This is a genomic window from Vibrio sp. SALL6 (assembly GCF_002002385.1).
GTDB classification, from domain to species: domain Bacteria; phylum Pseudomonadota; class Gammaproteobacteria; order Enterobacterales; family Vibrionaceae; genus Vibrio; species Vibrio parahaemolyticus.
The window spans coordinates 1-57,671 of sequence record NZ_MQVK01000015.1 but is presented as its reverse complement, the minus strand read 5'-3'; the positions used below and the strand labels follow the sequence as shown (position 1 = coordinate 57,671).

Genomic DNA, 57,671 nt, shown 5'->3' with positions numbered 1-57,671 from the left:
GCAAGTGTATTTTATTTGTGTGCATTACCCACCGCGCGAAAATGTGCAAAAGGAAAAACCAGGTGAGTCGTGAACCCAAGGCCATTAACGACGGGCGATAGCGAAAATTGACTGGCGAGTTAGTGTGCAAAATTTGAGGGATAAAGGATCAAACTGAACACTGATTCTACACTTGTTTTACGTTAACGGAATTATGACAGTAATTTAATAAAGGATACGGTATTCTCTCGCTCCTTTGTGTATTCCTGAGCGTTTCTTGCTGTGGCAAGAGAGGCGTCATCTTAAGAAATTTCTCCAATGAAATACGAACAACAGATCGAATTTCGATACCCTAAGGGTCGATTCGCGATGGTGAGTGTTTATACATTCACAGGCGCCGCTATTTTAGCGTCGACGATTTTTTCTCTATTGTTATTTTTGTCAATTGACGACAACCCAATGATGCAGGCGCTGTTTGGTGGTTTGGCCATCATCTTTGAAGCTGGCAAATTTTATGCGTGGTATGAATACGGCGAGCGTCGCGCCCACAGAAATTACGGTGGGGCAATTACGGCCTTGGTGTTTTACTCTGTGCTTGCCGCTATCTCTATTGGCGGCAGTATCGGCGGCATCAACAGCGCGACTAACAGCGCACAAAGCCATATTTCTGTCGAGCAAGCAAAAATCGAAGCGTTTAACCGCCAGATTGCGTCTATCGATAAACAGATCGAGCTGAACAACATAGCGGCGCAGAAGTATATCGAGATGGAGCGCATCGCAACGGGGGTGACGCGAATTCAAGAGCAAAACAAAACCCTGCGTGAAGAACAGCAGAGATTGGCGATGGAGCGAGACAGCTTGCCTCCGGTGACACAAGGCTCGGTCATCGGTCTGATCGATAGCCTTGCAAATGCGTTCGGTACGACATCGCAACAAGCTCAGTTATGGCTGGTGGTGTTCTTATCCATCCTGCTCGATTTCTTTGCGGCGTTTTTTGTTGGTTTGATTGGTGAAGAGCAACGTTTCCGTCACTATTACCGTCGCTACGTAGGCATGACCGTGGCATCAATTCGCGATATTGACCCAGAGCCAGCGGGTTATCTACCACACATTAAGGATGAAGATGAACCCGCCATTGAGCAAAAAATTGAAGAACCGGAAGAGCCAAAAACACTGCTAGAACAGGTGAGCGATGCCCTTAAAGCTCATCAAATCACGTGTACGAAAAAAGCGGTAGCGAAGCAATTTAGACTTTCTGCGGAAGAGGTAGACAAAGTCTTCGAAGAGCTTGCAGAGCTTGGGCTGGTGGGTAAAAAAGCCAACCACCATTACCATTGGATTGGTCAAGCTGAAGCCGCTTAATGGTCTAGACTTAGTAAATATTTAAAGAGCGTCGATGGGCGCTCTTTTCTGTTTCCGCAATTTATCTTCCACGCTTAAACTTAATCGCTTAAGCCTTAATCTTTATCGAGCTTTTTGGTCACGTCTTTCACCGTTTTCTTCTCTTTTTCTGGTGTCATCGCATCAACTGCTTTGCCCGCTATCCCTTCATCCGGCAGTTTGTCTTTTCCTGCATCAACTGCGGTATCTTTCAATGCTTCTTTAGGCGTACAGCGACCGCCAACACCAACCACGGCTTTTGTTGCTGCGGCTTTGGCTGCTTTTTCTGCATCGCAGTCGGGGTCCATCACGCTAGCTAAGCTGGTGGTTGAACCAAAAAGCAAGATAAGCAGAGCGAGGTTACGTTTTTTCATGGTAGTCACCGATGTTGTGAAACATAGGTAAAGTGTAATTGAGGGAAAAGAGTTTAGCTGAGAATTTGCTGCTTTAAGCTAGGGATGCAAAGTAAGAAAAAGTGCCACCGAAGTGACACTTTTATTGGGCTTTGTTTAAACGTGGTGGCTGACCTAGTTTAGTCGTCGTAGCCTTCTCGCTCGATTTCGCGAGCGACGTTTTGATTATTGATGATCACACCATCGACTTCGACACGTGCACCATTCAAGTTCAGTTCTTCAATGCCTTGGAATTGAGTTTGCGCATCGATAACCACTAATTTGTTATTTAGCAGTTGATCTGCATCATTCTCACAACGTTCGATTTCAAATGTTCTTGCATTCGCATCGTAATTTGACACATAACCTTCGCATTCAAATTCTTTGCCTTGCCATTGATGGTTGTCATCAAAATCTGGCGCTTCAAACTCAACGACGGTGGCAATGCGTTTGCCATTTCTCAAGACAGAAGAAACGTCGACTTCTTGGCCTTGTTTTAAACTCATTTTGCTACCGTCTTCGAATCGAGTTGCGTTATCAACAAAGAACGCACCGCGGTAGTTTAGTGAAAACTCGCTGTAATCGTTCGCAACCCAAGTGACGATGCCTTCTACATCGCTGTCGTTTTCTAGGTTGTCATAGCCTTCTATTTCGACGTCAGAGGCGACAAAAGTACCCCCTTCCATTTTGCCTTCCGCTTCTACCCATTGACCTACTTTTAGTTGGTCAACACTGTGGTAAGACACGGTGATGTTTGCGCCCAGTTTGAAGGTGCCTTGGTTTGCATCAATGCTTGCGATTCGGCCTTCAATTTCGTACATGTCGCCTAGGCTTGGGTAGTGGTCAACGTCAATTTCCACCACAGATAAGACTTTGTAGCCAGCATCAGCAGTTGGAAGTGAAGACACCATCACCCATTCACCTAAATCGATCTCGTTACTTAAGCCATCAAACTGCAGTTCTACACCATTTACGGAGAAGGTTTTCTTTGCGTAATCAATGGCAGTCACTCGACCAGTAATGGTTGGTTCTAGTGACACAACGGCGTGGGCATCTGCTGTTTTTTGGATGTTTTCATCCACTTTTACCATCATATTTGGTTGCACGACAGTCAACGCTAATGGAGTGTTACCGTAAACTACCTTTGAAACGCGGTAAGTATATCCATTGACGGTTAATGTGCTTTCTTTAGCATCTACAGATTCAACAGACCCAATAGCCGCACTTGGTTTTGCTGCTGGGAGTGTTGATGAGCTGTCGTTATTGTCGCTGCCAGAACCACCACAACCAGACAATGCCAAACCTACGACAGAAATAAGAGCCAGTTTTTTCATTGTATTAACCTCAATTTACGAGCTAGTTTAGGAATTTGGCGGTATCTTATGAGGCATACCGTGAAGAGATCGTGAAGAAATGTGAGTCGTATGAAAATTTTAATTGTTGATGATAACCACAATGTTTCCGAGACCATTGCTGACTACCTAGAACTCGAAGGTATGACGATAGATTGCGCGTATCACGGAGAGGCTGCGCTGGCGTTGTTGGAAGATAACCATTACGACGTGATCATTATGGATATCATGATGCCAAAACTCGATGGCATCAGTACCGTACAAAAGCTGCGTCAGGAACAGTTTTGCGGAACGCCCATTCTTTTTCTAACCGCAAAAGACACATTAGATGACAAAATAGCGGCATTTAAAGCGGGTGGGGATGACTACTTAATGAAGCCGTTTGCGATGCAAGAGCTCAGTTTACGTATTCATGCTTTAGCTAGTCGTGGCCCACGCCAAGACATTGGTACGCTGACGTTCGCTGATATCTGTTTAGATGCGCGCACTGGTAAAGTCACGCGCGATGGTAAAGAGATCAAGCTAAGTCGCATCCAAACCAAAATCTTAAAGCTGTTGTTGAAGTACGCGCCTGCGTCAGTATCACGAACGGAAGTGATCGAAAGTGTTTGGGGCGATGAGCCACCTAGTAGTGATGCATTACGCAGTCATATTTATGGTTTGAGAACTGCACTCGATAAAGGTTTTGAAGAATCACGATTAGAGACTATTCATGGACAAGGCTACCGACTTAAAGCATAACGAATACCCAAGTATTTATCGCAAGATTCGCTGGGGTTTTGGCGTGATGACGTTCGTCATGTTTACGCTGTTTTGGTCACTGATTTATGTCGCAGAAAACAAACTTGAGGTATTGAGCCTCCATCACTGGCTCGATACAGAAGCGGCGCTCTACACCGAAAATTTTCAAAAGCAGGGCTGGAAAGCCCCGTTACCAAACAAGTTGGAATTTAACTCCTATTGGAGCAAAGCTCCGACACCAAGTTGGTTGCTCGCGTTCAAATCTCCAGGCTTTTATGAATACTTGTTGGGCGAAGAGGATAAGCACTTTGTGGTGTTTGATCATCCTTCTGGCGAAGGTTTGATGTACATCGTCTTCCAAGATGACTCGGACGATTATCTGGATGAATATGAAAGCTCATTGCACCAGTTCACTCTGTTATTGGGCGGGTTGTTTTCATTGATTATGCTTGGTTACGGTATTTATATGGTGAAAATTTTGTCTCGACCGCTCGCTAAAATCGAGTCAAAAATCAGCCAGATGCCACCCGACCAGCCTGCATTTGAAGTGGAAACGAAGTTCAGTGAAACGCGCCATATTGAGCAGACGTTGTTAGACAGTAAGAACGACATCGCGGGCTACTTCCGCCGCGAACAAGAGTTTAGTCGTTTTGCCTCCCACGAGCTTCGCACGCCTATTATGGTTATCGCAGGTTCAACAGACATTTTATCCCGGGTGCCTGACCAGCCAAGGGTGGCACAAAAAGCGATTGCGCGAATGCAAGCTGCGTGTGAAGACATGCGCGTTTTGACCGAGGCGTTTTTGTTGTTAGGCAAAGAGAAAATTGAGCCGCAGCACTTTGGCGAACAAACGCTTTTAGTTTGTTTACACCAGCAATTGGAAGAGCTTGCTCCGTTGTTTGCAAAGCAAGATGCGCATTATCAGCTTAACGAACAAAATAGCGGCGAAGTGTATGCGCCAGCAAGCTTCGTGACGATAGTCATCAACAATTTAATCAAAAATGCATTCAGTTATAGCGTTGGAGACATCGAGATCGATCTACAGCAAAACACGCTGATTATCACCAATCGTCATGACGGGAACGAAACGTATAATGCGGGTTATGGTTGCGGCTTAGTGATTGTGCAACGCATTTGTGAACGGATGGGGTGGCCGTTTGAATTAAACGATGATGGCGTCCGATTTAGCGCGAAAGTGACGTTTGTTTCTTAACGTCCAAATCTGCCAATGAAGCCAGAGTTAACGTTCTGGCTTTTTTGTCTCACTTTTTACCTCTAACTCACAGTGAAACAAGAAAAAACTAGGATTTGATTTAGAATAAGTAGAGCGAAACAGAAACTTAAGGAATGGCTATGCTTGCTTATCAGGTCAGCAAAAGTATTGAAATCAACAAATCTCAAAGTGAGATCATCGATTATCTAAAGGATTTTAAAAACTGGCCTGAGTGGTCTCCTTGGATCATTTTGGAGCCAAGCTGCGAGCTGACTTACAGTGACAATCAAGGCCACGTTGGAGCTGGTTACCAATGGAATGGGCAACGAATTGGAACGGGGGCGGTTGTTCTGGAAAGCACACAAGAACATCGTTTAGACATGGAGCTGCATTTTTTTCGCCCCATCAAAAGCCACGGAAAGGTGACGCTCATCGTGACGCCGTCACAAGATGGTTGTACCGTAGAATGGCAAATGCAGTCTCGTGTTCCTTGGTATCTGTTTTTTCTGAAAACGATGTTCAAATCCATGGTTGAAATGGATTACGATCGTGGGCTCAAGATGCTAAAAAGCCAGTTAGAAACTGGGCAAATATTGTCGCAGTTGAGCGAAATCGGCACTCGTCATCAAGATTTGATTCATTACGTTGGTTTGCAAGGTTCAGGGACAATTCCTGAGCTTGGTCCAATCATGAAAAAGCAAACTCAAAGTCTGTACGAACTGATGCAGAAAGAAAGTCTGCCCGTCAGCGGCGAACTGTTCTGCTATTACCTTTTAATGGACATGAAGCTCGGTCATTTTGAATTTGTAACCTGCTTGCCCGTGAGTGAAATGGTAGAGGTACCAAATGGTTTTGTGTTTGGCACGATTCCAGCGTGTGAAACTTTTGTGATTGAGCACAAAGGTGACTACCAGTTTTTGGGCAATGCGTGGTCGTTAGGGATGAATTTGACACGCCAAAACGGCATAAAAGTGAAGAGCAAGCCTTTGGGGATTGAGCGCTACTTGAATAACCCGAATGAGACACCTAAAGCTGGCCTACGTACAGAAGTGATCCTATTTAAGAAATGATTTGGGTTGCAAAACCATGATGTAACACGCGGTTTCATCCTAACTGAATGATAGTATTGATGAATACTTGTAAGCAAAACAGTAATTAAAGTGACGGCTTATATTCGCAGTCACTTTTTCATGGATGAAATATGACAATCAGATACTCTTTACTTGCGGCCAGTTTACTGGCCGGGTTTGTTCACGCCAATGAAACACCGAAAAATATTATTTATATGATCGGTGATGGAATGGGCCCTGCCTACACAACCGCCTACCGTTATTATCAAGATAACCCAGAAACTAAACAGATTGAGCCTACAGTCTTTGACTCGATACTGGTTGGCATGGCTCACACCTATCCCGATGATGATACTTATGTCACTGACAGTGCAGCAGGCGCGACGGCCTTAAGCAGTGGTATAAAGAGTTACAATGGCGCCGTCGCTGTCGATACCCATAAAAAGCCAGTTAAAACGATGTTGGAAGTAGCGAAAGAGCAGGGCATGACAACCGCTTTGGTGGCGACTTCGCAAATTAACCACGCGACGCCCGCAAGCTTTGCCGCGCACAACGAATCTCGTCGTAATTATGATCAGATAGCAGACGATTACTTGGATAACAAAGTAAATGGAAAGCTGCCCGTCGATCTGTTACTTGGTGGTGGTGTTCGATACTTTGAGCGTGAAGACAGAAACCTGATTGAAGAATTTAAAACGCAGGGTTATCAATACCTAACGGATTTTGATACCTTGCCTTCGTTGCAAACATTGCCTGCGATTGGGTTGTTTGCCGACAAAGCATTTCCGTTTGCTTTGGATGAGAATCCCAACCGACTCGAGAAGATGACGAACAAGGCGCTGTCGTTATTGTCGCGCTCAGAGCATGGCTTTTTCGTTATGATCGAAGGAAGCCAAATCGACTGGTGCGGTCATGCGAATGACATAGCATGCGCGATGGCAGAAATGGATGATTTTGCTAAGTCGATTGCTTTAGCCAAGGCGTATGTCGATGCTCACCCTGACACTTTGCTCGTTGTCACCGCCGATCACTCCACGGGAGGTTTAACTATCGGCGCAAATGGAGAATACAACTGGAAAACGGATGTGATCAAAGGCGTGCATCAAACGGCGTGGCCATTAGCAACGTCACTTGCAAAGGGTTCAGACATCAAACAAGTGTGGTCAGAATCAGTAGATTGGGCGCTGTCAGATGTGCAATTTGCGCTCCTCATTGACGCGAAGAAGAGTGAAGAGCCCGCGAAAGCGCTTTATCAAGCCGTAAAGTCAATCATCAACGATCAAAGCCTTACAGGTTGGACGACAAAAGGGCATACCGCGGTGGATGTTCAGGTGTTTGCTTATGGTAAGGGGTCACAAGCATTCGTTGGCTCTCAGAACAATACCGATATCGCAAACAAGTTGATTGGTTATCTTCAATAAGAGACATTTTTTAGCCGAAGATAAGTTAGAAGTTAATCTGTAAACGAAAGAACAAAGAAAATGCCTCAGCAATTGCTGAGGCATTGTTTTAGAAGCCAACTTCTCTTGCTAGAGAATTATTGTGCACGGTATTTACCGCTGTTTAGTTCAATTTTAGACGCTTTGACGCGACTGTCAGCATTCAAGTAATCGCTGATGCTAAGCAAGTCTTGTCCTTCAGAAGCTTTTAGCACCGCAGATTCACCATCTGCAAACACAACGTCTAGCTTTAACTCTTTTGCTACTGCTTTGGCATCAGCGGCGTTGTTTACGGTGATGTAGATAAGTCCCGTCGCTTTAGACACATTGCCAAACGCGTTCTTAAACACCTCGTCACCGGCTTGCAGTTTAACTGCTTCAGAGAGATTGCTCACTGTGTTCGTTTGCACTTTACGATACGCTTCACCATTCACCTCAACTGCATCAGAAGGAACAAACAACTCGGGATTTGGTTGTTGCGACAACTGCGTTTCGGCATAGGCTGCGTTGGCTATTAGTGAAAGAGCCAAAATAGAAAATGTCTGATATTTCATGTAATTGACTCCTTAGTGGCCAAAGATACGCATAGACCAGTTTTTGATAACTCCTGGCTTTGCGTTGTTCGCCATCGGTACATCATAGATAGCGGATGAGTTGAAGTAAGCGATAAATGAGAAGACTTCATCACCGTTTGTATCGATAGCTCTCAGTGTCCATTCACCCTTGGCATTCTCGCCGTAGAATTGGTTAGACAACATCAGTTGGTTTTCGTAACCCGTAATGTTTGGATCAAGAGACTGACCAACAAGGCCGTTACGTGGTGTTTGCAATACGGAGCGAGTGCCTGATGGGGAAACAAGCTCGATTGCCAAATCAGGTAGACGCGAGTGCTCTAGCGTCAACTTCACCTGTACAGACTCAACGGTAATATCGTCAGTAATTGCGATGTTTGACGAACCACCAGCAAGGCTTGCATCGGGCACACTGACTTCTGTCGCATTGTTTGCCCACGGTGTGATGATTTGCGCTGGCAGAACATTATTCGTCATGCGAGCGCGTTTCATTGCTTCATCCAAATCAACGGCACCAAAGCCATAGAAGGTATGGAAGTTCACGCCAGCCGCGTTTTTCTGCCAAGGTGAGATCGCTTCGTAGCTCACCAACTCGCCTTTATTATTGGTAAATTCAAGTTGAACACCCGGATGCCCGGCATCGGTAACGCGTGCGGTTTCTGCCAGCAACGCACGAACATCACGGGCAGATAAAGCGTGGTTGGTTGACATGATAGCGGCGATTGCACCAGAAGTGTTCGGCGCAGCCGATGATGTGCCGTTCATGGTGCTGGTGTAATTACAGTTCGGGTCAAGCTCTGTACCACCGTGTAGACCATTAATACCAAGGCCGTCACTGGTGTTTTGTCCTTCTTCACATCCCATCAGGTCAGTTGTGACCATCGCAGGGAAGTCTTGCCCGTATTCCCCTGCTGGCGCGGCAACCCATACGTTAGCGCCAACAGAAGAGTAACTTGCTCGGGTGCCATCTGCGCGTAGCGCGCTGGTGACAAGGTTGAAGTAGCTAGAGTTGTCGTAAGATTGCGCCGAGTTGTGCATCGGTAAACCTTGGTTTCCTCCTCCCGCGAAGAAATCGCTAGGAAGAACGAAGAATCGTCCAGTGTTGAAATAGCGGTAACCATTCCCCGCAGACTTGACAAACAGTGCACCGCGGCCCCAAGCGTTCGTTTCGCTGACGTTCTGCATGGCATCCATTTCAAGCTTGAACTGTGGGTCATTCTCATCAAACGCGATTGGGTTGATAGGACTAAAGCCATAACTTTGGTTAAATACGCGTACATCTCGCGTCGCTGGGTCCATACCGTGAGAAATTAACCAACCTTCTAATGTTTGGTTTGCAAGCCAGTTAAAACCAACAAGCGAAGAGCGAGAAGCAACGCCGCGACCACCTTCACCATTGTTACCTATCGCACTAATCAAACCAGCAACGGCAGTACCGTGGCCGTTGGTGTCTACGGGATAACTGGATGGGAATAAAGAGTCTTCAACGAAGTTTCTGCTACCTGTGACAACGTTACCTGCAAGGTCTGGGTGATCGATCTGCACACCAGAATCAATGACCGCAACTTTAACGCCAATACCGGCAATGCCCATGGCTTGCGTAAGTTTGGTGTTTAAGTCATTACCTGCAACAGCAGGGTTTGCTGCGAATGCAGTTTGGCCAGTGTTGTCGAGATGCCATTGTTCTGAATAGAGCGGATCAAACGCCGAGACGGCAGGTGCAAGGCCCACAGCCAACATAGCGGCAAATAGGCGATTAAAGCGTGTTTCCATTTGTGACCTCATGTCTTTGTTTGGAATTTTTGTCCCTGTTCGATACTCCTTTAAACAGGAATGAATAAAACTAGCGGCAAAGAATGAGGACGCAAACTGTTTACAAATTGTTTACGTTGTTTTTTCGACGGACTGCGTAAATTGATGTTAACTCACTGAAGTAAAGGAAGGTTTTGGCTGATCTTGATCATTGTTAGATGTAAAAAAGCAGAAAGTTGGTAAGGACTTTCTGCTTTCTATCTCATCTGTTAGCTAGAGAGGTGATAGCTACTACAGTTACTATTTGGTGGAGGCCGGCTGAATGGTTGCCATCGGTTTGCGCGGAGCTGGCTTTTTCTTTGGTAGCACGCTATCGACAAACTTCTCCAAATACCACTTATTCAATTCGTTATCGCACCATTTTTTATTGAGTCCACGGCGGTTGAATTCTGCACCAATCGCTACTTTGGTTTGGTTCGTTGAGCGATTGTAATACAGCGTCTCACACAGTTGAGTATTGCTCATTTGTTGAGCGTACATGTTCACACTGCTGCTACGCATGCCCATTTGCGACGCTTGTTGATTACTACAAGCGGATAAAACAACAGGTGAAAGCAGGGCGAATATTAATTTTTTCTTCATGGAAGTATCTATTTACTCGTGGACGCCACTAAGACGTCGAGTGAATCTTAAATTGGTTTCTGCCCGCTTGTTTTGCGTCATATAACGCTTGGTCGGCCAAGAAGAACCATTGGTCCCACTCTTGTTTGATGGTTTGGGCTGATAACCGGTCGACCGCACCAAGCGAAATTGTGGCGTTTATTGGCTTAGAGTCAATGATTAATGGCGTATTTTCAATGACATGTCTCAAACGCTCTAGCGATTTCGCACAATCATTTGGATCGTTCACCTCCACCAGCAACACAAATTCTTCACCGCCCCAGCGAATCAGCAGGTCACCTGAACGAGTAGATTCGTTGAAGATAGAGGCAATGTGCATCAACATTTGGTCGCCGATGTCGTGACCATAAGTGTCGTTAAAAGCTTTGAAATGGTCGACATCAAGAACCGCAAGCGCGAAGGTTCTATCTGGAGTGCGGCGGGCCATCTTCTCTAACCATACTTCTAAATAGCGGCGATTGTGAAGGCCCGTCAACAGATCTGTAGTACTTTCTTGCGTTAGTGCTTTATTGATCTTTTTGACTCGCAAAACATAACGGAAACCCACTACACCAATGGCTGCTATAGCGATAAAGTAGAACATTTCGCGGTAACGTTGCGAGCGCAACTCAGAGGCTTGAAGTGCGTTTTTCGTCTCAAGCAAATTCAACTCTTTTTGAGCCAATTTCGCTTCAAGGTCAAACTTAATGTTGATCATTTCTTCGCCGTGAATGTGCTCAGAAAATTCTTCTTCAAGTGCTCTCAACTGAGACAAATAGCGGAAGGCGGCTTCATAATTTTGCAGCACTTGGTTGGCGTTAACCAAAACCGACAACATATCGATACGCTGTTTTAGCTCAAGCTCATTGGTTGATTTGGTTTGTTCTAGGACGAGGAGAGCGGTTCGAATCGCTTTGTCGTATTGCTTGTCGGCGAGATACGCTTCGGCAAATGCTTCATAGCATGGCATCTTAATGATTTCGATGCCGTCTGGGTTAGGTAACTCAACACAGCGTTGTGCGAGCAGTAGGGCATCGTCTGTTTTACCGATGCTGCTTAGCATTTGAGAAAAGTTGGACAATGAATGATGTTTAATGACATCCGACCCTGTTTGCATTGAGAGCCGAATCGCCTCATGGAAGTAGTATTCGGCTTTCTCACTGTCTCCTAAGCCAAGATGAACAATGCTTAAGTTGGCATAGATTACGCCAATAAAGAAACTGTTGTCGTACTCATATTCACTGCTCTCATATACATCGAGTGCTTGTTTTAGATAGTTGCTTGCGCGATTCCAATCGGAGGAGTCTAAATAGACAGTACCGATGTTGTTAAGCGTCATCGCAACTTGAATCTCAAACACTGTATTTTCGAGTAACTCGTAGGCCGTACGATAATGTTTTAATCCGTTGTGGATTTGGTTACGCGCAATTTCTAAATTTCCCATCCAGCGATAAGCGCGGCCTTGCAGCGCCAGATAGCCAATATCACGAGACTCCCCAATTACATCGTGGAGCAAAAGCTCTGCGTGCCAATCGTCATCCAACTCAATCATTCGAATCGCTTTGTTCAATTTTGCTTCTGCGACAACCCAAGGCATATTGTGTTTTCGACCAAATTCGATCAAATCTGGCATGTCGTCAGGTAGGGGAACACCTTCATAGCGTTCTAAATAAATACGAGCAAAATAGTAGAGGGCGAGCGTTTCGGGCGAAGCATCTTGCGGAACCGTGAGCACATTCTCTTTGATTGAGCGAGGTTTACCCATAGAACGGAAGTAGGTACTCAACATGGGTTGGCTTTCGGGCGAAATGTGTTCTTCGAGATAGATATGTTTATCTGTATTGGCGAAGACATAACCAGTCTGGAAGAAAAGTCCAATCACCGCTAATAGAGCGCAAGACAGCGTTTTAATCGGAAAGTGCATGAGCTTATTAATAAATTGTGATCTCGTTAAGTAGCAGTACTTGCTAAGTCTATCACTTCTTATCTATTAAGTGCTTATGGATTCCCCAAGAATAAGGGATTTTAAGGCGAGTATAATTGATTGATTTGATTTAATTTTTTGATTTATAAAGAAAAGTGCTTTTTATAAGTTGGGAAATAATTTTAATCGCAATATAAGGGAACCGGAGGTTTTGACTGAGAAATAGCGATAATCGATGAAGATATTTCCATGTGAATTATGTGTGATACTGCTCCCAAAAGTAATTCCGATCTCCAAAAGATGATTTTGGTGTCATAAATATTTAATGTTTGTATGGGTTGTTAAAAAAATGGATATTCGACATAGTGTTATTAAGCCAAAGTAAATTGGCTGTTCATAACAAACAGGAGATTATTTATGCATAACGAAATGATTCAACCGTCGCACTTCGGCATCATTGCTCGCACTTGTATCGCCTCAGTAGTAATGTTGGCGGGTGTTTTCGCTCTTATTTAGTGGAGTGACGTAAGCTAGATTACGTTTTAGAAAACAAAAGCAAAATTCAGGGAATTACCTTCAGTTGTAAACGGTATTCCCCTGAAAATCACTCAAAGTAACCCCTTCTTAGCTGAGTAAGCTAAAAACCAAAGCACTTACCGCAACAATACCTGTGATCAGAACAAAATAGGTAGAGAGCTTTCCACGATACTGCTTCATCGACTCAATCTTATGTACCGCCAACATCGGCATAATGAACAAGATCATTGCGATAACTGGCCCAGATAACGCTTCCATCATGCCTAAAATACTTGGGTTCATGATTGCTGCAGCCCAAATTGACAAGAAAAGAACCACTACGCTAATACGATCAACACGTGTTTCAGACAAATTTGAGTGCTTTGTGATTAAGCCGTTCAAGCTTTCACGTGCGCCTAAGAAATGACCAAGGAAAGAAGAAGTGATCGCGACAAACGCCACCAAAGGACCAAGTGTTGCGATGAACGGGTTATCCGTTGCGTTTGCAAGGTAAGAGAGTACGGATACGTTTTGCGCTTTTGCCTGTGCAAGTTGCTCTGGCGAAAGTGCTAATACGCACGAGAAAACAAACAATAGTACGAATGCGATAAGCATGATGCTCGTGCGACGTAAAATCAGTTCGGCTTTTGCATCGGCATCATCGCCGTAGTGTCGGCGCTGAACATTGGCAAAGCTAGAGATCGCTGCTGCATGGCTAAACGAGAAAATCATAACAGGAACGGCTAACCACATTGTGCTCGCAAACGCACCCATGTCCGGTGTATCAAGCACGGGCATTGTCCAGTTCGGCATTAAGTAGAATGAGAGGAAAGCTAGAATCGCAACAAGTGGGTACACCATAACGGCAAACGCGCGCAGCATCACTTTTTCGCCCGCCATCATAATGGCAATCAAAGCGAACACTAATACGCCCGAAAGTAGCTCGCGTGGTAAGGCTTCCATTCCCGCTTGGTTCACCATAAAGCTGTCTACAGTATTGGTGATGCCCACGCCGTAAATTAACAGGATAGGAAAAATCGATAGGAAATAAAGCAGAGAGATTGAACGTCCCGCTTTTGCGCCAAAGTGCTCTTCAACCACATCGGTAAAGTCGGCATTTTTGATCTTAGAAGACAATACAAAGCGCGCTAAACCGCGGTGGGCGAGGTAAGTCATTGGAAATGCCAAAAACGCCATTGCGACTAGTGGCCAAAATCCACCGATGCCCAAGTTGATTGGCAGAAACAAAATACCGGCACCAACGGCGGTCCCGAATAGGCTAAGTACCCAATGTGTGTCATGTTTTGACCAAGAGGTTGTTGTGTTTAATTCACTAGAATTTAACGTATTTCGAGATTCTTTCACTTAAGACTCGCCTTTATAAAAATAATAATGTGGCGGATGGTATCTGTTTTAGTGATTGTTATCACATCAACTATGTGGTGAATCGTGCTGATAAAAAGACAATTTTGTAAATTATCAAACTATGAATATTTTTAAAAACTAGATTTATATTCTGAATTTTAATGTATGAATTGAAGTTATTTACCAAATTTTCAATATTTTTTGGTTTTAGATTTTGTGATTAAAATGTGTCCATGGTGGTGTTTGCTATGGATGAGGGCAAGGAAAGTGTTCCGCTCCAACTGTTTGAGTTGACAGCAAAAGTTGGGTTTAACGAAGGATTCCTCTATATTGCCGCAAACAAAGGAGTTTAGGAGTAGAGTTGAGATGGACATTTTGTCTGCGCGTAAAGAAGATTTAGCCGCCGTTTATGCTTTAGAAAACAAGTTGTTTGGGGAACATTCGTATCCTCAGTTTTTTATACGACAAGCGTACGATTGTTGGGGTGAAAGCTTGTTAGTTGCAAAGGAAGGAGAAGCAGTTGCTGGTTATGTGCTACTAACTACCAGCAATGTCGCGAAGCACTATTGGATAATGTCGCTAGCCGTAAATTCGGAATTTCGCGGTCGAGGAATTGCGAGATCATTAGTTGAGCGGGTGATGGCACCTCTGGCCGAAGGTTCTAATGTTAAACTGACGGTTGATCCTCTCAACCAACCTGCATTGTCTCTCTATCAATCTATGGGTTTTACCGTACTAGAAGAAGAAGCGAATTACTTCGGTGATGAAGAATCCCGCTTGGTGATGGAATTCGTAAAGTAGGCCTGCACAGAAATGAGTCTAATCTGCACTTAAAATGTGCGGATTTAAAAATACCCCGTTCATCATTTTTCATAATGCCTTGTAATTAAAGCATTTTCATTATTGGCACTTTGTTTGCTATTTGTAGAATGTTCATCGTTAACTCGATGACCGCTCTCCAGAGCAGGCGGAGATGCGGGTTAGGGTATTACTTTTTAAAAATGTACTTACAGCGTTAAAGGCATTGCAGCCTCTCCAGTTTGGAGAGGCTTTTTTTTGCTCGCATGGTTGTGTTTGTAAGTCGTGTTGGTCAATAGCAGGAGGCGTAATGTCGCAAGGATGCAGAAAAACGACCTGTCCTTATTGCGGGGTAGGATGCGGGGTTGAAGTAAACTCAAAAGGAATTGTTGGGGACGATAACCATCCTGCGAACGCGGGAGCCTTATGTGTGAAAGGTGTTGCGTTGGCTGAAAGCTTAAACATGCCATCACGCCTTTTGTATCCGAAGCTTGTCACCAAGGAGCGGCCACAAGGTAAAGAAATTCACTGGTCGCAAGCCACAAACATGATTGCTGAAAAGATCCATCAAGCTAAAGCGGAGTTTGGGCCTGATTCCGTCGCGATGTATGTGTCAGGTCAGTTATTAACGGAAGACTATTACGTTGCTAACAAGCTGATGAAAGGGTACGTCGGCAGCGCTAATATCGATACGAACTCGCGTTTGTGTATGTCATCGGCAGTTGCCGCACACATTCGCGCTTTTGGTGAGGATGTTGTGTCGGTCAATTATGACGACATTGATAGCACGGAATTACTGATTATCTGCGGAGCGAATACAGCATGGACGCACCCGGTGTTATTTCGTCGAATTCAACAAGCGAGAGAGAGAAATCCAAGCCTCAAGTTAGTGGTGATCGATCCACGAGAAACTGTTACGGCGCAGCAAGCCGATTTACATTTAGCGATAAAAAACGATGGGGATGTGTCTCTTTTTAATGGGCTGCTCAAGTTTCTTATCGAAAAGCAATGCATTGACTCTCAGTACATAAATTCCTATACCAGCGGGTTTGATGCGCTTGCAAAAGAAGTAACTCAGCGGCGTTACAATGTCACTAATTTAGCAGCTGATGTAGGCGTTTCACAAGACAAACTCACAACGTTTTTCCAATGGTTTGCCCACAGCCCGACTGCGATTACGCTTTTTTGCCAAGGGGTCAATCAAGCCGAAAATGGTGTCGATAAAGGCAATTCGATCATCAATGCGCATTTAGCAACGGGTAAAATTGGCAGGGTGGGCTGTGGCCCGTTTTCCATTACCGGGCAACCTAATGCAATGGGCGGGCGAGAAGTTGGCGGTTTAGCCAATCAATTAGCGGTGCACCGAGGGTTTGATGGCGAATCCATTCAACAAGTACAAGCGTTTTGGGAGTCACCAGAAATTGCTACAAAACCGGGGTTAAAAGCGGTTGAACTGTTTGAAGCGGTTGAGCGTGGTGAGATTAAAGTCCTGTGGATCATGGCGACCAACCCCGTTGTCTCTTTGCCAGACAATCAGTTGGTTAAGAGGGCGCTAGAACGATGTCCGTTTGTGATTGTCTCGGATATTACCGCTGAGTCGGATGTTGCGCGTTATGCCGACTTGTTGCTTCCGGCGGCTGGATGGGGTGAAAAACAGGGGATGGTGACGAATTCTGAACGTCGGATTTCAAGACAGCGTCAGTTCCAAAACCCTCCCGGCGAGGCAAAATCGGACTGGTGGGCAGTGAGCCAAGTCGGGCAAGCATTATGCACCTTAGAAGAGACAAAGAATGGTTTTGATTTTGACTCTGAACACGAGGTGTTTTGCGAGTACGCTGCCATGACAGGCATGAATACGAAGTCGCCTTTAAAGCTAGATCTTTCTCAATATGCCAATTTGAATGAGCAAGAGTACGAAGAGTGGCAGCCAACCCAATGGGGCGGTGAGCGACCGTTTTCCGATGGCGTGTATTCTCACCCAGATGGTAAAGCGCGGTTTGTAGTAACTCGCGAATCGCCACAGCGTTTAGCCAGAACGAAAGGCTGGTGGCTCAATACGGGCAGACAACGAGATCAATGGCACACCATGACACGTACAGGCCATATTGCACACCTTGCCGCCTCTGAGTTAGAACCAACCGTGTACATGAACACACTCTCTGCCACTCAAAATCGTTTAAAAGCAGGACAACTCACCAAGCTGTTTCAGCCTACTTCAAACACCAGTATTTATGCCAAAGTTGCCATTGATGACGGTTTAGGTTTTCAGGAGCTGTTTATGTCAATGCACTGGGCTGGTCGATATGGCGGTGAAAGCAGTGTTAACGCGATAGTAAACAGCGCAAAAGACCCTATTTCTGGGCAGCCTGCATTTAAGTCGTCTTATGTTGAAGTGCAGGACGCGGCGGTAAAAACCTACGGTATGTTCATCGGGACACAGTTTGATTCCAGCAAGTTTCTCTACAGCGCATTTCAAGCAGAAAGTAATTTGGGCATCTGGCGCTTTGCACACGATAAACGACCAAAAAAGCAGAGTTTTTGTCGAACGGAAAAGAGCCGCAGAATTGCGATAGATATTGCCCAAGGTTGGCTAGCGGTGGATTACGACCTTGTTGGGGAAGTTCGTATCATTCGTTCGGTTTTGGTGGTGTCTAGTGAACCGATTCAAACCGACTACACCAACTTTACCGGCTTGATTGGTAAGCCGATGGAGCTATCGCAGCTTCTTACCATCACTCAATCGCAAAGCAGTGCCAAACTGGTTTGTAGTTGTTTCCGCGTCACCGATAAACAGATACATGACGCGATGGAGAAACAAGACTGCACTTCACTGACTCAACTTCAAAACAAACTCAAATGTGGAACTAACTGTGGCTCGTGCGTTTCTCAAATCAAACAGATGGTCGATAGCCATCAGCATCAAAAGGGCAAACAGCAAGCGAGCCAGCAAAGTCTGGCTATTCAAATAAAGTAAGTCACAAAGAGGATAAGCACATGGAAGCGTCTTATCAAAAGTCTTGGTTTAAGAAAGGACAAGCGGACCAGAGTCAAAAACGCTCGTCTCGCTTTTCTAGGCATGACCAAGCAAGCAAACTGAACCAACTTTTAGAAGACCAATCCGTAGATCTAGATGTGAACCACAAAGGTTTTGTCTCAATTGTCGGAGCAGGCCCGCACGATCCAGACTTGTTAACGGTGAAGGCAGTGAAAGCAATTATGTCAGCAGAGGTGCTGTTGTACGACCGTCTGGTTAACAAAGATATTTTGGAGTTGGCTTCGCCACAAGCCGATTGGATTTACGTGGGAAAACGATGCGGACAACCTAGTATTGGTCAGGAAGAAATTTGTGACTTGATGGTGTCGCTCGCTCAGCAAGGAAAGCGAGTTGTACGCTTAAAAGGGGGAGATCCTTTCGTATTTGGCCGTGGAGGTGAAGAGGCATTAGCACTCGTCAAACACTCAATTGCTTACGAAGTCATCCCCGGTATTACTGCAGCGATTGGTTGTTCCGCAAACAGCTTGATTCCGCTGACTCATCGTGGTGTTGCTCGCAGCGTTACCTTTGTGACAGGGCAAGTGGTAACAGGCGCATTTGAAGCGTGGAGCCAACTGATCCAAAGCGGACAAACATTAGTCTTCTATATGGGGTTAGAAAAGTCATCGCAAATACAAACGGGTTTAATAGGCTCTGGTTTGAGAGAAGATTTCCCAGTCGCGATCATCACTCATGGTTGTAGCCCCCAACAGCAAGTGTATGTTACCCAACTCAATCAGCTCAATGAGTTATCGATTACACTCAAAGGCATCAGCCCAGCATTGATTGTGATGGGAGAAGTTGTCAAACTGCGCGAACAACTAATAGAAACCGTACAGTCAGTGACGGAATACGAGGGAATATGAGCAGCATTTTGGAATGTATCAGAACAGTCGGTCGTGGCGAGCGTGGTAGAAAACCACTGAACTTTGACCAAGCGTTTCGAGTTATGGATGAATACCTAAACGGTGAGTGCGACGACGATCAGATGGCGATGTTATTGATGCTTATCCGCGTACAGAACGAGACTCAACAAGAAATCGCTGGCTTTGTGAAAGCATTCCAATCCCGCATGCCTGCCATTGGCGCAGACATTGACTGGCCATGTTACGCAGGCAAACGTGAGGCGGCAGGTCAGCCTTGGCACCTGTTGGCAGCGAAGATCCTTGCCGATAATGGTCATAAAGTGTTGATGCATGGTTATCACGACCGCCAATCTGGTCGTTTACACGTAGAAGATTACCTCGACAAATTTGCTATCAAGAAAGCGGAATCAGCAGAAGACGCAAAGCGTGTGTTAGAAACACAAAACATCGTTTATCTACCGCTGAGTGCGTTTGCGCCGCAAGCAGAAACCATGATCGGTTGGAAGAATCGTTATGGGCTTAGAACGCCGATTAATACCGTGGTTCGAGCACTGAACCCGGGGCAGGCGACAGTCGGTATTCGTGGTAGCTTCCATCCTGGTTTCCAGCAGCTCCACGCTGAAGTCGAGCACGAAATTGGCCAAACGGCGCATGCTGTGGTGTCGTTTAAAGGCCAGTCGGGTGAGTCCGAATACAACCCGAAAGTAAGCCAGACAGTATGGCTTAGTCAAACCAGTGGCGTGACATCTCACTACTGGACAGAGCAAATGCTGTCAGAGGTGCCAATGCCTACGGCTTGTCCATTTGGTACAGAAGAAACCGACATGAATCAAATGGCGAACACGGTGTTAGCTACCATGACGGTTGTCTTGTTTGCTGAAATGCATGACAGAGAACAAGCTTTTGAACGTGCATTTTTGTACTGGGCGTCGTATTGCGCAGCGAACTGATTGCATGACTGCCTAAAGATACAAAGTTGTTGGATCGGAATCCTTTATCTATTGTTTGTGTATGCTCGTCAGTGATGAATTTATCACCACAAGTCTCTCTTTGCTGGTTAGCATAAACATCACCATTGCGGTGATGGGTTTACTTTTCGATAAGAAATGAGGACATGGATAATGCTAAAGCACACGACGTCAAGTGAAAAGGCGGCTCACCCCATCCCGCAAGAAGCCTTCGATTGGTACGACGAATACGCGCACGGAAAGATCTCGCGCCGAGAATTTCTTAATCGGCTTGGTGGCCTTGCGGTGCTAGGGTTTAGCATGACCGCACTGGTTGACGCGCTGACACCAAATTACGCGCTTGCCGAGCAAGTCTCCTTCAATGATCCTGAAATCAAAGCCACGTACGAAACCTTTTCGTCGCCGAATGGGCATGGTGAAGGGCGTGGTTACTTGGTGATGCCTCAGAAAAAGACCATCAAATCACCAACGGTTTTGGTGATTCATGAAAACCGTGGCCTCAACCCTTACATCAAAGACGTCGCTAGACGACTAGCGAAAGATGGTTTTATCGCCTTTGCTCCCGATGCTCTCTACCCGTTAGGTGGGTATCCGGGAAATGATGATGAAGGGCGAGCAATGCAAAAAGAGATGGACAGAGCCAAGATTGAGCAAGACTTTATAGCGGCCGCTAAATTTATCAAACAGCACGAACATGGAAACGGCAAGCTTGGCGCGGTTGGTTTCTGTTTTGGTGGTTATGTCGTCAATATGCTGGCGGCAGTTATGCCAAATGAGCTCGATGCAGGCGTACCTTTTTATGGAACACCAGCTGCAGAAGAGATTCAAAAACAAGTGAAAGGCCCATTAATGTTGCATTTCGCAGGGTTGGATAAACGTGTGAATGACACTTGGCCTTCGTACGAGCAGCAGTTGATTGCTTCAGGTGCGAAGTACCAAGCTTTGATGTATGAAAACGTCAATCATGGTTTCCACAACGACTCAACCGCACGTTACGCACCCGAGGAAGCGGCTCTTGCTTGGGAACGTACCTTAGCTTTCTTCAAAGAACATCTCATCGCCAGTTAATCGGAGTTGGCACATTCCTTGTTTTATCTCCTTTAGTGAGTGAGATATTAACAAGGAATGTGCATGACTCAATCAACGTCAAAAACACCCATTATCGTCTGCTGTGACAGCCTTCAAGAGCAAGCTCGATTGTCCGGCTTATTGAGCAAAGATTACGACAACATCATCGGTAGCCAATTGGCACAACTAGAAACGCTGATACAGAGAGAACCATCGGCAAGCGTTGTGGTTGGATGGCAGCAGCCAACCGCAGAGCTGCGTTTGATCGTCGATTTCTGCCGACAAAAAACGGTACCACTTCTAATCGTATTAAAACAATTATCTTCTAATGATATCAATCGGTTATCAAGCCAAATGGATTATGTGTTGATGCCTCATGATACTGAGTTTGCTCTTCAACCTTGGATTGACCACGCAACCTTGGTACGTGAGCGGTTCGAGAGAATGAATTCAGAAATTGAATCGCTGACGAACAAGATTGAAGAGCGAAAGCTGGTGGAAAAAGCCAAAGGCTTATTGATGAAAGTGCACAATGTAGATGAGGAACACGCGTACAAAGCAATGCGAAACTCTGCAATGCAATCGAGTCAAACGCTTACTCAAGTTGCGAAGAACCTGATTACGGCATTGCAGTTAATGGATTAACTTCTCTACTACTTTGGAGTTATGGTGAAAATTCTACCGTGGTGCGTGTTGCACTAACAGTAAGCAAATACAATTGTTTGGTAACTAGGGTTAACTCTAATTTACTGTATTTAAAGTGAAAAATTAGTTGGCACAGTAATTGGATTAGTTAGAACGGGTTTATTGTTGAATCGCTTATCTCAATTATCAATGGCGGTAATTGCAGACTTAGCAACGGCGCTACTGCTCTTCGGAGTAGTAGCGCTTTTTTTATGGGAGCAATCCAATGAAATGGAGTTCGATGCTGAAAGTGTCAGCAATTTCGTTATCGGTAATCACCACGGTTAGCGCAAAGGCAGGGTTGGGTGAACCAGAAATTGAAGACCTGAAGTTTGGTTTTATTAAGTTAACCGATATGGCGCCGCTAGCGGTTGCCTATGAGCAAGGCTTTTTTGAAGACGAAGGGTTATACGTCACGCTCGAAGCGCAAGCAAACTGGAAAGTGCTGTTGGACCGCGTTATCGATGGTGAACTCGATGGCGCGCATATGCTGGCAGGGCAGCCGTTGGGCGCGACGATTGGTATCGGAACAAAAGCAGAAGTGATTACCGCGTTCAGCATGGATTTGAATGGCAACGCAATCACGGTTTCCAATGACACGTGGGAACAGATGAAGCCACACATACCAAAGCAGCCAGATGGCAAACCTGTACATCCAATCAAAGCGGATTCGTTGAAGCCCGTCGTTGACAGTTATCGCGACAAGGGCAAGTCATTCAATATGGGCATGGTGTTTCCTGTTTCTACTCACAATTACGAGTTGCGTTATTGGCTTGCTGCTGGTGGGATTCATCCAGGTTTTTATGCACCAGAATCCGGTGACAACAGTGGTCAGTTGGATGCTGACGTTCTTTTGAGTGTTACACCGCCACCACAAATGCCAGCAACAATGGAAGCGGGCACGATCAAAGGGTACTGCGTAGGCGAACCATGGAACCAACAAGCCGTATTTAAAGGCATTGGTACGCCAGTTGTGACCGATTACGAGATCTGGAAGAACAACCCAGAGAAAGTGTTTGGTGTTTCCAAAGCTTGGGCTGAGAAGTATCCAAATACGCACATTCGCGTAGTGAAAGCCTTGATTCGAGCGGCACATTGGTTGGATGAAAACGACAATGCCAACCGCCAAGAAGCTGTGAAGATGTTGGCGAAGAGCGAGTACGTCGGAGCCGATGCCGAAGTTATCGCCAACTCAATGACCGGAACATTTGAATACGAGAAAGGCGACAAACGAGACGTGCCAGACTTCAACGTGTTCTTCCGTCATAACGCCACTTATCCGTATTACAGCGATGCGATTTGGTACCTGACCCAAATGCGTCGCTGGGGACAAATCTCAAGTGAGAAATCCGATGATTGGTACATGGATGTCGCAAAAGAGGTTTACCGTCCGGACATTTACCAACAAGCGGCACAAGCACTGATTGAAGATGGTGTGTTGAGCAAAAAAGACTTCCCAGATTTTAGTGCTGAAGATGGTTTCCGTGCGCCACAAACACACTTTATCGACAACATCGTTTATGACGGTCGCGAGCCAAATAAATATCTAGAGAAGTTCTCTATCGGGCTTAAAGGAAAAGACAAGGTTTAACCATAACGATAAACGCCACAGGCGAGGGAATTCGCTTGTGGCAACAAGGATGTAAATTTCTTAGGAGTGAGTATGTCTAGTAATGTCATTTCCCTGTTTCCTGCTAAGCAGGTAGTGAACCGAAGTCGGTTGGTGCTTTTGCCCGTCATTGGCTTGCTGATCTTTTTGGCAATGTGGCACTTAGCAGCGAGAGAAGTGCAAACTTCATTAGGTACGCTACCGGGACCTGTGCAAACTTTTCAGCAGTTCAGCAACCTTGTCGATGACCATTGGCAAGAGCGAGAAAAGGAACAAGCGTTTATCGAACGTCAGGAAAAACGTAATGCTGCGAAGTTAGCGAAGAATCCAGACGCCGAAGTAAAGATTCGTCCTTACACTGGTAAACCGACGTTCTTCGACCAAATCATAACAAGCTTAGTGACTGTGACTGCAGGCTTTCTGTTGGCGACGGTTATTGCGATTCCGCTTGGCATCGTGCTTGGTCTTAATCAAGGGCTGTATCAAGCGTTCAACCCAATCATTCAATTGCTCAAGCCCGTATCACCTTTGGCTTGGCTGCCTATCGTCACTATGGTTGTAAGTGCCACTTATGTGAGTGATGACCCGATGTTTGCTAAGTCGTTCATTAACTCTCTGATCACAGTGGCGCTGTGTAGCTTATGGCCGACGCTGATTAATACCGCCGTGGGCGTAACGAGCGTTGATAAAGACTTGGTCAACGTGAGCAAAGTACTTCAACTTTCGTGGTGGCAGCACATTCGCACCATCGTTTTACCTTCTGCCATTCCAATGATCTTCACCGGTTTACGTCTTTCTTTAGGTATCGCTTGGATGGTGTTGATTGCGGCAGAAATGCTCGCTCAGAACCCAGGGTTAGGCAAGTTCGTTTGGGATGAATTCCAGAACGGCAGCTCGGCATCATTGGGTCGCATCATGGTGGCGGTCATCACGATCGGCTTTATTGGTTTGATGCTCGATAGAGGCATGCTGCAACTTCAAAAGTGGTTGTCTTGGAATAAACAACAAGCGTTGAGATAAGGGAAAAGATCATGGAAAAAGCATTATTAGATCTAACGCGTTTAGGGATGCGATTCCCAACGCCAGATGGCGAATTCATCGCGCTTAAGAACGTCGATTTACAAATCAATAAAGGTGAGTTTGTATCCCTGATTGGTCACTCTGGCTGTGGTAAATCAACGGTTTTGAACTTAGTCGCAGGGCTGTACATGTCAACAGACGGCGGCGTGATAGTCGATGGGCGAGAGGTGGCAGGGCCGGGACCCGACCGCGCGGTGGTGTTCCAAAACCATTCATTATTGCCTTGGTTAACCGTGTATCAAAACGTTGAGCTCGCAGTTAAACAAATTGCCGGCAAAAAGGGCAAAGCGTGGATTCAGGAGCAAGTGAATCACTATGTGGAGTTGATTCAAATGCAGCATGCCGCGCACAAAAAGCCGGATGAAATCTCGGGTGGTATGAAGCAGCGAGTCGGCATTGCGAGAGCACTGGCACTTCAACCGAAGGTTTTGCTAATGGATGAGCCATTTGGCGCGTTGGATGCGTTAACTCGTGCGCATTTACAGGATGCACTGATGAAGATTCAAGCCGAGCTGAACAACACCGTCATCATGATCACCCATGACGTGGATGAAGCGGTGCTGCTATCCGACAAAATCGTGATGATGACCAACGGACCGGCTGCAACTATTGGTGAAGTGTTAGAAGTGAATCTACCTCGCCCTCGTGAGCGTGTTGCACTGGCAGATGATGCGCAGTATCAGAAGTGTCGACAAGCGGTGTTGAAGTTCCTTTACGAGAAGCAATCTAAAACCGAGATCCCAGCTTCGAAAGAAGACAAACCCAAAACCGCAGCGCAAACGGCATAAGGAGGCAGCGATGAACAGTCCTTTAACGATCCCAGTAAAGAACGCATTGAGCCACATCGTTGTGGTAGGTAACGGTATGGTCGGGCAACACCTCGTCGAGCAATTAGTGCAGAAAAACGCGCATTTGGAGCACAGAGTTACCGTGATTGGTGCAGAGCGTTTTATCGCGTATGACCGTGTACAGTTGTCCTCTTTGTTTGCGGGTAAGTCTTATGATGATTTAATGCTGAGTAACCAAGAATGGTACGACATGCATGGCATCCAACTCGTACTTGGCAGCCAAGTAACAGGCATCGACAGAGAGCAAAAGCGCATTCTGCTGGATGGTGAAGATGTGCTGGGTTACGACCAACTCGTGCTCGCGACTGGTTCGTACCCATTTGTGCCGCCAATTGAAGGTAAAGACCGCGACAACGTGTATGTCTACCGTACACTTGATGACCTTTCACAAATCAAAAAAGCATGTGAAGGCGCAAGAACAGGCGCAGTGATTGGCGGTGGCTTGTTGGGTTTAGAGGCGGCAAATGCACTCAAACTATTGGGGCTAGAAACTCACGTCATTGAATTTGCGCCTCGCCTGATGCCCGTGCAGTTAGACGATGGTGCTGGCTTAGTGCTAAAAGAGAAGATTGAAGCGCTAGGGCTAACCGTTCACACCTCAACGGGTACGGAACGAATCTGCGATGGTGAAACGGCTAAGCATCGTATGGTGTTTAAAGACAAAGATCCTCTCGAAGTGGATGTGATTGTCTTTTCCGCAGGCATTCGCCCTCAAGATGAGCTGGCAAAAATGGCTGAGCTAGAAGTAGGCGAGCGAGGTGGCATTGTGATCAATAACCAATGCCAAACCAGCGATGAGAATATTTATGCGATTGGCGAATGTGCCCTTTGGGAGCAGAAGATATTCGGTTTAGTCGCACCCGGTTACACCATGGCGAGAACTACAGCCGATGTCTTGACTGGAATGCCGAGCGAAGGTTTTAAAGGTGCAGACATGAGCACCAAACTCAAACTCCTTGGGGTGGATGTGGCGTCTATCGGCGATGCACAAATGCAAACGGAAGGCGCACAAGAAATGGTATTGCAAGATGCGGTTGCAGGCATCTACAAAAAGCTGGTGGTTGATGCGAGTGGCACTCAATTGCTTGGTGCGATTCTCGTTGGTGACAACAGCGACTACGATGCGCTCTTACAGTGTTATTTGAACAAAACTGTCCTGCCAGACCACGCGGCGAACCTGCTGTTTGATACCGGAATGCTGGACGGAGAGATGCCAGACAGCGCCATAATCTGTTCTTGTCACAACATCACAAAAGGCGACTTAGTTGCCGAGATTCAAGCTGGCACAACCAACCTGACGGACCTTAAAGCCAACACCAAAGCTGGTACTGGCTGTGGTGGCTGTAGCAATATGGTGAAGTCGGTATTGGATACGCAATTGGCAGCCATGGGGGTAGAGGTTAACAACCACCTTTGTGAGCACTTTGAGCTCAGTCGCCAAGAGATGTTCCATATTTGCCAAGTGGAACAAATCAAAGACTTCGACACCTTAATTGCACTGCATGGCAAAGGGCATGGGTGTGATATCTGTAAGCCGACAGCGGCATCTGTGTTTGCTTCTTTGTGGAATGAACACATCATGGAGCCACAGCATCAATCTCTGCAAGATTCCAACGATGCCTTTATGGCGAACCTGCAAAAAGATGGCTCTTACTCGATTGTGCCTCGTGTGCCAGGCGGCGAAATCACACCAGACAAACTTATCGTGTTAGGCGAAGTTGCTCAGCAATACGATCTGTACACCAAGATCACTGGCGGTCAGCGCGTGGATTTATTTGGTGCGCAGTTAGAGCAGCTTCCTGAAATCTGGCAAACCTTAATTGATGCTGGTTTTGAAACAGGGCACGCCTACGGCAAATCGGTGCGCACCGTGAAATCTTGCGTCGGCTCTACTTGGTGTCGCTATGGTGTTGATGATTCGGTTGGATTAGCCATTGAGTTAGAGAACCGTTACAAAGGATTGCGAGCGCCCCATAAGCTTAAGTTTGCCGTATCGGGCTGTACTCGCGAGTGTGCAGAAGCGCAAAGTAAAGACATTGGGGTGATCGCCACTGAAAACGGCTGGAATCTATACGTTTGCGGTAATGGCGGCATGAGACCAAGACACGCTGATTTGTTTGCATCCGACTTATCCAAATCAGAGTTGATCACCATGATTGACCGAGTTTTGATGTTCTACGTCAGCACAGCTGATCGCTTGCAGCGTACGTCGGTGTGGATGGAGAACATGGAAGGGGGCTTAGATTACCTTAAACAAGTGATTTTGGATGACTCTCTGAATCTATGTGATTCTTTGGACGAACAAATGGCGCGAGTCGTAGATACCTATCAATGTGAGTGGAAGAGTACGCTGGATAATCCTCAAAAACTGCAACGCTTCCGTCCTTTCTTGAACAGCACGGCGGGCAGTAAAGTCTTACCGTACCAGCGTGTACGCGGTCAGCGTATTCCGGCGAAACAGGAGGTGTAAATGGCAGCTTTAACCAAAGTGAAATTGTGTCAGCTTGATGATCTAATGCCGTTCATCGGTGCCACAGTGTTGATTGAAGGCGAGCATGTCGCGTTATTCTACATTCCTGATAACGGTGTTTACGCTGTTCAGGATTGGGACCCAATTGGTAAGGCTTATGTGATGAGTCGAGGGATTGTCGGTGATATCGATGGTGAGATGTGTGTTGCGTCACCACTGTACAAACAGCATTTCAGCTTAAAGAGCGGGCAGTGTTTGGAAGACGAGGCGCACTGTCTAAAAACGTGGCGAGTAACGGTCGACGATAATCAGGTTTGTTATTTAGTCGAAGAATGATCCTCGAAATTAGCTTGCTCGATATGAGTAAATTCTTAGCGTAAGAGACAAGCGAATAAAGCTCCAGAGACAGCACAGTATGGCTCTGGAGCTTTTAATTATTTGGAAGGGTTCACTTGTAGTTCGGTATAGCCAGTCGAGTTGTCCACCGCTCTAGTGAACTCAAGTTCTGAGTAAGAATGGATGATCAATTCTGCGGTAGTATCAATCACTGTGCCTTCCAGCAAATGCCCGCCCCAGACTCGTCCTTCACGATCAGACACCGAGATATGAACGTGCTGATGCTCAGGCGTTAGGGTTCCCATTACTGAGACAATTTCAAATGGCTCTTGTTTGGTTAACGTACTCTCTGCACCTGCCAAACGAAGGTTGAGGTGAGAGACACAGCCAACGCATGAGGCAATCGAGCCTGCTTTGATACCGTGCTGCTCGACCAATTTCGCTAGGCTCAGCTTTAAGTCCATACCTTTGGTAAGACGTACTGCTATTACTTCAATCGACATATTACTTCCTAATCAAAACCAGCAAGCAGGAAAGCGCCGTATCCAAGTCGGCATAACGTTTGGCTTTGCCAAGTACGCGCATCCCTTGCATGTTGTTGAGAACGAAACGAGCGAGTTCTTCTGTTTTCAGCGTTTTCGGCACTAAGGTTTCTTTTTGCGCATTAGTCAGCGCATCCGCAATGATGTCGATAAGATGGTCAAATAAGAAATGCCCTTTGCGCAGTACATCATCGTCTTCGCCAGCGTGCTCAATCAATGCATTTTGAATAAAACACCCACAGTTGCGTTTGCGTTGCAGCTCTGCAAAGGACTTAAGGAAAGACTCAAGTTCTGGCAGGGATGCGCCGTCTTTCTCTAAGTCGGTGAGTGAGGGCAATGAGACTTTTTTTAGATAAGCATCCAGTGCTTCGTAGTAAAGCTGCTGCTTATCACCATAGGTGTTGTAAAGGCTAAAGCGGTTGATATTCAACTCGTCAGTGAGATCAGAAATGGATGTATTAGCAAAACCTTTGCGCCAAAAAACGTCCATAGCGACTAAGAGTTTTTCTTCTCGATCGAAGTTGGCTTTTCTTGCCATATGCGTACCTACCTGAGCGGTTTTTCTCAAACCACTCCTAAACTTATTGAACAACTTTTTGGAAATGAAGTTCTTGACTGATCGTTTATAAACTGGCTACAGTATATCCTAACCAATCGGTTAGAAAAAGAAAAAGGATACAAAATGAAGCTCTATGAGACAGCGATGACTCCAAGTTGTAAGCGAGTTAGCATTTTTTTAAAGGAAATCGGTGGAGAGGTTGAGCGTGTCGCGTTGAACGTGCGCGAGGGTGATAATCTGTCTGAATCTTTCAAGCAAAAAAGCGTGAATGGCAAAGTGCCATTACTGGAGCTAGACGATGGCACAACGATCTGTGAAAGCGTGGCTATTTGCCGCTATCTCGATGAAGCGTTTGAAAATGACTTAGCTCTGTTTGGCGCAAATCAATTAGAACGAGCACAGGTGGAAATGTGGCACCGTGTCGTCGAGTTCCAAGGCCTTTATGCGGCATTCCAAGCGTTTCGCAACATTACGGCGATCTATCAAGATCGTGAAAACTGTGTGGCAGCGTGGGGTGAAGAATCCAAGTCTCGCGTCCTCGAGTTTTTGCCAACCTTAGATAAACGTTTGTCAGAGAGTGAATACATTGCGACAGACCAGTTTTCCGTTGTCGATATTACCGGTTATATTTTCATTGGTTTTGCGGTGAATGGTTTGAGTATTGAAGTCTTCGAGAAGTACCCAAACATCGCTCGCTGGTTTGAACAAGTGTCTGCCCGAGACGCATTCCAAAGCTAATTTTTTCGCAGCGAGCGTTTTCTCTCTCGCTGCGTATTGAACGCCAATGACAAAAAGGTATTCAAATACTTCAAGTTTTCTCTTCTTTTTTTACTCATCTCCTATAATTATTTTTATATACAACAACCTCAATAGGCTTCAATGCGTTTTAGAGCAGAGTGCTCTTAGTCTGTAGACGTTCTTTTCATTTAGAGATGTCTGGCAAGAGACAAGGAGAGGTTATGAATCTTCAAATCAAAACCATCAACAACGTACTGTTTGCTTCGCTCGTTGTTTCTATTTTTGGTTTAGTTGCGATGTACCTGAACTATACGCAGCAAAGTGATCAAATAGAGCAATTGCGCGGGCAGCTTATCGAAAAAGAAAATCAGATCGTCATTTCAAACGAAGCATTGTCTTACACCCGTTATCAACATCAACTTTTAGCCGAAGACTACAGTCGTTTTAGAGATGAGCAGTCAATAAACAGAGTTCTTCGTTAGTCGCTACCAGCGTTGAGGAGAGAGATGAAACCAATCTTATTGGTCGACGATAGCAAAACGGTATTGCTTTACATGACCTCCGCATTGCAAAAGCAAGGGTACGAAGTCGTCGCGGTGGAGGACGGTGAGTCTGCACTTGAAGTCCTGACGCACCGAAAAGATATTCAGTTTGTTCTCAGTGACCTGATGATGCCTGGGCTCAGTGGTATTGATTTGTGTCGTGTACTCAAATCTGCGGCGTTTGAGCGGTATATCTTTTTTGTCCTGCTTTCTTCACGCAATGATCAGGGCTCGATTGTTAAAGGCATTGACGCTGGCGCGGATGATTTCGTAGATAAAAAAACATCGGTAGAAGAGCTTCAAGCACGCATACGAGCAGGGTTTCGTACTCTCGATTTGCACAATATGTTACTCGCGAGAAATCAAGAATTAGACGTCGCTTACCAAACGATTCGCCAAGATCTAGAATCTGCTGGTGATCTCATGAGGCAGCTTTTACCGGTAGAGCTGCAAATCGGAGCGACAAAATTAAGTTATTCCTATCTTCCTTGTTCTCAGCTTGGTGGGGATATGCTCGGTTATGCTGCGCTTGATGAGCAGCATGTGGCGTTTTATGTATTCGATGTTTCTGGGCACGGTGTCTCTTCTGCTCTGATGTCGTTTTCCATTCAAAAAACGTTATCTCGAAGCTGTGGGCCGGAGTCGGTAACGACAGATCTTGTCGAGGGCGAATATGTTGTTTCGGAGCCGAATGTGGTGGTGGAGAGGCTCAACCTTCGATATCAACAAACACCTGACAGCCAATTGTACTTCACAATCGTTTACGCAGTTTTGAATACTCAAACAGGCAAACTGAGGTACTGTACCGCCGGTCACCCTAAGTTCTTATGGCGACATCAATCAGAAGCAACCATTGATATGGTTGGTGATGAGAATTTTATAGTAGGCGCGTTAGCACCAATGCAATACAAGGGCGGGGAAATTACGTTAGAACCAAACGACTCGATTTGGTGTTTTTCTGATGGCGTGGTTGAAGCGCGGTACGACAATGAGCTTTTCTCTGTAAATCGTTTAATCGCGAACGTACAGAGCGTTTCTGGACTTCCATTTGAAGCACAGGTGTCTTCTGTCGTCGAAAGTATTAAACGTTGGCAAGTGAAGGAAGAGCTAGACGACGATTTGACGCTTTTACAACTTCAATGGTCTGGTCCAAACACGTCGACATGTGAGGGTGAGGATGACTGATTACGAGTTTAAAAAAACGTTTCTTAGCTCACTAAAATCTTCCCGTGAGGCGAGTAAGCAGCTTGCCGAGTTTCTATTTCAGCATCAGGTATTGGTAAGTGATGTCCAACACCTCGAATTGTGCGTAGTTGAGGTGATGAACAATGCCTTTATACACTCCTACGATGAGCAGGAAGGCGAGCCGATTGAGCTCGAATGTGCAATCTTATCTGACTCTAAGTCTACTCAGATCGAAATGCGTATTTCTGATTACGGTCGTCCTATTAAAAAATCGGTTTTCCAAGAGCACACGAATAAAGAAATAACAGCCCCAAGCTTGTTTGATGAAGACAGCTGGATGTCGTCAGGAAGGGGATTAATGTTAATCAGTAATCTAGTTGACAGTTTTCAGGTATTGAGATGTGGTCGAAAAAACACGTTTGTATTGATTAAAAGAGAGGGGCGTCTAACAACCAAGCAAAGTTCTGTCACTTTACCTGGTTCTTAGTTTTCGTCCATGACGAGTTAGCTTTCTTTATTTGGTATCGGTGGTGGAAGCCGATGACAGAAGCGCTTCCAGTTCCTCTCTGGTCAACAAGTCTTGCGGATTTAGCATCCCGCTCTCGTCGTCCAAAGACATTTTGGTTCTGCTGATCAAATATCGCTTTTGAGTAGGAGTTAAGTCCTTGAGCGAATCAATCAACTCCTTGAAATGGTTGTTGTCCATGTTCATAATTTCCCCGTTCTAAGCCTTAAGGTGTTTTATTTTAAGTTTTCTAAGTAAGCGAAAATCTGCTTTTTAATTGTCACCAGCTCGTTATTAACTATAGTTATATCTTCGCATTCTGGTGCAGTATTGTTTCTTGTACTTGTTTCTATCTTCTCCAGCGCAACAACTGCGATATCTTCTCCAAAGCCTTCTAGAATACCTTTCAAGCTGTGTGCCATCAGATACAGCTCTGGCCAATTTTGTTGTACGAACATTTCATTTAGTTGTTCTGTCGCATCAGAGTAATCCTCCAAGTACGTTGAAAAGACAGCAATGATAATGTCTACGTCATTGTCCATGTATTGATTGAGCAATTCGAAGTTGATCATTTTCACTCCCTGTCGGTTACGTGATAGCTAAACGGTTCGGGTATCTGGCTAGAAAAAGAACCAGAGAGATAATCGCTTAACCATCGTGACCAATTTGGTGGTAATGCCCTTTGTTTTAGGAAGTTAACCACCGACTCCGAATTAGAATGGTGTTGTTGGTCCGGCGCTGCCAGAGTGTTCAGTTTTGTCTCTACTGAAAATGGATAGTCGTATTCGTGTGGTACGATATTGCACTCTTGAAGTCGGACTGATGAACACGATTGATTGATGACTCCGAGCAAGCTGCGTCTGATAGAAAACTCACCAAAAAATGCTAATAGCGGAAGGGCTTGTTTCAATAATGCTATCGGCATTTGTGTTGGAATATCGTAAAAGTAACTCAATGACTCTAGCAATTTTAGGTGCGCTTCTGCCGCGCGAGACTCGACGAGAAGTAGCTTGCACTGCATGAGCTGCTTAAAAGCTAATAGATTGACTTGCTGCTCTTTACCCAACTGCTTTTGCGTGAGTAAACAGAGTTCATTCAGTTGAACAAGCACTTTCTTCTTGGTATGAATATGAGTAAGCGTTTTAAAATGGTCGCTGACTAAATCAACGTAAGAAGAAAGGACATTAAGCCATTGGGCATCGGTTTGTGATAAATGGGCTGCATAGGTACGGCCTAGCTCATAGAGATCTTCAAACAGGCCCAACTTGGCAGTAATTCGGGATGCTGAGAGAAAACGAGAACCATTACTTGGCGTGAGCGAAAAAGCTCTTTTTGCCAAACAGAGCGCATGTCGTTGTTGCCCCAAGCTTTCATAAAGACCGATCAAACTGTCAATGGCAGCCAAGCAGAGCGGATTCCGAGTTACATAATCAGCCAGAACTTTGACTGCTTCAGATATGTGGCCTTGATGATGCAACAAAAACGCGGTCGCACATACTTTACTTGCATGCTCTTTCTGACTGCAGAGAGGTAAATAATCCTCAAGTAGTGTGTAGTCACGTCTTTCAACTAAAGTATCGATAATCAGAGATTCAACACAAATACTGGACGCGTGGGTCTTGTGAAGCAAGATGACATCAGATAGTAAGAGAGGTTGTGAAGCCAGCAGTCTTTTTGTTACAGCGGCAATGTGCTGTTGTTCTTGCAGTGCTTGGAGCATTTTCGTGTAAAGTGCTTTTGTTTGAAGGGGTTTTGTTAGCAGGTGACGAACCCGCCCTGAGCTAGAAAGTGCTGTGAGAACTGTCTCTTTTGTGGCATCGCTAGAAATCATAAGCACAGCGGTTGTGTCTGAAATCAGTTGCGCTCTGCTCAGGAGGTGAACGAGATCCAAACCTGTGTATTTTTCTGCAAGATGGTAATCAATTACCAAGAAGGAATAAAAGCGAGTTTTTGCGGCGAGCAAGGCCGCTTGCGTGTTAGTCACGCAAGTGATGTTAGAAGCTTTTGCGCCTAATGCAATGAGTTGGTGTTTCACTAGCAGTGATGATGTAGAACAGTCATCAACGACCAGGATATTGATATCACCAACGGCGACTCTTCCCTCGGCCAAAGTCTATCTTCCTTACTACAGCTACACTAATAAGCTAGTCATCTGAATGCATAAAGGCAAGGCGTTTTTGAGAAAAGGGGCTTAGAAGCCCCTTAAATGAGACAAAATTCGTTAACTTTGCTTGGAATCTTGCTCAATTTGTTTCATCAAATCGTTCGCTTTCTTCATTGCTCGTCTAGCGCTGGTGGTCTTTCTCTTATTCAACAGAATGTCGGAGAATTGTAGATACTTGTCCGCTGTTTGGAAGCGTAGGTCATTGATATCTTGGAATCCAACAGGGAAGTTTTCAGAGAATTTATCGACGTCTTTAACTAACTTATCCAAATGTACAGTGGTTCTTGCTTGCTTTAGGCGATAGTACAGGCCATCAAACTCGTCTTGATACAAGATTCGAGCGGCATCGATAGGGAAAGGTAACGGATTGCTCGAATCTATCGCCGTTTCATAGAGCTTCATTTCGAGCACCGCATCTTTCATCGCATTGCTTATCTCTAAGTTAGCTTTATGTTCATCGCTATTGGTGAAGAACGTGTTGCCAACCTTTATCAATGTTACTAATGCCGCTGCATCACGATCTTTCAACGCGTCACTTAAGTGTTTACCAAACACGTCACTAGAAAGTGAGCTCGGTACGAAAGGGTAGTCCTGATGGATCTGGTTTAGCTCTTCTTTTAGCTCATAGATAGACTTCGTATCTTCTTCCTTATCGTAACGTGATTTCTCCAAATGGCTGTTAATCTGACGAGCAATAGAAAGTAGAGTAGAGTGCTTACTTGATTGAATGTCTAATGCAAGAACTTCGATTTTATGTGAGTCCGGGTAGTATCCCTTGGCCTTTTGTAAAATAGCCTCAATCTCATCGTAATTCGGATAGCTAGTTGCATCGGAATTGAGTACATCGTCTATTTCTGATTCAAATTGACCGAGTAAATAGGGCTTATGTAGACGGAGCAACCCAGCTTTAATTAGAGGGTGAAGGGAAGCGTCACCATCGATTAAAGAGCGGCTATGCTCCGGCGAGGTACTTAATAGAAGCTCTGCATTTTGGATAACTTCGTTTTGTTGACTAAGCTTTGCTTCTAGATGGGAAATGGCAACTTGCTGTTGGTTGTAGACTAATCCAAGACCTGCCATAAACAACAAGCTGGCTGCGACTCCAGTGGCCAAGGGCCAATATTGCTTGTTTAAAAGACGCTTAACTGTCTTTGCATTAAAATCAGCTGGAATTGTGCCAGTTGAAAAAATCTTCGAGAAAATCGGCCACTTCGCTATTGGCATATTTGCTGGTTTAGAGACCTTAATATTTTTCTTTAGTGCTTCATTAACAGGTGTTCTTGAATATGGATGCTTACAACTCAACAATTCATACGTAATACAACATAAGGCGAACATATCATCGCTTATGTTTGGTTCTTTTCCTGAGAGCAGGTTGAGTGAGGCGTAGTTAGGCGTGTAGCCCAGCGTTTCTAGATCTTCTGTTTTACGTTTTGCTGCATACTGATCTTGTTTGATCTGGTGAGTTTTCGACACACCAAAATCCAAAAGCTTTACATGGCCTTCGGAGGTTAAAATTACGTTGGCTGGTTTTAAGTCGGCGTGTACAACACCGAGCGAATGAGCATAGGATAGTGCGTCGAGGATTTGGTTGAGGATAGAAAGCATTGCATGGTACTTCAAACCATTTGGACGAGATCGTTGGATTAAACTTTCCAACGTTTCGCCGTCAATATATTCCATCACTAAAAAGTAGATATCACCGTCGACTCCGAAATCAAAGACCCGGATTACGTTTGGATGACTAAGTCTTTGTGTTTGTTGCGCTTCTCGAATCAACATTCTTGCTGTCTCTGGCTGAGACGCAAACTCTTTCTGTAAAACTTTTAGAGCAACATAAGGGGACTCCGAGCCAGAAGACTCAAGAATTTTGTCTTTTGCTAAATAAACATCACAGAGTCCACCATGACCTAAAATAGACTCAATTTCGTAACGGTTTTTTACTGTTTGCCCAATTAAATTTGAGTTAATAACACTTTTGTTTTTTGTGTTCTTATTATCACTTTTGTTGATAGGTGGTATTGTGTTTTCTTTTTGAGACAGTTTTGTATCCGTTTCATTTATATTTTCAGCGGAGTCTTGTTTATTAACGTTTTTAGCGGGTTCAATTGCGTTTTCTCTTTTTTGAGTCTTTACAATTTTTGTTTTATCTCCGCTATCGCTGCTATTTATAGATTTGTCTTTATTTTTTTCTTCCATCACAAGGACTCCATATAAATGATGGGGTTAATATATATATTCCTGCTAAATGAAAAATACTTCGGTTAGATTTTCTCGGCCAAACTAACATCGGTTTTTTGACGGGTGAAAGTTTGAGTGTCAAAAATTTGAACCTGGTTGGATATTTAAAATTGTTCAACAATTCATGATTGCTTTGATAAAAAAATGATTCATTATGCCGTCAATAGTTTTTATAACAGCTATAAGAACTCTATTAATCTTAATGTTAATAATTAAAGCTTCAAATCTAATTATAAAAATCGATATATAAATATTTAGCAGGTCTTTGGCGAGGTTTTTCATGAAATTGGTATTGACCATAACGAGTTTCCACAAATTTACTCCGGAAATAGAGAGTGAGTTTGTGTTTGAATCAAGTGATGAGCATGCAAAGGTAACCTTCGGACGCTCAGAACAATGTGACTGGACGTTACCAGACCCTGAGAGAGTTATTTCTGGGACTCACGGCGAATTGATTAAATTTGGCGATAAATATCTAATTAAAGATTTATCAACAAATGGCACATTTGTTAATAATGCAGTTACTCCAATCGGCCAAGGGAATGAGCTTGCTTTGTCCCATGGTGATACTGTTGCTTTAGGCGATTATCAAATACTAATTAGTATTAGTGATATCCCTGAAGATAGGACAGAGCATCAATTTACATCTAAACCAGAGGTTAAGACGCCAGTTGGATTCGAACAGCACGTAGAATCGATTCCAGAGGTGGAAGATTTTGGTTTAAGTGCTGCCGAGTTGATGGATGAAAGTGTCCCATCAGATTTTCAGTTAGACATTGGTCTAGTAGATGATTTTCTAGAAATTCCGAGTCACGGAACTGAAGTACCAGAACCTAAAGTTACATCAATGCAGCCTGATACCAACGCTAAAAGTCAAAAACCTACAGTGCATCGAGGTGAACTGGAAGCCTTCATTTATGGCATGGGGATCGACCCCAATATGGTACCAAGCCAAAATCGAGAGCAGTGGTTTGAACAATTAGGTCAGTCGTTTTCTCTCATGCTTATTGGGCTAATGGAGACTCTTCACAATCGGGCTGTATTTAAACAAACCAATCGCGTCAACCATACTGCATTTAGAAAGTCTGAAAATAATCCACTTAAGTTTTCAGCAAATTTGGAAGATGCAATCCACAATTTGTATAACCGTCAAACGTCAAGTTTTTTAAAGCCTAATGCCGCAATAAAAGAAGCATTTAACGATATTGAAAATCATGAGCAGGCTTTAATGCAAGGAGTAGCGGGTACGGTATCGAGTGTCATGTCTCTCGTTGAACCTAATACTATTTATTCAGATGCATTGGCTAAAGACAATGTAATTAACAAGGTTATTCCAGCAAGAAAATATGCTCAGAGTTGGAAGCGCTTTGAAGGTATTCATAGCCAATTAACAGATGAACTTGTCAATAAAGAGTCTCCATTTTATTTAGAAGATTTTGCTAAGCACTACGAATTAGCGCTCAAGAATAAAGGTTAAGGTGGGATTGTGAAACAAATTTATAAATCATTTTTGTTATTTATATTTTTAGTATTAATGGGATGCTCCGCCGCTAATTTAGTGGTCGACCCATATGCGGATTTAGAAATAACGGCAAATCATAATATCAACCCTGACTCGAATGGAAGACCATCACCAGTTGTTGTATATGTATTTGAACTTACTTCAAATACACTGTTTGAGAGCCAAGATTTTTTCTCTATTTATGAGGAGCATGAAAAAGTACTCGGTCCAGACTTGGTGAATAAATATGAAATATCTTTGACACCAGGCCAAAAAGAAATCTACCAAGCTAGTATGTCTCCTAAAACAGAATATTTGGGTATCGTAGCCGCGTTTCGCGATATTGAGAATTCAAATTGGCGACAAGTCATTAAAGTAGATAAGACGGGTTACAACACTTATCAAATCTCGTTAGAAGATCTGTCTTTGGTCGTACAATAACGTTTAGTTGGCTAATTATAAATGATGCAATACTCCAAGACGGCTTGGTGCGAGGGGATGTTTCTGCGTCCCCAGCATTTTCAACAGCACGAACGCGCAATATCTAATGAATATAAAGGCTTACACAGTTTAGGTGGCTCATATAACTGGGGCGTTTGGAATTGCCGTGTAAAAGAACATGCCTTAAAAACAGGCTTGATTGAACTTGATAATCTTCAAGCAATTCTTCCTGATATGACGCTGATAGACTTTTCAGCAACGACAAGTTTTCTGTCTCCTTTAAAGGTAAAAAAAGGGACGGAAAATACCTTAGTGAAGGTGATCGTTCCACTCTCAAAAGTCAGCAGTAAAATGATCGCGGATCCAAGTGAAACAACGGTTTCTCGGTATTTACTTCAAGATCTAGACGTTATTGATAACCTGACGGGCCAAGATGAAGAAACGATTCAAGTGGCCTCATTAAATATCGAGCTGAAATCAAGCAATGAGCAGTTAACAGGTTATATAGAGCTACCAATCCTTAAGATTAAAGAAGTTTCTACGGAAGGAGAGGTCATTCTTGATGACTCTTACGTACCGCCACTTCTAAACTTGTTAAATGACAAGGTGATGACGGGGTATCTCCGTAATGCAATGGCAATGACCAAGATACGCGCAGATGTTATCGCTCAACGACTTGTTAAAGGAAAAGCGGCTTCAGCATCTGCGGTAGATTTCATAATGCTGCAAATGTTGAATCGATATGAAGCCATATTGAAGCATTTTAGTGAGCTGGAGAAAGTACACCCCTTAGAGCTTGCGACAACCTTTAAAGGCTACATAGGCGAGTTGGCAACGTTTTCTCACACCACCAAGCGCTTACCTAATCTCAAAGCTTACGATCACCTTGAAGTTGCAAGTGTGTTTGCTGAACTTAATCAAGTCCTTAGTCAGTACTTGAGTGTCGTTCTTGATCAGACTGCAAGTAAGTTGCCACTAGAAGTACGCCAGTACGGTATTCAAGTGACACCACTTCCAGATAAGCGACTATTGGAATCATGTCAGTTTGTATTGGCGATTAAAGCGGACACAACAACGGATGAGATTAGACGCTTAGTCCCTGCGCAATTGAAGCTTGGTCCGGCAGAGCAGATTAGAGATCTAATCAACAACCAGATTAATGGAATTAACGTAGCTCCTTTAAGTGTCGTGCCGCGACAGATTCCATATCAAACCGGGTATGTTTATTTTGAGGTCGTTAAGAAGGGGCCATTCTGGATGCGACTTAAAGACAGCGGTGGTATTGCACTGCATTTATCTGGTCATTTCCCAAATCCGGACATAGAGCTTTGGAGCATTAATCAATAAAAGTGGTAAGTATGGAACAGACGATAGTAAAACCTACTCCTGGCGGAAGAGCGGCTGTATCTAAAGCTCAGCCTCAAAGATCAGCAGACAGTACTGTTGTGATATCCAAAAGCCCTGAGTTGGTTAACAACGATTCAGTTGTTGCTTATGGAGATAATCCACTATTGGCAGAAGCTAATGGTCTACTTTCGATTATTGGACAAATCAGAGCAACAGCTACTCATTCCGATCCTTTATTTCTTAAAGAAACGCTCGCGCAAAAACTTAGGGATTATGAGAATCGTCTGCGTCAACATGATGTTGACCTGGAAACCATTGATACCGCACGTTATTGTCTGTGCTGTTCTTTAGACGAAGCAGTATTGAATACCAATTGGGGGAGTCAATCGTTTTGGACACATGATTCTCTGTTGAGCTCTTTTTACGCGAGCAGCCAAGGTGGAGAGGCTTTTTTTAAGCATCTAGACAGCTGTCTGGCTCATCCGGAATCCCACTTAGATTTACTAGAGCTAATGTACGTATGCTTATCTTTGGGTTTTATAGGTCAGTATCGTTTAGAAAAAAATGGGCTTGAAGCTCACCGTAGATTGAGAAAACAAGTTGTATCAGTGCTTAAGTCACATGGTCGCGGAGTACAGCAAGAGCTTAGTAACAAAGTAGAACAACATATATTGGCAGGTGCTCAGGTTTCGGAACGTGCTCCTCTATGGGTGGTTTGTTCGGTAACTTCCGCACTGCTTGTTTGTATTTTTATGTACTTCAGCTACGAGTTGAACAAAGCTTCCAACCAAACTTTTGCTCAATTGGTAAACCTGATTCAACCAACCCCAGCAGTTAGTAATCCTATGGTTGAGTCAAAGTCAGCACCTATTGCCGAAAGAATATCTATGTATTTGGCAACGGAGATTGGCAAGGATCTTGTCACTGTGGAAGCGTTGCAAGATAGAGTTCGTATTTCTCTTAAAGCTCAAGACCTATTTGAATCTGGTAGTGCGAGCGTTGTGGCTTACATACAGCCAGTTATTTCTAAAGTTGCACGCACCTTAGAAGCGACACAAGGGAAGATCATAATTACCGGGCATACCGATGACCGTCCGATATTTACCAGCAAGTACCCATCCAATTGGCACTTGTCTTTAGCTCGGGCAACTTCTCTTTCCGAACAGTTAATCTCCAACAGTGCACTTAAAGGAAGAGTGATTCCTGAAGGGTTGGGTGATGCGAGACCTTTGGTAGAAAATGATAGTGAAAAGAACCGAGCAATGAATCGTCGAATTGAAATCGATCTTATTGTGGGCAACTAACGGTTGGGCAAGGAAATGAGTATCAAAGAAATAGGCAGAGTATTTACCCAAAGATGGTTTCTTGGTTTAGTTGGTGTAGCCGCGTGCTCCATTTTTATTTGGGTTGTGGGTCCTCTGATCACGGTTGCAGGTTACGAGCCGCTTAAAAGTGATTTCCAACGTTTAGTTACGATCTTAGTGATTGTTTTTGCTTGGGCGCTTATCAACTTAACAAAGCAGCACAAACAGAAAGTTAGAGAAGACGAAAGTATTCAGACGTTGCTTGAAGTAGACAGTCAGTCAGACAAAGAAGCCGCCAGTGAAATTGACGTAATGCGCGATCGTATAGAGCAAGCGATCAAAGTTGTGACAAAAACGCATAAAGGAAAGCGTAGTTTGTACGATTTACCTTGGTACGTTCTGATTGGTCCTCCTGGAACAGGTAAAACCACGGTTCTAAAGCAATCTGGCTTGGAATTTCCGTTAGCTGAGAGCTTAGGGGCTGACTCTATAGCTGGTGTAGGTGGAACACGTCACTGTGATTGGTGGTTTGCTAATAAAGCAGTACTTATTGATACAGCAGGACGTTACACCACGCAAGATAGTCAAGAAAAGGTTGACTCTAAAGCTTGGCACGGTTTCTTAGGGTTGCTTAAGAAATACCGCACTCAAAGGCCTATCAATGGCGCTATCGTAACAATCAGCCTAGCAAGTATGATGTCTCAAACTCGCACAGAGCGTAGCTTACATGCCAGATCAATAAAATCTCGCCTTCAGGAACTCAAAAATCAGTTGGGTATGCAATTCCCAATCTATGTTCTGCTGACGAAAATGGATCTGGTTGCTGGCTTTAATGAATTTTTTGCTGATTTAAGTAAAGAAGAGCGTGAGGAACTTTTTGGATTTATGTTCCCACGAGAAGTTGATGACGAACGTGGTGTCATTTCTCTCTTTAATAAAGAGTTTCACGGCATGTTGGAGCGGCTCGATGCGCGCATGTTACGTATATTAGAAACTGAAGATGACTTAGAAAAGCGCACGCTAATATTCGAATTTCCAAAACAGCTGCGAGTTTTACAAGCAAACTTAGATGAGTTTTTGTCTGAGATATTTGCGCAGAACACGTTTGAAGAGCCAGCCCTTATTCGCGGTGTTTTCTTGCTTAGCTCTGTACAAGAAGGTATTCCTGTTGATCGACTGATGAGTGAATCAACTAATGGATTGGGACTAGGGAGGTTGCCTTTAGCGACAAACGTTAACAGTTCGCATAGCTATTTTGTTAAAAATCTTTTTGAGCGAGTCATCTTTAAAGAGCAATTACTAGGTACCGTTAACCGCCACTATCAAAAGCAATCTGGATGGATGCGTACGGGCATATACGTGGGTTGTGTTGGTGTTCTTGTTGGTGCTTCTGCTCTTTGGTTCCTGAGTTATCAATGGAATTCAAAGTTAATTGTCGATACCAATAGCCAAGTAAATCATATTGAAGCGATGATAGGTGCAGAGAGCCTTGATTTTGAATCGGACGTTATCAGTGCTGTAGACACGTTAGACAAGATCATGATGTTGCCACTAGGGAAAAATAGTAAATATGGTCATTCTGATGCAGTGAAAAAGTTTGGTCTGTATCAAGGTGACAAAGTTTCTCAAGCAGCAAATAACGCGTATTCAGATGCTCTTTCTCAACACTTTGCTACTCTGCTGTCAGAGAGTTTGGTCTCGGAAATGGAAGCGAATAAGCAGCATCGTGAATACTTATACGAGACGTTAAAGACGTATTTAATGTTGTTTAATCCGGAAAAGTATCAACAAGAAGAGGTAATTGCTTGGTTCAACTTCTACTTTGAACGCCAGTATCCAGGAGAGTTAAACAAAGAGCTACGTGAGCGTTTGCTAGTGCATACTAAAAACTTACTAGAGAACGACGAGAAAGGCTTCTCAATGGATGCGACTGCTATTAGTGCTGCACGAGAAGTTCTAACGCAAATGTCACTTCCAGAGCGTGCATATCAGCGTATGAAGATGCAGTTTGCTAAAAGCCACGTTCCGTCTTTCCGTTTAACAGACGTGTTAGGACCTAAAGGTTTAGAACAATTTGAGCGAGCAAGTGGAAAACCTCTATCGCAAGGTATTTCCAGTTTTTATACCTACAACGGTTTTCACAGCATTTTCCAAATTCAGATTAATCGCACTGTCAAAGGATTGATGGAAGAAAACTGGGTGTATGGGGATGATCTTAAAGCTCATGAAATTGATCATGATAGTGCTATTCAGGGGGTTCAAGCCCGCTATTATCAAGATTATGTCAATGAGTGGAAAACTCTGATAGAGGATATTCAGCTTAAACAAGCTCCAAGTTTGGCTTTAGCAACAGAGCAATCAAGAGTTCTATCCGGTGTAGAAAGACCAATTGAATCACTTCTGCGTGCAATACAAAAGGAAGTGGGGTTATCGAAAGTAACGTTATCGGAAAATCAAAAGGCAGCAACGGAAGTCGCAGCAAAGGTTGCAAAAGTGAAGTTTTCTAATACGGCAGACAAACTCGATATGTATTTGCCTGAAGAGAATGGATTTAATGTTGCTCTACCAGGTAAAGAAGTTGAATCCCATTTCACCGAAATCTTACGACTTAGTGAACAAGACTTTGATGATATTCAGCAAGCGATGGTGAATTTGCGTTCGTACTTATCTGATTTGTCTAGCTCTGGCAACAATCAAAAAATTGCTTACAAAAGCATATTGGATGGAACGGTGACTCAGGATGTTGCTGCCTCCTTTGCTAGAGCAAAAGATCTCTTACCAAAACCGTTTAATCAATGGTTGGGAGAGTTGTCACAGGAATCGGTTAAGTTTGCAGAAAGCGGCTCTAAAGATCATCTAAATCAGCTTTGGGTGACTAATGTAGTGCGTCCTTATCAGCGGACTATAGCAGGTAGATACCCATTTGAACCTAATGCAACGAAGGAAGTTCGTCTAAAGGACTTTCAACGATTCTTCGGGTACGGTGGTACGTTGGACTCGTTCTTCCAAGAATATCTGGAGCCGTTTGTTGATACGTCTAAGAGTCGTTGGAGACTAGAAAAAGAAATCGGTGTAAGGCCCGAGACGCTTGCAGTTTTTCAAAGGGCAAAACGCATTAGACAATCGTTCTTTGAATCAGATAACTCGCTACGAGTCGAGTTTGGTATGAAACCCGTATATCTAGATCAACACATTACTCGATTTGTACTAGAGCTAGGTGATCAAGACTTGGTTTATAAGCACGGTCCTGCGAGATCGAAGGAACTTCGCTGGCCATCGGGTCAAGATCAGACGCGTATTGTGTTTACACCGCCCGAATCAAAACGAGAAATTGCTCATACCTATGAAGGGGAATGGGGCATTTTCAAACTATTGGACCAATCACTCAAGGCTCGACCAGAGTCCCGCAACGACAACATTGTCATGATCGATTTGAAGGGGAACAAGGTTCAGCTTGAGTTGATTCCATCTAGTGCAATCAACCCATTTTGGTCTAATGAGATGGAGAAGTTCAGATGTCCGCAAACCTTGTAACGCCTGAGTGGGGCTACATCGGAAAAATGCCGGCTAAAGGTGACTTTGTTAAGGACGGTATTTCTCCTGAATTTGCAAACCGTTGGCACGACTGGCAGCAAGCTGTTATTGCAGTGAGTAAAGAGCAACTGGGTGACACTTGGAACGATTATTTTTTAACTGCACCAGTTTGGCACTTTGCACTGGATGTGAGTTACATGGACGATGCTACGTATATCGGCAGTATGATTCCAAGTGTAGATGCATGCGGTCGCTACTTCTTTTTTACTGTTGTTCGAGCGGTAAAAGGCAAAGCAGCACAGTATTGGGCACAAAGTGGCTGGACGGAAGATAGTCAGACTCTAGCGCTGTCAGTGTTAGACGATGAATTTGTATTTGATGTATGGCACCGAAGCATGCAGGAAAAGTGTGAGCTTGTTTCTGAAGTATCGATATGCAATGAAGAAATGGCGCTTTTGTACCAAAGCCCGATCTCAACAGTGTTTAGCTTTTCAACTGAAGCAAAGCAAAACACGTTGTTAAATCATCTAATTGAGAGTCAACATAGAAAACCATGCTTCTGGTGGACAGAAGGCTCTACTCATATTGAATCATGTATGTTTGTTAGCACTGGGCTGCCATCTATTGGCCAATTCTCTGCAATGTTAGATGGTCGTTGGCAAATGTGGAGTTGGTAGGAAGCAAAGAATGAATTGGAATTATTTTACTTTTGCCAAAACTCATGCAGGTAAAGTTCGTCCTTATAATGAGGATGCGTTACTGGATATGACTGAACAGCATATATGGGTTGTTGCTGACGGCATGGGCGGTCATAGCGCTGGCGATATCGCGAGTCAAATGCTGGTCGACAGAATTGCACGCCATATGCAAGATGTGCCAAACACCAATATAGATGATATTCGCGCAGCAGTGCAGCAAGCGAATTTTGAGATCTATCAATATGCTCAAATGAACTTAGATGGAAAGACAATGGGCACAACATTGGTGTTGTTGTTTATTCAGGATGGTTATTACCACTGCCTATGGGTTGGTGATAGCCGCATTTATCAACTAAGAAACGGTACTTTTGTACAAAAAACTCGTGACCATAGCCAAGTTATGGAGTTAGTTGAGCAAGGCTTGTTGGCATTTGAAGACGCAGAGTCCCATCCATTAGCCAATGTAATTACCCGAGCTGTTGGGGTTGATGAGATGGTGACGATAGACCAAGTATCGGGACAGCTTGCGGATGGTGACCAGTTCTTGTTGTGCAGTGATGGACTTTCCAAGGAACTAAGCTGTGATGAAATGCATAAAACTCTATGTGCAGATTCAGTTAACCAAGCTGGTTTGGCATTGATGCACTCTGCTCTGGTGCGTGGCGCTAGTGATAACGTGACGTGTGCGCTCATTAAAGTGCGTCAAGAACCTAGTGAGTTTGACTCCGCTAGGCGAGATGACGCGACTATTCCTGTGTTTTTGAGGGGGAGAGTATGAGTAACACGATGTTTGATTGGTATGAGCAAGTCCTTGCACCAATTTCGGAAGACAATCCGACTGGCATTGATCCAAGAGAGGATGTCTCTCCTCAGTCTGCTTATTATCGACTTAAAGATCAGCGAATGGTGGCAAGAAACGCAGAGCGAAACGCCATCATCGAAGAAGAAAGTATTCACACACATAACAACTTATGGCGCGTTTTTGTTGAAGAAGTACCAGAAGTTCTCGCTACACAATCAAAAGATTTTGAGTTTGTTGCCTGGCTAATAGAAGCATTAACTCGGCTTTATGGTTTTAGAGGCATGGGCGTAGGCTACAAAATTGCTAGCGCGTTTGTTGAGTCATATTGGGATGAGCTGCACCCAATGCCTGATGAAGACGGCATAGAAACGCGGATTTCTGCCATCACTGGACTTAATGGTATTGATAGTGAGGGAACGCTGATCTTTCCTCTTGCCTCGATTCCATTGACGGATATGGGTGTAGAGCAAGCTTATGCATATTGGGAATACCAACAAGCCATTGAACTCGAGCGCTTGGATGAAGACAAGCGAAGAGCGCGAGTAGATCAAGGCGCAATTGAATTGTCGCGTATCACTGACACGGTGAAATCAACGTCAGATGAGTTTTACCAGTCTCTGATTGCAGATCTCGAGTTCGCTACAGGTGCTTTTAATGAGTTCAGTCAGCGACTTGATGACGCTGTAGGGGATGTAACGCCTAGCTCATATATTTCAAAAAGAATTGAATCAATACACGCGGCACTTAAGCACTTGTTGGGTAACCGTTTTAAGGATAAGGATGAAGTCTCCATTTCTGACGAAAATGGTGATGAAGAGTTGGAAGAAGCGAGTCAACAAGCTGTTACTCACAACTCATCTGCGTTATTAGTTACAAACATGCAATCTCGAGAACAAGCTATTCAACAGTTGCAACATGTGGCGGACTTTTTTAGAGAAAGCGAGCCTCACTCACCAGTTTCTTACTCCATCGAACAAATTATTCGTTGGTGTGGAATGCCTCTGCCTGAATTACTGGCGGAACTAATCTCCGACGGAGACGCAAAACGAAGCTACTTCCGTTTGGTTGGCATAGCAGAACAAAATGAAAATTAATAAAGGGAGAATGGTATGACGAGTATCCACTCGAAACTTTCACGAGTACGGAAGCCTCGTGTTCACATTACCTACGATGTTGAAACCGAAGGAACAACTTTGAAAAAAGAGCTTCCTTTTGTGGTGGGTGTTATGGGCGACTTTGCAGGCCAAAATACCGAAGCATTGAAACCATTAAAGGATCGCCGTTTCATTCAAATCGATCGTGATAACTTCGATGATGTACTTAAAAAGATGAGTCCATCGGTTAAGTTCAAAGTCGCAAACAAGTTAGCAAATGACGATTCTGAATTTGCGGTTGAACTGAGCTTTAAATCGATGCAAGACTTTGAACCAGCAGCGATTGTCAATCAAGTAGAACCATTGCGTCAGCTGATGGAAACTCGTAACAAACTGCGAGACTTGATGACTAAAGTCGACCGTTCGGAAGAACTTGAAAACATCCTAGAAGAAGTTCTCAACAATACAGACAATTTGGCAAAACTAGCTGGTGAGCTAGATCTTGGCAAAAAAGCGCCATCAGAAAGTACTGAGGGAGCAGAATAATGACGACTCAAGTTGAAAAACAACTCGATCCTACGGTGGGTGAACAAACCACTTCATTTCTTGAACAGGCTATTGGTGCGACGAAACAAACAGAAGCATCGAGAGCAGAAGAGCTGATCAAGACACTGACTGAAGAAGCGATGAAGGGGACGGTTTCTTGGAATAAAAACCTAACCGTAACTTTCCGTGAAGCGATTAATTTGCTTGATAGACAGATTTCAGAGCAGCTTTCTGAAGTTATGCACCATCCTGAGCTACAAAAGTTAGAAGGCTCATGGCGCGGGCTGAATTACTTAGTCATGAATTCTGAGACAAGTTCTACGCTGAAAATTCGCATGATTAGCATCACGAAGAAAGAGCTTCATAAAGACTTAAGTAAAGCGGTTGAATTCGATCAAAGTCAAATCTTTAAAAAAGTGTACGAATCTGAATTTGGTAGCGCTGGTGGTGAACCGTATGGTGCTTTAATTGGTGACTACGAGTTTACAAACCATCCAGAAGATATTGAGTCTTTGCGTTTAATGTCGAATGTTGCTGCTTCGGGTTTCTCACCATTCTTGTCTGCTGCTTCTCCTGCGCTATTTGGTTTTGATGAGTGGACAGAACTATCTAAACCGCGCGATTTAGATAAAGTCTTTGAGTCGTTGGAATATGCGCAATGGCGCTCTTTCCGTGAAAGTGCAGATTCTCGTTTTGTAAGCTTAACGATGCCTAAAGTATTAGCTCGCTTGCCATACGGCCAAGCTACCTCTCCTGTAGAAGCGTTTGGCTTTGAAGAGTTTGATGTGGATCCTGTGTCGGGTATCGCCGTTAATGCTGATCACAATGATTATTGTTGGATGAACTCATCGTACGTGCTTGGCGTCAAACTGACGGATGCATTTTCTAAGTATGGTTTCTGTACTGCTATTCGTGGCGCAGAGGGTGGTGGGCGAGTTGATAACCTACCAACACACTTCTTCATGAGTGATGATGGTGACCCAGATATGAAGTGCCCAACGGAAATTGGCATTACAGACCGCCGTGAAGCGGAATTGGGTAAACTGGGTTTCTTACCGTTGTGTCACTACAAAAATACAAACTATGCCGTGTTCTTTGGTGCTCAAACTTGTCAAAAACCAGCAAATCATGAATCTCCAGAAGTGGCAGCAAACGCGGCAATTTCAGCAAGACTTCCTTACATGATGGCAACCTCTCGTTTTGCACATTATTTGAAAGTAATGGCTCGAGACAAGATCGGTAGCTTTATGGAAGCAGAAGACGTTGAATCTTGGTTGAACCGTTGGATTCTTGGCTATGTGAACGCTTCTGAAGGTGGCGGTCAAGAAATTCGTGCGAAATACCCTCTTGCCGACGCTCGCGTACAAGTTAAGGAGATTCCAGGTTCTCCTGGTTCTTACAACGCGGTTGCTTGGCTCAAACCATGGCTTCAAATGGAAGAGCTAACCACGTCTTTAAGACTCGTTGCTAAAATTCCTCAGTCGGGTGGCTAAATAGAGTTAATGGCTGGTCACTTCGACCAGCCATTAAGCCAAGCTTATGGTAGTTATGACGAAAATAGATGCATTGAACTTTCTAGACCCAGAGGAACTCACACACGAGTTTACACCGATGGGCCTGGCTGAGTTTGACAGTCATTGGTTGACTCAATTTGTTGAATGTTCAGATTCAATACTTGCGGCACGAATTTGGTTGGAAGGCACGCAATCTAAAGATTTTGCGAGTTTTCGCCATAGCATTGTGAGCACGATTAATACCATTGACACACTATTACAGAAGCAGCTCAATGAGATCATTCATCATCCAGATTTTCAGAAATTAGAGTGCAGTTGGGTAGGCGTTCGATATTTATGTGAACAAGTTGATAAACCATCGTCTGACTCAGTAAAAATTAAAGTTCTATCTGCAACATGGAATGAAGTAAGTAAAGATGCGCTCAAGGCTATCGAGTTCGATCAGTCTGCCTTGTTTAAATTACTCTATCAAAATGAATATGGAATGGCCGGAGGAGAACCCTTTGGTGTGGTTGTTGGTGATTATCAATTACGTTATGACCCGAGAACAAATTATTTTGATAGAGATATCTCTGTGCTAAGCAAGATATCTCAGTCTGCTGCTGCGGCATTTAGTCCATTTGTAATGTCTGCGTCTCCTGAAATATTCGGTGTGAACACATTTGCCGAACTTTCGTCGACTCGAGACGTTGCGGCACAATTTGAACAAATTGATTATGTCAAATGGAGACAGTTGCGAGATAACGATGATACCAAGTTTATTGGCTTAACCGCTCCTAACGTGCTTTTTCGACAACCCTACAAAAGTGATGGTTCTCGAAACGATCAATTTGAATTTCAAGAGAATATTGACGATTCAAATAACGATTTATTGTGGGGAAGTGGAGCCTTCTGTTTTGCTGCTGTTTCGATTAGAGCATTCCAAGAGCACGGTTGGTTTACTCACATGCGAGGAATAAAACAGGGGGATTATAGTCAAGGCATTATTGTTGCTCCTACAAGAAACAAAACACGCATTAATGGCAAAAATGACAGAGATAGATGCCCTTTAAATCTAAAAGTCTCTGAGCGTAAAGAGCAAGAACTGTCTGATTGTGGGTTCATTCCGATTTCACCAGTTCCTGAAACAGACATGGTCGGCATGACTTCCAATGTTTCGTTGTATAAGCCAAAACTGTACGAAGAGAAGCATGTTGCGACTAATGCAAAACTCACCTCAATGCTCCAATACACGATGTGTGTATCGCGTATAGCACACTACGTCAAAGTTATGGGGCGAGACAAGATAGGTGGCTATCAGGACGCGGCATCGCTCGAGAGGGAGTTTCAGACTTGGTTACATCAATATACAACGGCTTCAGACGAAGCTTCGGATGAACTCAGAGCTAAGTACCCATTGAACGAAGCGAAGATCAAAGTTAGAGAGAAACGCGATACGCCAGGGCACTTCTACTCGGTGATACATTTACGCCCTCATTTTCAGCTCGACCAAATGGTCTCAAGTATCAAATTAATTACGGAATTATCACCAGAACATTTGGTGTAAGGAAAGAAAGATGACTCAGTGGAAAAATGCCTTATCGGAAGGGCAGTTGCAACAAGCTTTAGAACTACTAATCGAAGCAATAAAGGCATCTCCCAAGGATGCCAGTTTGAGAAGCTCTTTTATTGAACTGCTTTGTATTGATGGTGATTTTGAGCGAGCTGATGAGCAACTGATGCAGTCTATTAAACTGTTTCCTGAATATCTTCCAGGCGCTAGCCAGTTAAGACATCTGGTTAAAGCTGCTCAAGCGCGAAAGGATTTCGCTCAAGGTGCGGCAACCGCGAAGGTATTGGGTGAGAACGAAGAACTAACTAAGTCATTGGTTAGCTTCAACTTATCAATGGTGAGTCAAGATTATGAACAAGTTTCTGAACTTGCTCTTCAAATCGAAGAACTGAGACAAGAAAAAGGCTTTTTAGCTAATGATACTTCGTTCTCAGACGGGCGGGATATTGATGATCGTTTAGGTGGTTACATTGAGCTGTTTTCTACCGCAGGCAACTACTTCCTCGTCCCTATTGCTAGCATCAACACTTTAGAAATCAAATCTGCTACCTCTTTGCTAGAAAGTGTTTGGCGCCCCGTTGAGTTTGACATTGACGGCTTAGGTGAAGGTGAAGGCCATATGCCGATGACTTACGTGGATTCAGAAAGTGATGCTCAGAAACTAGGTCGTGAAACGGATTGGAAACAAATAGCTGACAAAGAAGTTTACTTAGGTTTAGGTCTGAAGTGTTGGCTTGTCGGTGAAATGGCGCTGCCGATTTCTGACTTACAAAATCTACAAGTAATAAAAGAGTTGGCGTAAGAGCAATTATGGCTTTAACGGTTTCACTGCTAGACAAGTTGATTGATAGCGACCCAACTACCAGAGAAGAAAAAGATTTTCCTGTCAGTCAACAACACATGCTCAATGGTTTGTTAAGAGACTTAGAGTCGATGCTTAATAGTCGTATTGGTTGGAAAAATATTCACGAAGACTTTTTAGAAGTTAGATACTCAATTCTGAACTATGGGTTACCTGATTTTTCATCAATGCCTTATAGCAGCCAAGATGGACAAAGTCAGTTGTGTGACATCGTTTATGAAGCTATTCGGGAGTTTGAACCTCGGTTAAGAAATCCGCACGTTCAAATTTCTGATGAAAAAAATGCGATAGATCGAACCTTACGGTTAGAAATTAGCGCAACTTGTTTGATTGATAATGACATCCACGAGTTGAAATTCAATTCGGAAGTCGAGCCAGTGAACTTAGGAATGAAGTTGAGTCGAGCGAAATGAGTGAAGAGTTTCTAAAATACTACAATCGTGAATTGGCCTATCTGCGACACAAAGGGCAAGAGTTTGGCGAGCAATATCCTAAAATTGCGGCTAGGTTACGTATCAGCGAAGAACAAGTTGAAGACCCACATGTTGAACGTCTGTTGGAAGGTTGTGCTTTTTTAACCGCTCGGATAAGACAAAGTCTGGATAACAGTTACCCACAGTTTACGGAATCACTGATGGGACAGCTATATCCGGACTTTCATGCGCCAATTCCTTCGATGTCCGTGATCAAATTGAACTGTTCAGAGTCAACCACTAGTTCATTTGCTATTCCTGTGGGTGAAAGAGTCGAAGTTAGTGCCCCTGGATATCAAGATTGCCAGTTTCGAACCGGTTACCCGACAACAATGTATCCACTCGATATTATCTCTGGTTCATTTGAGAACGCGCCTTTCAAACCTACTGGCTCTAAGTGGGAGCATAATGCGCACTCTGTACTAAGGTGTCAGCTGAGTGCTCATGATTCAGAGTCCTCTATCAATTCCATGGGTATCGATTGTTTGCGTTTGTACTTAAATGGACAGACGCAATTAACACTCAAGCTATATCAAATGTTATTCCAAAGTTTGATTGGTCTTTCAATCGTATTGGATGGTAAAGAAATCATGCCTCTAACTAAGAGGCATCTTCAATCGGTTGGTTTTGGGGACGAGGAACAAGTCGTCCCTTACAGTAAGAGAAGTTTTTCGGGATCTCGTTTATTGGTCGAGTACCTTCATTTCCCAGAAAAATTCATGTTCTTTGACTTGATCGAGCTCGGCTTAGATAAGTTAGAGATTCAAGGGCAGGTCGAGATTTGCTTTTACTTCGATACAAGCGATGACTGGCTACCAAAGCAAGTAGACGAGGAAAGTGTCATGGTTGGCTGTGTTCCCATTGTAAATCTGTTCAAATCAACCATGGAACCTAAACGTCTCCTTCCAACAGAGTACGAGTATCAATTATCTCCTCAGTACCAAGATGCAGAGAGTAATGAAGTTGTCTCGATTTCTGATGTTACCTTGAGAAACTGGAACAAAACTTACGATCACTTACCCTGCTACCATTCCGGAGAGCACACGCATTACATGAGTGCGAGTGAAGTGTATTGGTTAATGAGACGAGAGGATAAAAACTGGGCCGGTGGCTACGATGAGCCTGGTCGAGAGACTTATGTTTCTTTTGTTGATAAGCAATACCAGTTGTTCAGCCCTGAAAGCAGAGATAATTGGCTGATGTATGTGGAAGCTGAGTGTTGCAATCGTAATTTGCCACAAAAAATTCCATTTGGTGGCGGGCTACCAAAGGTTCAGTTACCCAATGTTGATGATAATTTTAAATCAATCAGGTGCTTAACGTCTCTCTCCGAAACGCTTAGACCAGAGATGGATGAAAGCACACGATGGCAGCTTACCAAGCTATTAACATTGAACCATTTTACTGAAGCTGACGGCCTAGCAACGTTAAAACAAACATTGAACTTGTATGCATTTGCAGGCACTGCCGAAACAAAAGCCGTTATAGATGCTCTAGTCAAGCTAGAGTTTGAACATACAACCGGTAGGGTTAGTCAGAAAGGAAAAGTTGGTTTTGCACATGGAGTAAAGCTGATTCTAACAGTATCCGATCAGATACTGCCAAAAGAGCAGATCTTTTTATTGGGTAGCGTGTTATCTGTTTACTTTGCTCAATATGCGGAGATTAACGTGTTTACGCAGTTAGAGATTAAGTTGAAATCAACCAGCAGCTCCTTTCACGTATGGCCTGCGCTGACAGGTGATAAGGTGTTGTTATGAGCTCAGAGGACTTCTACCGCGAGCTAAAGCAACGTTCTTTGTTTGAATCTATTCATCTTATTGAGCAAGAGCTTTTGAAAGTTGAATCGCAAATTGGAACAGATGCATTACCAAAAAACGAGAAACTTAACTTAAAGGTCAATGCGTCTTTAGGCTTTGAGAATGCGCAACTCGTTTCTACTAAACCATTAGGTAAAGATAAATTAGCGCTTGAGACAAATTTGATTGGTTTGACGGGGGAGCAGGGAGTACTGCCTCAGCATTACAGCGAGTTTGCATTGAATCGACTGAAAGAAGGCGATCATGCGATGGTGGACTTCTATGACATTTTTAACCATCGGCTTTTATCCCTCTATTATCGAAGTTGGCAGTTGAGTCAGTTAACCATACAAGCGCGTGCGCATGCAAAAAATCAGCGCTCCCCATTAACTGATTGCATGTCGTCATTGACTGGCGATGGGAATGATCTAGCACTGCATTATGGCGGCATGTATGCATCTCCAACACGAAGTAAAGGTGCATTGAAGAGCATTTTGGAATGTTTGTCTGGTTGCCAAATTCGTATTCACGAGTTTCAAGGTCAATGGATGCGACTGTCTAAATCTGAACAAACTCGTTTGGCATCGAAAAGTATGCCCGAAGGCCAGTTTGCACAACTCGGTGCTGGTGCGTCACTAGGAAGAAAAGCCTGGAATATCAATGCAAGTACAACAATTGAGTTTCTCCCAAAGGAAAGTAAGCAAGTCAAAAATCTATTACCCAAGACCAATACATTGAAAACGATAAAACAGGTAGCAGGTGACTTCATTGGCAAACACAAGCACGTTAAATGGCAACTCACGACTAAACATAGTCTATTGCCTCAAGTTCAAATATCTAAGCAACAAGGTCAGTTAGGTGTCGGCTCTGTACTGAAAAAACATGAACGTACGGAAGATCGCAACATAACAATTACGGTTTAAAGGAAATATAATGGCTTCATTATCACTTTCAGCGTTGGTCGAAAGATTGTCTCCGCAAGCGAAGGAAACGCTAGAGCAAGCGGCGGCAATGGCAAGTTCGCGTACACATCATAGTATAGAGTTGACCCACTGGTTGTTGGCGATAGTTCAACATCCATCCGGTATTTATTCAGAAGTGTTTGAAGCTTTTGATATTGATGAAAGAAAAGTCGAAGAACAACTGCAAGCTCAGCTTGAAAAATACAAAACTGGATGCCAAACCGTCCCAGGCCTTTCTGCTTATACTGTAACCATGATGCAGAATGCTTTGATGTGTGCAACGATAGAGTTTCATGAAGAACAAGTGAACTGTATCCACTTACTGTTTGCGTATCTTTCTGATGACACGCTAGTGAATATGATGAACGCTATTAGCGCGGAGCTAGACAAAGTCGAACCATCTCGCCTAGTCGCAATGAAAGAGCATGTGGGCGATGGTGGAAACAATACTTCTAAGGCGATGAGTAGCTCGAACTCAGCATTGAATCAGTTCACAACGGATCTTACTGAGCAAGCTAAAGCTGGAAAAATAGACCCTGTTATCGGTCGCGACAATGAAATCCGCTTGATGATCGATATCTTACTACGTCGCCGCCAAAACAATCCGATCTTAACGGGTGAGGCCGGCGTAGGTAAAACTGCGGTAATTGAGGGGCTGGCGCAAAAAATAGTGGATGGGGATGTTCCTCCTGCTTTGCATGATGTTGCCATCAAATCACTCGATCTTGCTTTGCTTCAGGCGGGTGCGGGGATGAAAGGGGAGTTTGAAAATAGACTTAAAAATCTCATTCGAGAAGTGAACGAATCTTCGCAGCCAATCATTCTTTTTATCGATGAAGCTCATGGTCTAATCGGAGGTGGTGGTCAAGCGGGACAAGGTGATGCTGCTAATATATTGAAACCAGCGTTGGCTCGAGGAGAGTTACGGACCATCGCTGCAACTACTTGGGCTGAGTACAAAAAATATTTTGAAAAAGATGCCGCGTTAACGAGGCGCTTCCAGGTTGTGAAAGTAGACGAGCCGACTCCTGAGTTAGCGGTAGATATGCTTAGAGGCTTGGTTAACATCATGGGGCAACATCATGATGTCTATATCACAAGCCAAGCACTGAATGCTGCGGTACAACTTTCTGCTCGCTACATTAACGGACGCCAACTGCCAGATAAAGCAGTATCGGTATTAGATACAGCGTGTTCGCGTGTTGCATTGAGCCAATCTGCCACGCCGGGCGCGTTGGATAGCAAAAAGAAAAAGCTAAACATCAAAGAAGCTGAGTTTCAACAACTTACCAAAGAGGCTCAATTGGGCGTAAGTCACGATGAACTGCTTAATAATATTCGGTATGAGATCGATGAGTTATCTAATCAAGTCATAGAATTAGAGGCAATTTGGGAACAAGAAAAGCAGTGGGTTCAAGAAGCTAAGTCGTTGAGAGCTAGGGTGATAGAAGAGAATGCCGACTGTGACAAAGAGCGATTACAGGAAATCGAATCGAACTTAGCTCTCAACGCCCAACCTTTAGTCTTTTCTCATGTGAATGAATCTTTGATTGCTGAGGTGATTTCTGATTGGACAGGCATTCCACTTGGAAAATTGCAAGATGACGAAATTGAAGCGGTTCTTAACCTAAAAGATAGCTTGTGCGAGCGAGTGGTGGGGCAAGATCATGCTCTAGAAATCATGTCCGAAGTGATCAAAACAGCAAGTGCCCAATTGACGGATGAAACCAAACCTAATGGCGTGTTTTTATTAACTGGCCCTAGTGGTGTCGGAAAAACGGAATCCGCTCTTGCTATCGCAGAGAAAGTTTATGGGAGCGAAGACAACGTAACCACGATAAATATGTCGGAATTCAAAGAAGAGCATAAGGTTTCATTGTTGTTAGGCTCTCCTCCTGGATATGTCGGATACGGTGAGGGGGGCGTTCTAACGGAAGCCGTAAGGCGTAAACCTTACAGTGTGATTCTGTTGGATGAAATGGAAAAAGCGCACCCCGGTGTGCAAGATATTTTCTATCAAGTGTTTGATAAAGGCTCCATTAAAGATGGTGAAGGTCGAGATATCGATTTTAAAAACACCATCATTATCATGACGGCGAATACTGGTACAGAAACCACAATGTTTCTCTATGCAGATCCAGACTTAGCGCCAGAACCGGAAGCTCTAAAAGAAGCGCTTAGAGATGATTTGCTAACAGATTTTAAACCTGCATTTTTGGGGCGGGTTAATGTATTACCTTACTTGCCTCTCGGAAAAGAAGTCCTAACGGAAATAACTAAGTTAAAACTCAACAAAGTATCTAACCGTATCCGAAAACATTATTCGGCAGGGTTATATTTTGATGAACAACTAATTAATGACATTGTAGACAATAGTAATGAGTCAGGAAGTGGTGCTCGTGTAGTTCAAACCACCATTGAAAATAATTTACTTCCTAAAATTTCTCATGAAATATTGAATGCAATTCTTAATGGTAAGACGTTCGATGAAATTAATGTTAGAGGTTCAATTAAAGAACTAGAAGTCTCACTTATTTAACAAGTTTAACTCTGTAAATAATAATTGAGAGTTGCTTCATAATAACTATTATTAGTTATAAATATCGCTTAATTTAAATCTAATTTAAAGATATAAAGGAGCGTATTTAAA

At 44.0% G+C, this 57,671-nt stretch carries 49 protein-coding genes; 36 read left to right on the top strand and 13 right to left on the bottom strand.

Annotated elements, in window-relative coordinates:
- Positions 1 to 297 precede the first annotated feature (297 nt).
- Positions 298 to 1,341, top strand: coding sequence for a Preprotein translocase subunit SecY (locus BIW15_RS08810; RefSeq protein WP_077280865.1), 1,044 nt, complete (start codon positions 298 to 300; stop codon positions 1,339 to 1,341).
- Positions 1,342 to 1,436: 95 nt separating this feature from the next.
- On the opposite strand, the gene BIW15_RS08805 is transcribed toward BIW15_RS08810, so the two are convergent.
- The gene (locus tag BIW15_RS08805) at positions 1,437 to 1,733 is read right to left on the bottom strand and encodes a hypothetical protein (RefSeq protein WP_025507528.1); all 297 of its coding nucleotides are present in this window, start codon (positions 1,731 to 1,733) and stop codon (positions 1,437 to 1,439) included.
- A 158-nt stretch (positions 1,734 to 1,891) separates the two neighbouring features.
- Positions 1,892 to 3,085, bottom strand: coding sequence for a DUF5666 domain-containing protein (locus tag BIW15_RS08800; protein WP_023623635.1), 1,194 nt, complete (start codon positions 3,083 to 3,085; stop codon positions 1,892 to 1,894).
- Between the two features lie 90 nt (positions 3,086 to 3,175).
- Between BIW15_RS08800 and BIW15_RS08795 the strand changes: the two genes are divergently transcribed.
- The 4 genes from BIW15_RS08795 to BIW15_RS08780 all read left to right on the top strand — a co-directional run bounded on the left by BIW15_RS08795 (position 3,176) and on the right by BIW15_RS08780 (position 7,548).
- The gene (locus BIW15_RS08795) at positions 3,176 to 3,844 is read left to right on the top strand and encodes a response regulator transcription factor (protein WP_005463721.1); all 669 of its coding nucleotides are present in this window, start codon (positions 3,176 to 3,178) and stop codon (positions 3,842 to 3,844) included.
- Entirely contained in the window at positions 3,816 to 5,057 is a 1,242-nt protein-coding gene (locus tag BIW15_RS08790; RefSeq protein WP_025546859.1) for a HAMP domain-containing sensor histidine kinase, read from the top strand. The genes BIW15_RS08795 and BIW15_RS08790 overlap by 29 nt, the downstream gene beginning before the upstream one ends.
- Before the next feature lie 140 nt (positions 5,058 to 5,197).
- Entirely contained in the window at positions 5,198 to 6,127 is a 930-nt protein-coding gene (locus BIW15_RS08785; protein WP_179115253.1) for an SRPBCC family protein, read from the top strand.
- Positions 6,128 to 6,258: 131 nt separating this feature from the next.
- A complete protein-coding gene (locus BIW15_RS08780) occupies positions 6,259 to 7,548 on the top strand; it encodes an alkaline phosphatase (RefSeq protein ID WP_077280863.1) in 1,290 nt (429 codons plus the stop codon).
- Positions 7,549 to 7,664: 116 nt separating this feature from the next.
- Here BIW15_RS08780 and BIW15_RS08775 read toward each other — a convergent pair whose 3' ends face one another.
- The 5 genes from BIW15_RS08775 to BIW15_RS08750 form a co-directional block, all read right to left on the bottom strand.
- On the bottom strand, positions 7,665 to 8,120 hold the full coding sequence (locus BIW15_RS08775) for a hypothetical protein (RefSeq protein ID WP_005463738.1): 456 nt from the start codon (positions 8,118 to 8,120) through the stop codon (positions 7,665 to 7,667).
- Positions 8,121 to 8,132: 12 nt separating this feature from the next.
- Positions 8,133 to 9,911: a S8 family peptidase gene (locus BIW15_RS08770; RefSeq protein ID WP_077280862.1), complete on the bottom strand. Its 1,779-nt coding sequence runs from the start codon at positions 9,909 to 9,911 to the stop codon at positions 8,133 to 8,135.
- Positions 9,912 to 10,190: 279 nt separating this feature from the next.
- Complete coding sequence (locus BIW15_RS08765) at positions 10,191 to 10,532, bottom strand: hypothetical protein (RefSeq protein WP_005463744.1); 342 nt, start codon at positions 10,530 to 10,532, stop codon at positions 10,191 to 10,193.
- A gap of 28 nt (positions 10,533 to 10,560) precedes the next feature.
- Positions 10,561 to 12,474, bottom strand: a complete 1,914-nt coding sequence (locus BIW15_RS08760; RefSeq protein ID WP_025524562.1) for a diguanylate cyclase — start codon at positions 12,472 to 12,474, stop codon at positions 10,561 to 10,563.
- Between the two features lie 624 nt (positions 12,475 to 13,098).
- Complete coding sequence (locus BIW15_RS08750; RefSeq protein ID WP_077280861.1) at positions 13,099 to 14,355, bottom strand: aromatic amino acid transport family protein; 1,257 nt, start codon at positions 14,353 to 14,355, stop codon at positions 13,099 to 13,101.
- Between the two features lie 366 nt (positions 14,356 to 14,721).
- Between BIW15_RS08750 and BIW15_RS08745 the strand changes: the two genes are divergently transcribed.
- From BIW15_RS08745 to nirD, 11 genes are all read left to right on the top strand, one after another.
- On the top strand, positions 14,722 to 15,156 hold the full coding sequence (locus tag BIW15_RS08745; protein ID WP_023623631.1) for a GNAT family N-acetyltransferase: 435 nt from the start codon (positions 14,722 to 14,724) through the stop codon (positions 15,154 to 15,156).
- A 307-nt stretch (positions 15,157 to 15,463) separates the two neighbouring features.
- The gene (locus BIW15_RS08740) at positions 15,464 to 18,127 is read left to right on the top strand and encodes a nitrate reductase (RefSeq protein WP_179115252.1); all 2,664 of its coding nucleotides are present in this window, start codon (positions 15,464 to 15,466) and stop codon (positions 18,125 to 18,127) included.
- Positions 18,128 to 18,147: 20 nt separating this feature from the next.
- Positions 18,148 to 19,053, top strand: coding sequence for a uroporphyrinogen-III C-methyltransferase (gene cobA / locus BIW15_RS08735; protein WP_077280859.1), 906 nt, complete (start codon positions 18,148 to 18,150; stop codon positions 19,051 to 19,053).
- Positions 19,050 to 20,003 carry a glycosyl transferase family protein gene (locus BIW15_RS08730; protein WP_077280858.1) on the top strand — a complete coding sequence of 318 codons (954 nt, stop codon included), beginning with the start codon at positions 19,050 to 19,052 and terminating at the stop codon, positions 20,001 to 20,003. Before cobA ends, BIW15_RS08730 begins: the two co-directional genes overlap by 4 nt.
- Before the next feature lie 168 nt (positions 20,004 to 20,171).
- Positions 20,172 to 21,089, top strand: coding sequence for a dienelactone hydrolase family protein (locus BIW15_RS08725; RefSeq protein WP_169610060.1), 918 nt, complete (start codon positions 20,172 to 20,174; stop codon positions 21,087 to 21,089).
- Between the two features lie 63 nt (positions 21,090 to 21,152).
- Positions 21,153 to 21,734, top strand: a complete 582-nt coding sequence (locus tag BIW15_RS08720) for an ANTAR domain-containing response regulator (protein ID WP_065766673.1) — start codon at positions 21,153 to 21,155, stop codon at positions 21,732 to 21,734.
- 265 nt (positions 21,735 to 21,999) lie between these two features.
- Entirely contained in the window at positions 22,000 to 23,364 is a 1,365-nt protein-coding gene (locus tag BIW15_RS08710; RefSeq protein ID WP_077280856.1) for a CmpA/NrtA family ABC transporter substrate-binding protein, read from the top strand.
- Positions 23,365 to 23,436: 72 nt separating this feature from the next.
- Positions 23,437 to 24,402, top strand: coding sequence for an ABC transporter permease (locus BIW15_RS08705; protein WP_025609899.1), 966 nt, complete (start codon positions 23,437 to 23,439; stop codon positions 24,400 to 24,402).
- A gap of 11 nt (positions 24,403 to 24,413) precedes the next feature.
- Positions 24,414 to 25,250, top strand: a complete 837-nt coding sequence (locus BIW15_RS08700; RefSeq protein ID WP_077280855.1) for an ABC transporter ATP-binding protein — start codon at positions 24,414 to 24,416, stop codon at positions 25,248 to 25,250.
- 10 nt (positions 25,251 to 25,260) lie between these two features.
- Complete coding sequence (gene nirB / locus BIW15_RS08695; protein WP_077280854.1) at positions 25,261 to 27,780, top strand: nitrite reductase large subunit NirB; 2,520 nt, start codon at positions 25,261 to 25,263, stop codon at positions 27,778 to 27,780.
- Positions 27,781 to 28,116, top strand: coding sequence for a nitrite reductase small subunit NirD (gene nirD, locus BIW15_RS08690; RefSeq protein ID WP_074545255.1), 336 nt, complete (start codon positions 27,781 to 27,783; stop codon positions 28,114 to 28,116).
- Positions 28,117 to 28,214: 98 nt separating this feature from the next.
- Here nirD and BIW15_RS08685 read toward each other — a convergent pair whose 3' ends face one another.
- Positions 28,215 to 28,619, bottom strand: coding sequence for a PPC domain-containing DNA-binding protein (locus tag BIW15_RS08685; protein WP_077280853.1), 405 nt, complete (start codon positions 28,617 to 28,619; stop codon positions 28,215 to 28,217).
- Position 28,620: 1 nt separating this feature from the next.
- On the bottom strand, positions 28,621 to 29,196 hold the full coding sequence (locus BIW15_RS08680; protein ID WP_077280852.1) for a TetR/AcrR family transcriptional regulator: 576 nt from the start codon (positions 29,194 to 29,196) through the stop codon (positions 28,621 to 28,623).
- A 144-nt stretch (positions 29,197 to 29,340) separates the two neighbouring features.
- On the opposite strand from BIW15_RS08680, the gene BIW15_RS08675 reads away from it, so the two are divergent.
- The 4 genes from BIW15_RS08675 to BIW15_RS08660 all read left to right on the top strand — a co-directional run bounded on the left by BIW15_RS08675 (position 29,341) and on the right by BIW15_RS08660 (position 32,169).
- Entirely contained in the window at positions 29,341 to 29,955 is a 615-nt protein-coding gene (locus BIW15_RS08675) for a glutathione S-transferase (protein WP_005463777.1), read from the top strand.
- 221 nt (positions 29,956 to 30,176) lie between these two features.
- The gene (locus BIW15_RS08670) at positions 30,177 to 30,437 is read left to right on the top strand and encodes a hypothetical protein (RefSeq protein WP_015313320.1); all 261 of its coding nucleotides are present in this window, start codon (positions 30,177 to 30,179) and stop codon (positions 30,435 to 30,437) included.
- Positions 30,438 to 30,461: 24 nt separating this feature from the next.
- Positions 30,462 to 31,682 carry a PP2C family protein-serine/threonine phosphatase gene (locus BIW15_RS08665; RefSeq protein WP_077280851.1) on the top strand — a complete coding sequence of 407 codons (1,221 nt, stop codon included), beginning with the start codon at positions 30,462 to 30,464 and terminating at the stop codon, positions 31,680 to 31,682.
- On the top strand, positions 31,675 to 32,169 hold the full coding sequence (locus tag BIW15_RS08660) for an ATP-binding protein (RefSeq protein WP_024702012.1): 495 nt from the start codon (positions 31,675 to 31,677) through the stop codon (positions 32,167 to 32,169). The genes BIW15_RS08665 and BIW15_RS08660 overlap by 8 nt, the downstream gene beginning before the upstream one ends.
- Before the next feature lie 27 nt (positions 32,170 to 32,196).
- Here BIW15_RS08660 and BIW15_RS25090 read toward each other — a convergent pair whose 3' ends face one another.
- From BIW15_RS25090 to BIW15_RS08645, 4 genes are all read right to left on the bottom strand, one after another.
- Complete coding sequence (locus BIW15_RS25090; protein ID WP_042762376.1) at positions 32,197 to 32,388, bottom strand: hypothetical protein; 192 nt, start codon at positions 32,386 to 32,388, stop codon at positions 32,197 to 32,199.
- A 35-nt stretch (positions 32,389 to 32,423) separates the two neighbouring features.
- Complete coding sequence (locus BIW15_RS08655) at positions 32,424 to 32,759, bottom strand: hypothetical protein (RefSeq protein ID WP_020837948.1); 336 nt, start codon at positions 32,757 to 32,759, stop codon at positions 32,424 to 32,426.
- Positions 32,760 to 32,761: 2 nt separating this feature from the next.
- Positions 32,762 to 34,297, bottom strand: a complete 1,536-nt coding sequence (locus BIW15_RS08650) for a response regulator (protein ID WP_077280849.1) — start codon at positions 34,295 to 34,297, stop codon at positions 32,762 to 32,764.
- 111 nt (positions 34,298 to 34,408) lie between these two features.
- Positions 34,409 to 36,550, bottom strand: a complete 2,142-nt coding sequence (locus BIW15_RS08645) for a serine/threonine-protein kinase (protein ID WP_179115259.1) — start codon at positions 36,548 to 36,550, stop codon at positions 34,409 to 34,411.
- A 322-nt stretch (positions 36,551 to 36,872) separates the two neighbouring features.
- Here BIW15_RS08645 and tagH point away from each other — a divergent pair, with 322 nt between their 5' ends.
- Genes tagH through tssH form a run of 16 tightly spaced genes read left to right on the top strand, consistent with a single transcriptional unit; the run spans position 36,873 to position 57,560 of the window.
- A complete protein-coding gene (gene tagH / locus BIW15_RS08635; RefSeq protein ID WP_025625983.1) occupies positions 36,873 to 38,069 on the top strand; it encodes a type VI secretion system-associated FHA domain protein TagH in 1,197 nt (398 codons plus the stop codon).
- 9 nt (positions 38,070 to 38,078) lie between these two features.
- Positions 38,079 to 38,534 carry a type VI secretion system lipoprotein TssJ gene (gene tssJ, locus BIW15_RS08630; protein ID WP_005463795.1) on the top strand — a complete coding sequence of 152 codons (456 nt, stop codon included), beginning with the start codon at positions 38,079 to 38,081 and terminating at the stop codon, positions 38,532 to 38,534.
- 21 nt (positions 38,535 to 38,555) lie between these two features.
- Positions 38,556 to 39,881, top strand: coding sequence for a type VI secretion system baseplate subunit TssK (tssK, locus tag BIW15_RS08625; RefSeq protein ID WP_017447471.1), 1,326 nt, complete (start codon positions 38,556 to 38,558; stop codon positions 39,879 to 39,881).
- An 11-nt stretch (positions 39,882 to 39,892) separates the two neighbouring features.
- The gene (gene tssL, locus BIW15_RS08620; RefSeq protein ID WP_020842215.1) at positions 39,893 to 41,185 is read left to right on the top strand and encodes a type VI secretion system protein TssL, long form; all 1,293 of its coding nucleotides are present in this window, start codon (positions 39,893 to 39,895) and stop codon (positions 41,183 to 41,185) included.
- A 15-nt stretch (positions 41,186 to 41,200) separates the two neighbouring features.
- Positions 41,201 to 44,719 carry a type VI secretion system membrane subunit TssM gene (tssM, locus tag BIW15_RS08615; RefSeq protein WP_077280846.1) on the top strand — a complete coding sequence of 1,173 codons (3,519 nt, stop codon included), beginning with the start codon at positions 41,201 to 41,203 and terminating at the stop codon, positions 44,717 to 44,719.
- Positions 44,701 to 45,396: a type VI secretion system-associated protein TagF gene (gene tagF / locus BIW15_RS08610; RefSeq protein WP_077280845.1), complete on the top strand. Its 696-nt coding sequence runs from the start codon at positions 44,701 to 44,703 to the stop codon at positions 45,394 to 45,396. Before tssM ends, tagF begins: the two co-directional genes overlap by 19 nt.
- 10 nt (positions 45,397 to 45,406) lie before the next feature.
- Positions 45,407 to 46,195 (top strand): PP2C family serine/threonine-protein phosphatase, encoded by a 789-nt coding sequence (locus tag BIW15_RS08605; protein ID WP_005463805.1) that lies wholly within the window; start codon positions 45,407 to 45,409, stop codon positions 46,193 to 46,195.
- Positions 46,192 to 47,313, top strand: coding sequence for a type VI secretion system protein TssA (gene tssA, locus BIW15_RS08600; protein ID WP_025500899.1), 1,122 nt, complete (start codon positions 46,192 to 46,194; stop codon positions 47,311 to 47,313). Before BIW15_RS08605 ends, tssA begins: the two co-directional genes overlap by 4 nt.
- 15 nt (positions 47,314 to 47,328) lie before the next feature.
- Positions 47,329 to 47,859, top strand: coding sequence for a type VI secretion system contractile sheath small subunit (gene tssB, locus BIW15_RS08595; protein ID WP_005463809.1), 531 nt, complete (start codon positions 47,329 to 47,331; stop codon positions 47,857 to 47,859).
- Complete coding sequence (tssC, locus tag BIW15_RS08590; protein ID WP_005463811.1) at positions 47,859 to 49,352, top strand: type VI secretion system contractile sheath large subunit; 1,494 nt, start codon at positions 47,859 to 47,861, stop codon at positions 49,350 to 49,352. Before tssB ends, tssC (BIW15_RS08590) begins: the two co-directional genes overlap by 1 nt.
- A gap of 55 nt (positions 49,353 to 49,407) precedes the next feature.
- Positions 49,408 to 50,919: a type VI secretion system contractile sheath large subunit gene (gene tssC, locus BIW15_RS08585; protein ID WP_005480259.1), complete on the top strand. Its 1,512-nt coding sequence runs from the start codon at positions 49,408 to 49,410 to the stop codon at positions 50,917 to 50,919.
- Between the two features lie 10 nt (positions 50,920 to 50,929).
- On the top strand, positions 50,930 to 51,727 hold the full coding sequence (locus BIW15_RS08580; protein WP_071161121.1) for a type VI secretion system accessory protein TagJ: 798 nt from the start codon (positions 50,930 to 50,932) through the stop codon (positions 51,725 to 51,727).
- A gap of 8 nt (positions 51,728 to 51,735) precedes the next feature.
- Positions 51,736 to 52,200, top strand: coding sequence for a type VI secretion system baseplate subunit TssE (tssE, locus tag BIW15_RS08575; protein ID WP_015313304.1), 465 nt, complete (start codon positions 51,736 to 51,738; stop codon positions 52,198 to 52,200).
- Entirely contained in the window at positions 52,197 to 54,020 is a 1,824-nt protein-coding gene (tssF, locus tag BIW15_RS08570) for a type VI secretion system baseplate subunit TssF (protein WP_077280844.1), read from the top strand. Before tssE ends, tssF begins: the two co-directional genes overlap by 4 nt.
- Positions 54,017 to 54,982 carry a type VI secretion system baseplate subunit TssG gene (tssG, locus tag BIW15_RS08565; RefSeq protein WP_077280843.1) on the top strand — a complete coding sequence of 322 codons (966 nt, stop codon included), beginning with the start codon at positions 54,017 to 54,019 and terminating at the stop codon, positions 54,980 to 54,982. The genes tssF and tssG overlap by 4 nt, the downstream gene beginning before the upstream one ends.
- 10 nt (positions 54,983 to 54,992) lie before the next feature.
- Positions 54,993 to 57,560, top strand: a complete 2,568-nt coding sequence (gene tssH, locus BIW15_RS08560; protein ID WP_077280842.1) for a type VI secretion system ATPase TssH — start codon at positions 54,993 to 54,995, stop codon at positions 57,558 to 57,560.
- Positions 57,561 to 57,671: the final 111 nt, after the last annotated feature.

Bases quoted from the DNA above. Each gene is read 5' to 3' on its own strand.
- tssH (WP_077280842.1), top strand. From the start codon at position 54,993: ATGGCTTCATTATCACTTTCAGCGTTGGTCGAAAGATTGTCTCCGCAA.
- BIW15_RS08805 (WP_025507528.1), bottom strand. From the start codon at position 1,733: ATGAAAAAACGTAACCTCGCTCTGCTTATCTTGCTTTTTGGTTCAACC.
- tssL (WP_020842215.1), top strand. From the start codon at position 39,893: ATGGAACAGACGATAGTAAAACCTACTCCTGGCGGAAGAGCGGCTGTA.
- tssC (WP_005463811.1), top strand. From the start codon at position 47,859: ATGACGACTCAAGTTGAAAAACAACTCGATCCTACGGTGGGTGAACAA.
- BIW15_RS08700 (WP_077280855.1), top strand. From the start codon at position 24,414: ATGGAAAAAGCATTATTAGATCTAACGCGTTTAGGGATGCGATTCCCA.
- tssC (WP_005480259.1), top strand. From the start codon at position 49,408: ATGACGAAAATAGATGCATTGAACTTTCTAGACCCAGAGGAACTCACA.
- BIW15_RS08605 (WP_005463805.1), top strand. From the start codon at position 45,407: ATGAATTGGAATTATTTTACTTTTGCCAAAACTCATGCAGGTAAAGTT.
- BIW15_RS08665 (WP_077280851.1), top strand. From the start codon at position 30,462: ATGAAACCAATCTTATTGGTCGACGATAGCAAAACGGTATTGCTTTAC.
- cobA (WP_077280859.1), top strand. From the start codon at position 18,148: ATGGAAGCGTCTTATCAAAAGTCTTGGTTTAAGAAAGGACAAGCGGAC.
- tagF (WP_077280845.1), top strand. From the start codon at position 44,701: ATGTCCGCAAACCTTGTAACGCCTGAGTGGGGCTACATCGGAAAAATG.
- tssE (WP_015313304.1), top strand. From the start codon at position 51,736: ATGGCTTTAACGGTTTCACTGCTAGACAAGTTGATTGATAGCGACCCA.
- nirD (WP_074545255.1), top strand. From the start codon at position 27,781: ATGGCAGCTTTAACCAAAGTGAAATTGTGTCAGCTTGATGATCTAATG.
- BIW15_RS08685 (WP_077280853.1), bottom strand. From the start codon at position 28,619: ATGTCGATTGAAGTAATAGCAGTACGTCTTACCAAAGGTATGGACTTA.
- tssB (WP_005463809.1), top strand. From the start codon at position 47,329: ATGACGAGTATCCACTCGAAACTTTCACGAGTACGGAAGCCTCGTGTT.
- BIW15_RS08795 (WP_005463721.1), top strand. From the start codon at position 3,176: ATGAAAATTTTAATTGTTGATGATAACCACAATGTTTCCGAGACCATT.
- BIW15_RS08730 (WP_077280858.1), top strand. From the start codon at position 19,050: ATGAGCAGCATTTTGGAATGTATCAGAACAGTCGGTCGTGGCGAGCGT.
- BIW15_RS25090 (WP_042762376.1), bottom strand. From the start codon at position 32,388: ATGGACAACAACCATTTCAAGGAGTTGATTGATTCGCTCAAGGACTTA.
- BIW15_RS08780 (WP_077280863.1), top strand. From the start codon at position 6,259: ATGACAATCAGATACTCTTTACTTGCGGCCAGTTTACTGGCCGGGTTT.
- BIW15_RS08765 (WP_005463744.1), bottom strand. From the start codon at position 10,532: ATGAAGAAAAAATTAATATTCGCCCTGCTTTCACCTGTTGTTTTATCC.
- tssM (WP_077280846.1), top strand. From the start codon at position 41,201: ATGAGTATCAAAGAAATAGGCAGAGTATTTACCCAAAGATGGTTTCTT.
- BIW15_RS08710 (WP_077280856.1), top strand. From the start codon at position 22,000: ATGAAATGGAGTTCGATGCTGAAAGTGTCAGCAATTTCGTTATCGGTA.
- BIW15_RS08670 (WP_015313320.1), top strand. From the start codon at position 30,177: ATGAATCTTCAAATCAAAACCATCAACAACGTACTGTTTGCTTCGCTC.
- BIW15_RS08705 (WP_025609899.1), top strand. From the start codon at position 23,437: ATGTCTAGTAATGTCATTTCCCTGTTTCCTGCTAAGCAGGTAGTGAAC.
- BIW15_RS08740 (WP_179115252.1), top strand. From the start codon at position 15,464: ATGTCGCAAGGATGCAGAAAAACGACCTGTCCTTATTGCGGGGTAGGA.
- BIW15_RS08655 (WP_020837948.1), bottom strand. From the start codon at position 32,759: ATGATCAACTTCGAATTGCTCAATCAATACATGGACAATGACGTAGAC.
- BIW15_RS08660 (WP_024702012.1), top strand. From the start codon at position 31,675: ATGACTGATTACGAGTTTAAAAAAACGTTTCTTAGCTCACTAAAATCT.
- BIW15_RS08775 (WP_005463738.1), bottom strand. From the start codon at position 8,120: ATGAAATATCAGACATTTTCTATTTTGGCTCTTTCACTAATAGCCAAC.
- tagH (WP_025625983.1), top strand. From the start codon at position 36,873: ATGAAATTGGTATTGACCATAACGAGTTTCCACAAATTTACTCCGGAA.
- BIW15_RS08675 (WP_005463777.1), top strand. From the start codon at position 29,341: ATGAAGCTCTATGAGACAGCGATGACTCCAAGTTGTAAGCGAGTTAGC.
- BIW15_RS08785 (WP_179115253.1), top strand. From the start codon at position 5,198: ATGCTTGCTTATCAGGTCAGCAAAAGTATTGAAATCAACAAATCTCAA.
- BIW15_RS08745 (WP_023623631.1), top strand. From the start codon at position 14,722: ATGGACATTTTGTCTGCGCGTAAAGAAGATTTAGCCGCCGTTTATGCT.
- BIW15_RS08760 (WP_025524562.1), bottom strand. From the start codon at position 12,474: ATGCACTTTCCGATTAAAACGCTGTCTTGCGCTCTATTAGCGGTGATT.
- BIW15_RS08580 (WP_071161121.1), top strand. From the start codon at position 50,930: ATGACTCAGTGGAAAAATGCCTTATCGGAAGGGCAGTTGCAACAAGCT.
- BIW15_RS08800 (WP_023623635.1), bottom strand. From the start codon at position 3,085: ATGAAAAAACTGGCTCTTATTTCTGTCGTAGGTTTGGCATTGTCTGGT.
- tssA (WP_025500899.1), top strand. From the start codon at position 46,192: ATGAGTAACACGATGTTTGATTGGTATGAGCAAGTCCTTGCACCAATT.
- BIW15_RS08770 (WP_077280862.1), bottom strand. From the start codon at position 9,911: ATGGAAACACGCTTTAATCGCCTATTTGCCGCTATGTTGGCTGTGGGC.
- BIW15_RS08720 (WP_065766673.1), top strand. From the start codon at position 21,153: ATGACTCAATCAACGTCAAAAACACCCATTATCGTCTGCTGTGACAGC.
- BIW15_RS08645 (WP_179115259.1), bottom strand. From the start codon at position 36,550: ATGGAAGAAAAAAATAAAGACAAATCTATAAATAGCAGCGATAGCGGA.
- tssG (WP_077280843.1), top strand. From the start codon at position 54,017: ATGAGCTCAGAGGACTTCTACCGCGAGCTAAAGCAACGTTCTTTGTTT.
- tssK (WP_017447471.1), top strand. From the start codon at position 38,556: ATGATGCAATACTCCAAGACGGCTTGGTGCGAGGGGATGTTTCTGCGT.
- BIW15_RS08680 (WP_077280852.1), bottom strand. From the start codon at position 29,196: ATGGCAAGAAAAGCCAACTTCGATCGAGAAGAAAAACTCTTAGTCGCT.
- tssF (WP_077280844.1), top strand. From the start codon at position 52,197: ATGAGTGAAGAGTTTCTAAAATACTACAATCGTGAATTGGCCTATCTG.
- BIW15_RS08790 (WP_025546859.1), top strand. From the start codon at position 3,816: ATGGACAAGGCTACCGACTTAAAGCATAACGAATACCCAAGTATTTAT.
- BIW15_RS08810 (WP_077280865.1), top strand. From the start codon at position 298: ATGAAATACGAACAACAGATCGAATTTCGATACCCTAAGGGTCGATTC.
- nirB (WP_077280854.1), top strand. From the start codon at position 25,261: ATGAACAGTCCTTTAACGATCCCAGTAAAGAACGCATTGAGCCACATC.